Here is a 54,359-nt window from a genome sequence, read left to right as displayed (position 1 = left end):
GCCGCCGATGAAGATCGGAGCGGCACGATCGCCGTGACGAGCGGTACCGCCGCCCTTCTGCTTGCCGAACTTCTTGCCGGTGCGGGCCACATCCGAACGCTCACGCGTCGGGCGAGCGGTGCCGCGGCGGTTCTCGAGCTGCCAGGTCACGACCCGGTGCAGGATGTCAGCGCGCGGCTCGATGCCGAACACGTCGTCCGAAAGCTCGATGTCTGCGCCCTTGACCGCAGTACCGTCGATGTTCTGAACCTTGATCTTCATGGCTCAGCCTTCCTTGTTTTCTTCAGTGGCCGGAGCGTCGGTCTCGACGGCTTCGGTCACGACCACATCTTCGGCAGCAGCTTCGACAACCGAGGGGGCCTCGTCAGCCTGCGGGGCCTTCTTGTCGAGCACGGCGCCGGGGAACGGCACGCCTTCGGGAAGCGGCAGCTTCACGGCGTCGCGGACCAGCAGCCAGCCATTCTTCGCGCCCGGGACCGAACCCTTGACGAAGAGGAGACCGCGCTCGGCGTCGGTGCGGACGATTTCGAGGTTCTGCTGGGTGCGCTGACGGTCGCCCATGTGGCCGGCCATCTTCTTGCCCTTGAACACGCGGCCCGGATCCTGACGGTTACCCGTCGAACCGTGGGCACGGTGGGAGATCGACACACCGTGGGTGGCGCGCATACCGCCGAAGCCCCAACGCTTCATGGCGCCGGCAAAGCCCTTACCCTGCGTGTGGCCGGTGATGTCGACCATCTGACCAGCGATGAAATGCTCGGCACTGATGGTCGCGCCGACCGGCACGAGGCCATCGGCGTTTTCGACGCGGAATTCAGCGACGCGCTTCTTCAGGCCGACATCGGCCTTGGCGAAATGTTCACGCTGCGGCTTGGCAACGTTCTTCTGCTTGGCTTCGCCCGCGCCGAGCTGGACGGCAAAGTAGCCATCACGGTCTTCGGTGCGGTGCGAAACCACCTGGCAATCTTCCAGCGCGAGAACGGTCACAGGCACGTGCCGTCCGTCCTCCTGGAAGAGGCGGGTCATCCCGACTTTCTTTGCGATAACGCCGGTGCGCATCGTCAGTTACTCCTCAACAGAGGCACCCTACGGACCATCCGCAAGGTGCATGGCAGGCCACAGCGCCAGACGCTGCAGCCCAGTTCAGCCCGAATTGTCATGCATCGCCCCGTCCGGGCTGAGTGCTCCTGCTGGCCGGATGGCCGCTGGAGCGAGACGGGGGACGCAGCCCGGATGGTATCATCCGGCGGTATCCACCCTATCGTCAGGTGAGGCGCACAAGGCCTCAACGATAGAGGCCCCCACCGAAGCGGGGGCATTTCGGCTGGCTTAGGCCAGCTTGATCTCGACGTTCACGCCGGAAGCCAGATCGAGCTTCATCAAAGCATCGACGGTCTGGGCGTTGGGCTGCACGATATCGAGCAACCGCTTGTAGGTGCGAACTTCGAACTGCTCGCGCGACTTCTTGTCGACGTGCGGACCGCGGTTCACGGTGAACTTCTCGATACGCGTCGGCAGGGGAATGGGGCCACGAATAAGAGCGCCGGTGCGGCGGGCCGTATCAGCGATCTCACCAGTGGCCTGGTCGAGAACGCGGTGGTCGAACGCCTTAAGGCGAATACGGATATTCTGAGCTTCCATGTCCTACTACCGATGCGAAAGAGCCAAGGAGCAACCGGTCACCCGGTATTTCCCAAAAACAAAGGCCGGCCCCGCTCATTCCGGTTTCCCGAGAGCGGGCGGCCTTCTTCAAAACTCGTGACAGACGGGACGAATCTCGTCTGCGGATGCGCGCCTATACGGAGCGTGTTGGATTCTGGCAAGGGCCAAGTGGAAGGAAATTGCGCGGGGGTGAAATGACCTCGCGCGACCGCCGAAACTGCCCTGCCCCATCCCCTCGCCGCGCGGCCGGACCGGGGAATCGGCAGCCATTTTGGCGAGGCCTAGGCCTCACACAAAAAGGCCCGGCAGCTCCACTGAGCGGCCGGGCCAATTTTGCGTTCAGCCAGCTCCCAGCCGGGAGCAGGACCTTACTTGGTGATCTTGGCGACGACGCCCGAACCCACGGTACGGCCACCTTCGCGGATCGCGAAGCGCAGACCTTCGTCCATGGCGATCGGTGCGATGAGCTTCACGCCGATCGAAACGTTGTCGCCCGGCATCACCATTTCGGTGCCCGCGGGAAGGATCACTTCGCCGGTCACGTCGGTGGTGCGGAAGTAGAACTGCGGGCGGTAGTTGGCGAAGAACGGCGTGTGACGGCCACCTTCATCCTTCGACAGCACGTAGACTTCGGCTTCGAACTCGGTGTGCGGCTTCACGGTGCCGGGCTTGCAGAGAACCTGGCCACGCTCGACTTCTTCACGGGCGACGCCGCGGATCAGGGCGCCGACGTTGTCGCCAGCTTCACCGCGATCGAGCAGCTTGCGGAACATTTCCACGCCGGTGACGGTGGTCTTGCGGGTGTCCTTGATGCCGACGATTTCGACTTCGTCACCCACGTTGACGATGCCGGTTTCGATACGGCCGGTCACCACGGTGCCGCGACCCGAGATCGAGAACACGTCTTCGATCGGCATCAGGAACGGCTTGTCGACCGGACGGTCGGGCTGCGGGATGTAGCTGTCGACGGCTTCGATCAGGGCAATGACCGAGTCCTTGCCGATGTTGTCGTCGCGGCCTTCGAGCGCGGCCAGAGCCGAACCCTTGACGATCGGAATATTGTCGCCGTCGAAGTCGTACGAGCTCAGCAGCTCGCGCACTTCGAGTTCGACGAGCTCGAGGATTTCCTCGTCGTCAACCTGGTCAACCTTGTTCATGTACACGACCAGCGCCGGCACGCCGACCTGACGGGCGAGCAGGATGTGCTCGCGGGTCTGGGGCATCGGGCCGTCAGCAGCGTTCACCACCAGGATCGCGCCGTCCATCTGGGCGGCACCGGTGATCATGTTCTTCACATAGTCAGCGTGACCCGGGCAGTCGACGTGAGCGTAGTGACGCGCAGCCGATTCGTACTCGACGTGGGCGGTCGAGATGGTGATCCCGCGCTCACGCTCTTCCGGAGCCTTGTCGATGTTGGCGAAATCGACAGCGGCGCCGCCGTAGGTTTCAGCCATCACCTTGGTGATCGCGGCGGTCAGCGTGGTCTTGCCATGGTCAACGTGACCGATGGTGCCGATGTTGCAGTGCGGCTTATTCCGCTGGAACTTTTCCTTGGCCATTTCTCTGGTGTACCTTCTTGAATGAAACGATGTGTTCGCGGGAGAACGGCGGTGCCCGCTGAATCAGGCGCCGCCCCTAGACTGCCGAAGCGGCTTAGGCAAGTTTCTCCTTGACCTCGGCTGCGACGTTGGCCGGAACCTCGTCATAGTGCGAGAATTGCATGGAGTACTGCGCACGCCCTTGCGTGAACGAACGCAGTTCATTGACATAGCCGAACATGTTGGCGAGCGGCACGAAGGCCTCCACCGCCTGGGCATTGCCGCGCGTGTCGGTGCCCTGGATCTGTCCGCGCCGGCTGTTGAGGTCGCCGATGACATCCCCGAGGTAATCATCGGGGGTCACCACTTCAACCTTCATGATCGGCTCGAGCAGCTTGATGCCCGACTTCTGCGCGACTTCACGCATGGCACCGCGCGCAGCGATTTCGAACGCGATCGCGCTCGAGTCGACGTCGTGGTACGCACCATCGGTCAGCTTGATGCTGAAGTCGATGATCGGGAAGCCGACCAGGTGACCGCTGGCCGCCTGTTCGCGGAAGCCCTTTTCGATCGCCGGGATGTATTCGCGCGGAATGTTCCCGCCCTTGATCTGGTCTTCGAAGACGACGCCCTGACCACGCTCACCCGGGGTGACGGTGACCTTGACGCGGCCGAACTGGCCCGAGCCGCCCGACTGCTTCTTGTGGGTGTAATCGACTTCGACCTCGCGGGCGAGGTATTCGCGGTAAGCCACCTGCGGCGCGCCGACATTGGCTTCGACCTTGAACTCGCGGCGCATGCGGTCGACGATGATGTCGAGGTGCAATTCGCCCATGCCCTTGATGATCGTCTGCCCCGATTCATGATCGGTCGACACGCGGAACGAGGGGTCTTCAGCCGACAGGCGGTTGAGCGCGATGCCCATCTTTTCCTGGTCAGCCTTGGTCTTGGGCTCCACCGACAGTTCGATCACCGGCTCGGGGAATTCCATCCGCTCAAGAACGATCGGCGCCTTTTCTGCGCAGAGCGTGTCGCCGGTGGTGGTTTCCTTCATCCCGGCCAGCGCGATGATGTCACCCGCGAAGGCTTCATCGACGTCCTTGCGCTCGTTCGCATGCATTTCGAGCATACGACCGACCTTTTCCTTCTTGTCCTTCACCGAGTTCAGGTAGGTGCCCTTGGTGAGCGCGCCCGAATAGATGCGGATGAAGGTGAGCGAGCCGACGAAGGGATCGTTCATGACCTTGAAGGCGAGCGCGCTGAACGGCGCGTCGTCCGTCGGCGGACGGCTGTCAGCCTCGTCGCTGTCCATCTTGACGCCCTGGACGTCAGGAATGTCGAGCGGCGACGGCAGGTAGTCGACCACAGCGTCGAGCAGGGGCTGCACGCCCTTGTTCTTGAACGCCGAACCGCAGCACACCGGCACAAACGACTGATTGAGCGTGCCCTTGCGGATCAGCGCCTTCAGGGTCGCCACGTCAGGCTCGTTGCCTTCGAGATAGGCTTCCATCGCCGCGTCGTCCTGTTCGACGGCGAGTTCGATCAGCTCGCTACGATAGACCGCCGCTTCGTCCGCCAGATCGGCCGGGATGTCTTCATAGACGAACTCGGCGCCGAGCGACTCATCCTTCCAGATGATCGCACGGTTGTGCACGAGGTCGACGAGACCCTTCAGATCGGCTTCGATGCCGATGGGAAGGTAAAGCACAGCCGGGCGCGCACCCAGACGGTCGATGATCGACTGGACGCAATACTTGAAGTTCGCGCCGGTGCGGTCGAGCTTATTAATAAAGCACATGCGGGGCACGCCGTACTTGTCGGCTTGACGCCAAACAGTTTCGGACTGGGGCTCAACCCCGGCCACGCCGTCGAAGCAGGCTACGGCGCCGTCGAGTACGCGCAGCGAACGTTCAACTTCGATCGTGAAGTCCACGTGTCCCGGCGTGTCGATGATGTTGATGCGGTGCTCCGGACCACCGGCGACCGACCAGAAGCAGGTCGTGGCGGCCGAGGTGATCGTGATCCCGCGCTCCTGCTCCTGCTCCATCCAGTCCATCGTCGCCGCGCCATCGTGCACTTCGCCGATCTTGTAGGACTTGCCGGTGTAGAACAGGATCCGCTCGGTCGTGGTGGTCTTGCCGGCGTCGATATGCGCCATAATGCCGATATTGCGGTAGCGGTCGATCGGATGGCTGCGTGCCATGAGAAATTCCTTGGTGTTGGAGGAGCGGCCCGGTCCTGCAAGAGGCCCGCAGCGCGCTCCATATAGTGATGATTGTGACAGCCGGAAGACCCTTCCCCCGGCTGCCCACAATCAGCGTGTTACCAGCGGTAGTGCGAGAAGGCGCGGTTCGCATCCGCCATGCGGTGCGTGTCTTCGCGCTTCTTCACCGCGTTGCCGCGGTTGTTGGCCGCATCCAGCAACTCACCCGACAGACGCGCTGCCATGGTGGTTTCCGGACGACCGCGCGCTGCATTGATCAACCAGCGGATCGCCAGCGCCTGAGCACGCTCGGGGCGCACTTCCACCGGCACCTGATAGGTCGCACCACCAACGCGGCGGCTGCGCACTTCGACCTGCGGCTTCACATTGTTCAGCGCATCATGGAACAGCTGGATCGGGTCCGCCTTGGCCTTGGCCTCGACAGTCTGGAGCGCGTTGTACACGATACCTTCAGCGACGGCCTTCTTACCATCATACATCAGGTTGTTCATGAACTTCGACAGGATCTGATCACCATACTGGGGATCGGGCAGGATGACCCGCTTTTCGGGACGACGACGACGTGACATGGCACGAATTCCTTTTTCTTGCCCCACCCCTCATTCGTCACCCCGGCGAAGGCCGGGGCCCAGAGGCGGAAAGGCGGTAAACTCAAGAAGCCTTGGGAACTGGATCCCGAACTACGCTCGCTTGTGGCGAGCTATTCGGGATGACCTGTCCCCCGGACAGGTCACTTCGGACGCTTGGCGCCGTACTTCGAGCGGCTCTTGCGGCGATCCTTCACACCCTGGGTGTCGAGCACGCCGCGCAGGACGTGGTAACGCACACCGGGAAGGTCGCGCACACGCCCGCCGCGGATCAGCACCACCGAGTGCTCCTGCAGGTTGTGGCCTTCGCCCGGGATGTAGCTGATGACTTCGCGCTGGTTGGTCAGGCGGACCTTGGCCACCTTGCGCAGCGCCGAGTTCGGCTTCTTCGGGGTCGTCGTGTAGACGCGGGTGCAAACGCCGCGCTTCTGCGGGTTCTGCTCCATCGCAGGGACCTTGGACTTGGCCTTCTGCGGAACGCGGCCCTTGCGGACCAGCTGGTTGATTGTCGGCATTAAGTTCTCACTTCACCTGATGAGGGTGGAACGGGTGCCAGAGAATGTAGGAGGAGAAGAATAAGCCAATTCGTCATCCCGGGCCTGATCCGGGACCGCACTCCGCCAGCGCATGGCCCGCGGCACGGGATCCCGGCGTTCGCCGGGATGACGAAGAGACTGAAACGCTCCACCCGCAAATCCGGCCCTTCGGCCACCGGGTTACTTTGACGGCTGCCCCTCTGCTGGAGAGAGACGAGGCCGCCAATGTTCAGCTCGCTTTCCGAGGGAGCCCCCCCGGAAGGATGCGCGCCCTTAGGCGGGTTTGGGTTGGGGGTCAAGGGTGGGCGTTGGATAACCAGTCCGTCTAAATGTAATCCATCCAATTCACGATTTCAGCATCATCCACATCAATCTCTATTTGATTATTTTGGTTATCGAAGAGAATTAAGTTATTACAAGCGAACCGCGCAGACGGAACAATCAGGCCATCGACGCCTAAAAAGCTTAGGGCCGCTCCAATTTCTTGTGACTTCGACGGCGGAAATTCATCCATAGCGGCATAATTGCGTCGCTCATAGTTCTGAACATCTACACCCAGCGAAGCAAGATTAGGAAGACTAAGTGCGACTACCGAACGCGCGGCGACACTAAGTGAGTGCACCTTAATTGGTTTTGACGGGGGTGGAGTAAGAAGAGCCATCCAACTAGCCATCTCGTGAATGGCACCCTCCTTGTCAAAACTGGTATAAAGCACCGGGTTCGATGTAATGGATGACGGCGGAGCCCACCTCCCGCCATTGTAAGAGAAAGCCATCGGATCTCGCGAATACCCGGTCGCACGCCACACTTGACCATTAAATGGCTCTGGATCAAATTCAGCTAGTTTTTCAACTAGTTCCGGGTCGTGGACCCAAGATGAACCATCATGAATAGATGCCATCACGCATTCGCCCAATAAGCGTAATTACAGCTTCAAAGTGCCCATCCCTAATAAGCTCAGCAGGAGATTTGTCATTCAATAACCTCTGACGGGAGAATATAAATTGACGCGCTTCACGCGGACTATAGAGGTCATTTAGCTGGTCAACAATGTATTCAAGCTCCAATAGTTTTTGTTCAGTTCGAGCATGTGGATACGCTTTGCCCTGATTCCACCGAGAGACAGTCTCTGGGCGGGTCCCAAGCAAATTAGCGACTTCGTTATCGCGCATGTCGCCCTTTTCCCTAAGGGATTCTAGCTTGCGCGCAAGTGCTGTCATGACAATTTTACCTCAGAAATTACCTAGTTACTGGCCTTCGCGCTGACGGCGCGACTCTGGAATTCGAGCAACCGAGGCAGCTTCAAAAGACTCTGCCATGTGCGAAAGTACTCCTCGGACTCGCCCCATCCGGCGATGCTTACTTGCAAGCGCACTATTAAGCGCGTCGTCTGAAAAATTCAGCGAAGCTGCTGAAGCAAGCAAATCAGATTGCGGACGTACAAAGCGATCCATAAAAATGGAAACTCGCTGAGAATCGGGTACTGAAGATACCATTTCGATCTGTCTTGCATGCGAATAGCAATAATGTCGGCCAGGGTGCTCCAGCATATCGCGCATCCCACGTGAACAACAACGCGTGTCACGGCAGGCGTGCAGGCTGCGCATTCGGCTGGAATGCTCAAGTAGCATCTGCGCGCGCTCACGCTTCACAAGCATATCCAAGTTTTGCAAATAAATGCGAGGCGCCGGTGTATGCGGGATACCTGAAGGAGGTCGACGCCAACCGGATGCGCGGAACCCTTCGAACATCATTACCCCATGCGCAACACCGCCAACCGCTCCGAAAGCAAGTGAGGCAAGCGCTGGAATTCCGGCCACACAATCCGCAATCAGCGGAATGCCCAATGAATGAAACTCTTCCACCGCTTGGACAAACGCTTGAATCTTGTCCGCTGACGCGTCTGCACCAAAGTTTTCAATCCTTAGCCACAGTGCGTCGGCCTCAACATTGCGAAGCCCTTCGACTATAGCCGCGCGCTCATCCGTGTTACGCAGCACCTGTATCGGAACAGATAGGGAATAAATCATCCCCACGGAGCTCGGAAGGATCGCCTTCAATCGACGTGAGACATGCCGGTCAATTGCAAACCACGGGTCATTCGCACTGGAAAGGACGTGAGTTGGAGCAATCAAAGCCGAAAACGAATGGTCAGCCAAATACTGAGCAATTTCATCTGCTCGCCGAAATCCATTTTGCCCATCATAATCGTCGCGTGTAGCAATCCGCCCCAGCCCCCAAGGCAAGTTCCCCAAACCCGGATTAAACCCCCCAACGAACGCAGCTGGTTGCGACTTGGTATCCAAGATCACATCCAAGCCTCGATCAGCAGCGGCATTCATTAGCTCCCGGTGACGGGAGGCGTTCTGAGCGTCGATGACCAAGCCGAGGTAAGCCTGCTCACCTTCCGCTAAAAGGTTCGCAACCGTTTGATGGTCATTCCGACCAATCCTCAGATAATATCCGAACCTTTGCGGTGAGGGGCGTAACGGGGCCGGACGCGGCAGATGCACGACGTTTGACATGATGATTTCCTTGATGTCAATATTTGCATATCAATTGACATTTTGATTGTCAATCTCGCCGGTGAAGCGCAATAGGCTCCACCCTCCCCCTCCCCGAGTCACCGTCTGTAGCCCTGCCGAGGACCGGCGCGTCCGGCTAGGCCCCCTGCTTCACGCAATCGAGGGCGCTATGCGGGCGCTCGGTTTTGCCACCGGCAGGGCGGGGTTGGACGCGGGGGGTGGTGACTCCGCCACGCTTACATAAGCGTTGTGGCTCCGCCCCTCCCCCGGCCCCTCCCACGAGGGGAGGGAAGAAGGGGTGGCTCCGCCCTCCCTCGTCATTGCGAGCGTAGCATGGCAATCCAGAGCGGTCCGCGTAACGCTCTGGATTGCCACGGCGCCTTCGTCGCCTCGCAATGACGTGAGAGGGTGGCGGCGGGCGCCGACACCTCCGCGTCTCCCTTCCCTCTGCGTCTCTGCGTGAACCCCTCTGGCCCATCGCGCCGCCCTCTTCGTGTCTTCGTGTGAGCCAGCACGCCGAGGCACGCCCCTACCCCCGACCCCTCCCCTGAAGGGGAGGGGAGATTGCGTTTTCCTACTCCCCCGAAACCTGCAATCCACCCCTGCCCCATGCCCGAGCGCACGCCCTCCCCTGCTCCGCCCTCAACCCCGCCGCGCGACACTCTGCTCGTCAACAAGCGCAAGACGCAGCGGCAGGCGACCTCGCGGGTGGCGTTTGCGGAGATGCTCATTCCCGAGGATGATCCGCTGCTCGACTTCCTGCCCTATTGCCATAGGGCGCCGCGCGGGAACTCGATCACGCCCGATGTGCAGCGCGCCTTCATCTACCAGCTGGCGATGACGGGCATCGTCACGCAGGCGGCGACCAAGGTCGGCAAGAGCCTCGAGGCGCTCTACAAGCTGCGCGAGCGGCCGGGCGCGGAGGATTTTCGGCGGGCGTGGGACGCGGCGCTCGAATGGGGGCGGCTCAGGCTCGAGGATTGCGCGATGGAGCGGGCGATTCACGAGGGCGCGCACAACCCGCGCGCCAATGCGATGATCTGCTGGGTGCTCCAGCACCGCAGCCGCCACATGGTCGATGCGCGGCAGGTGAAGCGCGGCCACTGGCTGTGGGAGCGGATCCACCACGAGATCACCGGGCGGTGGTCGGAGGAGGAGGAGGAGGAGGCGTAACCCTCAGCCGGCGAGGTAGGCGACCAGCGCCTTGACCTTCTTGGAGCGCCATTGCGGCGGGGGGGCGAGCAGCCAGTAGGCGCGGGTGCCGGGCTCGGGCTCGGTCAGGGCGGTGAGGGCGCCGCTGGCGATGGCGCGCTCGGCCAGCGCGAGGGGGAGGATCGTGCGCCCCATCCCCGCCAGCGCCGAGGCGAGCGCCTGTCCGGGGGAGCCGGCGCGGATGCAGGGGTTGATGCCGTCGGGCAGCGTCATGCCCGGCCAGTCGATCCACGCCTCGCGATACGCGGGCGCGGCGACGGTGACGCGCAGGGCGGGGGCGAGTTGCACGCCCTGGAGCTCGCCCGGCCCGTCGACCAGCCGGATCGCGAGATCGAGGTTCGCCTCGGTGAAGTCGGCATGTTCGTCGGGGGCGAGGATGTACTGGACGCCCGGGGTGCCCGCCTGGAACGTGGCGAGGCGAGGGGCGAGCCACTCGGCGTAGAATTCACGCGGGACAGCGATGGTGTAGCGGTCGGAGGCCTGGCCCGCCTGCATCGCGGCGACGCTCTCCTCGAACCTGAGGAAGCCTTCGCGCAAGGGGTCAAGGCCCGCCTCGCCTTCCGGGGTGAGTTCGAGGCCCTTGGAGGTGCGGCGGAAGAGGACCACGCCGAGCACGTCCTCGAGCGCGCGGATCTGCTGGCCGACGGCGGCGGGGGTGACGGCGAGTTCGTCCGCGGCGCGGGTGAAGGAGAGGTGCCGCGCGGCGGCGTCGAACACGCGCAAGGCGTTGAGGGGCAAGTGGGTGCGCTTCACGGGCGGTGGATTAGGCCCGCTTTGCGCCTATCGCAAGGGTCAGCGCGGCGTGCGGCCCTCAGCCGTCTCGGGCGCTGCGAGCGGGAAGAAGGGGATGCGCACCTCGGCCGGCGAGCCATCGGCGCGCTCGAAGGTGTAGAACCCCTCCATCGATCCGAACGGCGTCGTCAGCGGGCAGCCCGAGACGTAATCGTGGCTCTGTCCGGGGGTGAGCAGCGGCTGTTCGCCGACCACGCCCTCGCCATCGACATGGTTCACCATCCCGCGCCCATCGGTGATGCGCCAGTGCCGGGTGCGCAGGCGCATCGGCTCGTGCGAGGCGTTCTCGATGCGGATGTGATAGACCCAGAACCACTTGCCCGCCTCGGGATGCGACTGTTCCGGCAGGTAGTTGACGGCTACCCGGACAGTGACCCCATCGGTCGTGGCGGCGTGCTGGAAAAACTCTTTCATGGCGCCTCGCAAGTTAGCGATTCTTTATGGGGTCACAAGAGGGGCAACGTTCTTAATCCACGCTGTATCCCGCTGACCGCAAAATCACACCCGCTGGGAAGGGCAATGGTTTTGCAAGACCTTGGAGGATATCATGCGCGGTCAGGAGGGGGCGCGTCGCAATGCGGACAGAGATCGATCTTGATGCGGCCGCCGCCGCTGGCATCATCGGCGAGGATCAGGCGATTGCTCTGCGCAATTTCCAGGCGCAGCGCGACGGGATGAGCGGCGCGACCTCGGAAAAGTTCCAGATCTTTGGTGGCTATGCCGATCTGGTGATCGCCATCGGCGCGGCCATGGTGCTCATTGCCGTGGCAATCGCGGTGGGAATCATGTTCGAGCCGCACAACACCGGCGCAAATCTGCTGGGGACAGCCGTCTGTGCGGGCACTGCGCTGGCCCTGTTCCGGCTGACCGAGCGTATCAATCTGCGGGCGTCCCCTGCCATGGGGCTGGTGCTGACGATCGCCTTCGGGGGCTTCGGCTTCTTCGCGATCCTGGGCGCCATGATGGTGACGTACATGCTGCTTTTCGCCGACAGGGCGATCACCCGGTATGAGGAGATTTTCCTGTTCATCGCAATCGCCATCCATTGTGCCACCATGCGGCGGCACTGGGTGCGCTTCGGCTTTCCTCCCACCCCCGCGCTGGTCGCGGGGGCCTACGCCTTCGTGGCGCTGGCAGGGATCACCGGGATGGTCGGGATGGACCTGCGCTGGCCGGTCGCGGCCGCAGCCTTGCTGATCGCGAGCGGCGCGATGATCGCGGGCATCTGGTGGGATTTGACCGACATACGGCGCGAGACCGAGCGTTCGCAGACCGCCTTCTGGCTGCATTGCGTTGCCGGGGTGTTGATGAGCCGCGCGCTGTTTTCGCTGCTGACCGGCTCGCAGATGGTCGATGGCGAGTTGATTTTCACCGGTCTTTCGTTCGCTCAGTTCCCCTGGGTGCTGGCGATGGTGCTGGGGGCGGCGTTGCTGTCGCTGCTGCTCGACCGGCGCTCGCTGCTTGTCGGTAGCCTGCTGCCGACGGTCGGCATTTTCGATGTCGGGAATAATGGCGAGGCAGCGATCATGGCAGGATTCGCGCTGGCGGGCACGGCCCTGATCTTTTTCAGCACCTCATGGGTGAAGCTGCGCACAGGCCTGTTGGCGCTGTTGCCCACCCGCATCGCGGCCCAGCTGCCGCGCACCAGCCTGATGGCCGAAGGTCAACGACCCACGCGCCGCCACAAGCAATTGTGGCGATTGCGATGAGCCGGGACAATGCCCCCCTTGGCCTGATGCGGCGCATCTCGCGCCGGACAGCGTGGCAAGGCGTAGCGGCTGTGGTGGCAGGCGGGGCGCTGAGTGGCTGCGCAGGGCGTATTGCAGGCACCTCCCCCGCACCCCTCGCCCTCCCTATCGATCCTGCCGCCGACCTCACGCCCGATCTGGTCGATCTCGCCCGCTTCGATCCGCGATTCCGGTTCGATATCCGTTATGCCACGCCCGCCAACTTCATGGGCCGGGTGCTCTACCCCCTGCCCCGCGCCGTGGCCCAGCGTCCGGTGGCCGAGGCCTTGTCCAGAGTGCAGACCCGCGCCGAGGCGCACGGCTACGGCCTACTGATATTCGACGCCTATCGCCCCTGGCGCATCACCCGGATGATGTGGGAGGAGACCCCGCCGGACAAACGCGAATTCGTTGCCAACCCCGCCACAGGATCGCGCCACAACCGGGGCTGTTCGATCGACCTCTCGCTCCACCGGGGCGGCATCGAGGTCGAGATGCCCAGTCCCTATGACGATTTCACCCCGGCGGCCTACCGCAGCAACAGCACGGCACCAACCGAGGCGCTGACGCTGAGCCGGATGCTTGAGGCCTGGATGGTCGCCGAGGGGTTCGTGCCGCTGGCCAACGAGTGGTGGCACTACGACTGGGCCGACTGGCGGCGCTACCCGATCATGGATGTGCCGCTGGAGGATGTGACGGCGGGGTGAGACGGGGACGGGTCCGCTTGCGAACGTCGCTGGATGAAACCTGCTGGGCGGCTATCGACCTCAGTTCGGACCTTTCATTTTCGTCGCCCCGTGCTTGACACGGGGCTTGGCTAGTTCTGCCCCTGCTGGGGCGCGAACCATTGCTCCCAAAGATCGTCCCAAGCGGGATTGGTTGCCTCGATCAGCGCGAACTTCCATGCGCGCCGCCATTTCTTGACCAGCTTCTCGCGGGCGATGGCGCCTTCGATCGTGTCGTGGCGCTCGACATAGACCAGCCGCGTTTTCGCGAAATCCGCGACGTGGCGAGACCCCGTCCCTTCGCGGTGCTGACACACGCGGGCGAGCGCATCCGCCGTCATTCCGACATACATGCCCCTCGATAGCGGTTCGCCATGATGTAGACCCAGCCACCCTTCTCCATACGCCGAGTATCGCGCCAATGCGGAAGAAAGAAAAGCCAAGCCCCGTGTCAAGCACGGGGCGACGGTCAAGGGTGATGGCAGCAAACCACCCGGTCGCGGTCATCCCTGGCCGCCCAGCGCGGCCCTGAAACCGGACCGGCAGCTTTGGTGAGATATTTGTCAAAAGCCGCCCTTCTGAAAGCGACCCCGAAGCCGTCACAAGACACGCAGCAGCGTTACGGCTAAAGTAAATGCTCAAGCCTTCCGTGCCGGCTAGGCGAGGTTCTGTCGGAACCGGCGGCTGCCGCTAATCACCGTACCTGAACGCAAGGTAATGTCGAAGTCTCCGCTTTGCCGCGTTTCCGTGATTGCGATTGCTGTCCGCCGCACAAGGCGCGAACGATGGATGCGAACAAAGCCATGGGGTGTCAGCTCCGATTCCACATCCGCCATCGTCCGCCGAGAAAGTTCGCTACCAAAACTTCCGTGCAGCTCGACATAATTTCCAGCCGCACTCACCCAGTCAATCTCCTCGACGCGTAGCATTACAACTCGGCTGCCGTCGCGCACCTCGACCAACGCCGTCGCATCGGATGGGGATGTTCTTGACGATATGGTGGGAACCACCAGCTGCCGAGCCAACAGGAACACCGCAAGGATCGAGATATAGGTAATGATGTCCTTCCGCGCCTCGAACAGCAGACGGTCGGACCAAGGTTCAGTCGGTGCATAGTCCTCGCCTGCCAGCGCGAAGGATGCGATCCGCAATCCCGCCATCAGTGCGGTGTGCGCCAAGGAAACCGCAATGCAGCCCGCTGCATGGCCGAGCGCAGCCTGAGGCAGCGGACGCGATGCGAGCCGGGACGCGAATATCAGCACCACCGGCAGCAGCGCGAGCCAAGCTGTAAAGCTGGTGCCTTCGAGCACCCACGCCTGCCACGGCGCAATTGGCTGACCGAGCGCGCGGCGCTGGTCGATCAGGCTGGCAGCATTGACCACCATGTAGAGCAATCCGAAACCGGTGAATACCAACGCGGCAATCGCACGGGGATCGCGTGAGAAGTCGTGATTGTACCGCTCACCGCTTAGCCCTCGATCGCCGCCACTCGTCACAACCCGCCCCGCATTCCGTCCCACCGGTTCCGTCGCCCATCACCCAAGCCGCGACAGCGCGGTCAGGGAGGCACATCTGCTCGCAGATTAGATGCGATGGAGACGCGACATGCAACCCGCGACAGTGATGAATGGACGGCAATACGGCCTCGATTGGCTCAGGATAGGCGCCTTTGCGCTGCTCATCCTCTATCATATCGGCATGTTCTTTGTTCCTTGGGGCTGGCACGTCAAAGCCGCCGCTCCGGTAGAATGGGCGGTTTGGCCGATGATGGCGGTCAGTCCATGGCGGCTGATGCTGCTGTTCGTGATCTCGGGCGTGGTGTCGCGCGCGCTCTTGACCAAGCTGGCTACGCCACAGGGTTTTGCCGTCAGCCGTTCGGTGCGCCTTGCGGTGCCCTTGCTGGCAGGAATGATCCTGTTTGTCGCACCCCAGCCATGGTTCGAGCTGCGCGACCGCGGAACCTATGATGCAGATTTCGTGCATTTCTGGCTCAACGATTACTTCGAGTTCGGCGGCACCCGCGGCACGCCTCTGCCTACGTGGAACCACCTGTGGTTCGTCGCCTATCTGTGGGCCTATTCGCTGATGCTCGCCGTGCTAGCTGCACTCCCAGCCACGATGCGAGCGCGACTTCAGGACGGTTTCGACGCGTTGCTTTCCGGCTGGCGCCTTGTGGCGCTCCCAATCGTATGGCTGACGTTCGCTCGGCTAGCGTTGCATCCAGTGTTCGGCGAGACTCATGCGCTGGTCGATGATCCCCATGCCCATGCGATCTATGGATTCGCCTTCTTCTTCGGCGTGGCGCTGGCAGGCTCGCAGGCGGCTTGGACGACCATCCTTCGCTATTGGCGCGAGCTCCTCAGCCTTGCTGCAATCGCCTGTGTCGCGCTGTTCACGGTGCATGGCCTGAGCGACGCAACGCCTGTGTGGGATATCGCCCGGGCGTGTGCCCGCTCCGTGCTGGCGTGGAGCGCCATCATTGGACTGCTAGGCTTTGCTCAGACCCGCCTGCATCACGATGGCCCGGTGCGGCGGTACCTGACCGAAGCAATCTTCCCCTATTACATCGCGCATCAGACCATCATCGTCGCCGCAGGCTTTTGGCTTAAGCAAGTCGGCGCGCAGCCTGAACTCGCTTTCGGCGTCATTCTGTTGACGACTATCCTCGGCTGCGCGCTGACTTACGAAGTCGCGCGTCGGGTGAACTGGATGCGGCCGCTGCTCGGACTGAAGCCATCCCCTGTTGCGGCGCAGCCGTCAGATTGGATCACGAAAGTCCAACGCAACTAGTTGACGATCGGCTGGTCGAGAGCGGCACGTCGACCCGCTGGAAATTCAACGCTAGCGGAGGCATCATCTTACTTTGGCAGAGCCGACGTAGGTGGCCGGAATCTAAATCAATTTGTTGAGAAGCCGCTATTCCGAAATCCACCAAATCCCGGCCAAAAGCCCCGCTGTCGCACGCTCCCGAAAGCTGCATCAGCCCGCACTTCACCCCTTGGCCAGCAGTTCCTCGATCTGACCGAGGCGTTCCTTGCCGAAGAACATCTCGCCCGCTCCTTTCGCGCCAACGAACATGGTCGGGATGCCGAAAGCGCCGCGCGCGACCACGGCATCGTTGTTGGCGGCAAGGCCTTGCTTGACCGCGTCGGTCTGCGCGCGGGCGAACAGATCGGCGGCGTCAAAACCCGCCGCCGCCAGCGCCGCGCCGATCGCTTCGGGTGAGGTGACGTCGAGGCCGTCCTCCCAGATCGGGCGGAGCAGACCTTCCACGAATTGCACCCCGCGCCCGTCCTGATCGGCAGCGAACAGCATCCGCTGGAGCGTGATCGAATTAAACGGGAACTGCGGGTGAAGGCGATACTTGCCGAGGCCGTGCTTCGTGATGAAGCGCTGCATCTCCAGCATGGCGTATTCGTTTTTCCCCTTCACCTCGGCGTCGCGGAGCATCGGCGGGGCATTGCCGGTGAGCTTGTGCATCCCGCCGAGGAACACCGGAATGACGTCCAGCTCGGCCTCGTAACGGTTGACGAGCTCGCGCAGCGGCCACCAGATCAGGTAGGCATTGGGGCTGACGAAATCGAAGACGAGTTCAACGCGGTTTGCCATACGGATGATCCTCAAATGCCCGCCGCAGCGAGCGCCTGGTCCATGTCTTCGGTAAGGTCGGCGATATCCTCAAGCCCGACATTGATGCGCAAGAGCCCCTCGGTCACGCCCATGGCCGCGCGGGCTTCGTCGCCCATGTTGGCGTGGGTGCTGGAAGCCGGGTGGCACATCAGGCTGCGAGCATCGCCGATATTGTTCGAGATATCGATCAGCATGAGCGCATCAAGCACCGCGAACGCCCGCGCCCGCGTGCCGACATCCAGTGCGAAGATCGGCCCCGTTGCATCCATCTGGGCCATCGCCAGATTGTGCTGCGGGTGGCTCGGCAGGCCGGGGTGAAGCAGGTGCCCGCCCGCCTTGGTGACCCGTGGTTCGAGGAATTCGCCGAGCGCCACGGCCTGTTCGGATTGCTTGAAGGCGCGCAGGGGCAGCGTCTCCAGACCCTTGTGCACCACCCAGGCGTTGAAGGCGCTGAGCGTCGGCCCGGTGTTGCGCTGGAACGGCATCAGCACCTCGTCGATCCACTGCTTGCTCGCACAGATCGCGCCCGCCAGCACGCGGCCCTGCCCGTCCATCAGCTTGGTGGCGGAATAGGCAACCACATCCGCGCCATACGCCATCGGGCGCTGCAACACCGGAGAGGCGAAGGCATTGTCGACCACGGTGGTGATGCCGTGCGCCCGGGCGAGGCCGCAGACATAGGCCAGATCGACGATATCGAGCGTCGGGTTGGCCGGGGTCTCGAAAAAGAACACCTTGGTGTTGGGCCGGATCGCGGCCTCCCACGCGGCGTTGTCGGCGCTGTCGATGACGGTGGTTTCGATCCCGAACTTGGGCAGCAGGGTGTCGACCAGCCAGCGGCACGATCCAAACGCGGCGCGCGCGGCGACCACGTGATCGCCCGTCGCCAGCTGGCACAGCAAGGCTGCGGTCATCGCCGCCATCCCGGTTGCCTGGGTGCGGCAAGCCTCGGCCCCTTCCATCAGCGCGATGCGTTCTTCAAGCATCGCCACGGTCGGGTTCTGGAGCCGCGAGTAGGTCATGCCCTGCGCCGTGCCCGCGAACCTGTCGGCGACGGTCTGGGCGTCGTCATAGGTGTAGCCCGAGGTGAGGAACAGCGCTTCGCTGGTCTCCCCATGCTCGGAGCGCCAGGTTCCGCCGCGCAGTGCGCGGGTTGCGGGGCGCCAGTTTGCCGTGGCGGCGCGGTCCATGCCGGTGGTCTTCTTCATGGGCTTGGCCTCTAGGACGGCAAAAGCCCGCCCGCAAGCAGGCCTTGCTGCGCGGTCTCGCCATGGCCGACAGCGGTGAGCATGGCTGTCCCCTCGATCACGGTCATCAGATAGCGCGCGCCGCCGTGGGGATCGGGATCACCTGCGGGCATCTGCCCTTCGAGCCAGCCGAGCAATTCAGCCATCATCGCCTGTGCTGCCCGTTGGTATCCGGGCTGTTCGCGCGCAGCCCCGGCGACAATCTCCCACCACAGCCGCATGAAAGGCTGCATCGCAGGCGCATCGCCGTGGGCGAGAATGCGGGCGACCACATCGGCGCGGGTCGCGGCGCGCTCACCCCCCATCGCAGCGTCGAGCGCGGCGGCATAGACCTTGGCGATATGGCCGAGCAGGTCGACGATCAGCGCCTCCTTGGAGCCGAAATGGTAGATCAGCATCCGGTCAGAGGTGCCCGCCGCCTTGGCCAGCGGCCTGAGGCTCGCCCCGCCCAGCCCATGTTCCAGCACATGCGCGGTCAGCAGCGGCAACAGGCTGTCCTTGGTCATCGGCGGCTTTTTGGGAGCATCAGCCATGCGGCGCTTGTAGCGGCGGGAGCTGCTTGCTACAAGCGAACGTAGCAGTCGCTACATAAATGGAGGATCGCGCTTATGCCCACCGAACTCACCCCCTTTCTTGCGCTCGCCGGGGGCGGGCTGGTGTTTACCGTGGCCGCCGTGCTCACCATGCTGCTGCGCCCCGAAGCGCCGGGCAATGCGCTGCTCGCGGGCGCGCTCTGCGCAGGCTTCGCGGCCTTCACCGCGGTCACCATCGCCACCGAAGGCGTGTTCCCCGTGGTGCTCAATCACACCAGTAACCTGTGGGGTGTGCAGGTCTGGTGGGACCTGCTGTTCTCGCTCAGCATCGCCTATTTCCTGATCCTCCCACGCGCCAAGGCGCAGGGGATGAACCTCACCCTGTGGACGGTATTCATTCTGGCGACCGCCAGCATCGGATTGCTGGCGATGTGTTCACGCTTGTTCTGGCTGGAGGGGCAATCCAAAGCCCGGTCGGCCTAATCCCCCCTTGCCCTTGGCCTGACCGCTCCCTAATCGCGCGCCATGGCCGAGGCGCAAGCGTCCCCCTCTCCCGCCGCTCACCCGCCCCTGCGCCCGCGCGATCCGCTGGCTTGGGTCGCAGCGCTGACCGGGCTGTTCGCAGTGCTGACCGGCTGGCGGCTGGCGATCCCCTCGATCCCCTATTTCGACGAGGTTCACTACCTCCCCGCCGCGCGCGAGATCCTGGCGTTGTTTACGCAAGGGCAAGGCGCCTACCCCAACCGCGAGCATCCGCTGCTGGCCAAAGAGCTGATCGCGCTGGGCATGGGGGTGTTCGGCGACAACCCGCTGGGCTGGCGGATCATGCCCTGGCTGTGCGGCGTGCTGGCCTATTTCGCGGCCGTGCGTGCGCTCTGGCATGCGAGCGCGGACCGCTTCGCGACGCTCGCCTTCGCGGTGCTTCTGGCAACGGGCTTCCACCTGTTCATCCACGCGCGGATCGCGATGCTCGACATGGTGATGGTCGCAGGCCTGTGTGGGGCAGCGTGGCAATTTGCCGGGGCCTGCGCGCAGCCGGAGACCGGGCGGCGGCGGCTCGCGCTCACCGGGATCGCTATTGGCTGCGCTCTTGGAGCCAAGTGGAACGCGATCCCGCTCGCCGTGGTGCCGGGTCTGACCTTCTTCATCGCCCGCGCGCTCGCCGGACGCCGCCGCCTGCTCCTCAGCCGCAGAGGCGCGCCGGTGCCGGGGGTGACGCTCGTCGAGGCCTTTGTGTGGCTCGGGATCGTGCCGCTGGTGGTCTATGCGGCGACCTTTCTGCCCGGCTATTGGCTGGCAGAACCTCTCCATCCCTCGCCGCTGGCCGAGAAGGGGTTGATCGGCTTCCACCGCGACATCTTCGCGCTGCAAAGCCAGTTGATGACCCCGCACCGCTACATGAGCACCTGGCCGCAATGGGTGCTGAACCTGCGCGGCATCTGGTATCTCTACGAGCCGATCGACGGCGCGCAGCGCGGTGTGCTGCTGATCGGCAATCCGCTGACGATGTGGCTGGGGCTGCCGGCGCTGGTGTGGTGTCTGGTGGCGGGCGCGTGGCGCCGGGATTGGGCGCGCTTGGGCGCCGTGATCGGCTACGCTGTCAGCCTCGGCTTCTGGATCGTCGCGCCCAAGCCGGTGCAGTTCTATTACCACTACTTCGTCCCGAGCTTCTTCCTGCTCGCGGCGCTGGCGCTGACGTGCAGCGACCTGCGCCGCCTGCCCCGCGGCCGGTGGCTGGCATGGGGTATCCCCGCAGCATCGGTGGCAGTGTTCGCATGGTTCTTCCCGATCATCGCCGCCCTGCCGCTGACGCGCGCGGACGGTTATGTCACGTGGATGTGGCTGGACGGGTGGCGGTGATGAAGCCCCTCCCTGCCGTGTAGCGGTGGGGAGGTGGCAGACGCCGCAGGCGGCTGACGGAGGGGTAAGCCGACAGCATCTCCCCCTCCACCACCCGCTGCGCGGGCGGTCCCCCTCCCCATTCGCAAGCGAACAGGGAGGAAGTTATTCCTAAAACCTGCCCCACACAAAACGGCTCGAGAGGGCGTAGTTCCATACCGAGCCCACCACGATCCCCGCCAGCGCGGCGAGCACCCAGTGGATGCCGCTGCCTTCCATGAAGGTCGCGATCGCCACGTTGGCGAAGGCCCCGATAGCGCAGGTTGCAATGAAGCCCAGCCAGCCGCGCAGCAGCGCCAAGGGGCCCACCAGCCGCTTGTCGCGATAGGTCAGCCAGTTGTTGAGCCAGAAGTTGAAGCTCATCGCCACCAGCACCGCGGCGGTCTGGGCAATCGCGAAGCGCTCACCCAGCGCAAAGAGCAGCACGCTCAGCACCACGAAGTGCACCAGCACGCCGAACGCACCGACGGTGCCGAACAGGGCAAAGCGGGTCGGGATCACCTTGCCGAGCGTCTTGTCATACAAGCCAGCGAGGAAATCGAACAAAATGGCGCGGTCCAGCTTGCTTTCTCCTTCGCGGCGGGCCGCGAAATTGAGGGGGAATTCCTTGACCCGCATCGGCGCGTCAGCCGTCGCCAGCAGGTCGAGCAGGATCTTGAACCCGATTCCCGAGAGGCGCGGCACCAGCGCGCGCGCGGTCGCGGCCGGGAGCATGAAATAGCCGCTCATCGGATCGCTCAGCTCCACGCCGGTGATCTTGCGGGCGAGGGTGTTGGCATAGGTCGAAAGCTTCTCGCGCTCGGGCGCCGCCCACTCGGCGGTGCTGGCGCCTTCGGCAAAGCGGCTCGCGACGCAGATTTCCGCCTCACCCGATGTGAGCGCGGCGAGCATCCCCGGCAGCAGCGCCGGATCGTGCTGGTGGTCGGCGTCCATCACCGCCACATAAGGCGCCGCGGTCGCGCAGAAGCCTTCGATGGCCGCGCTCGCCAGCCCGCGCCGCCCGATGCGCTGGATCACCCGCACGCGGGGATCGCTCAGCGCCAGCGCGCGCGCTTCATCGGCCGTGCCATCCTTGCTGTCGTCATCGACGATGATCACTTCCCACACCGCTGCCGTCCCGATCGCACGGTCGATCCGCTCAACCAGCGGGGCGAGATTGCCGCGCTCGTTAAGGGTCGGCAGGATGATCGCGAGGTCCAGCGTCATGGGCGTAAGCTCTGCCCCGCTGTCAGCAGGCTCAAAATCGACGTCTGCGCTGGGCACGAAGAAGGCGTTTTCCATTGCCTTCCAGTGGACCATAATTCTTTATAAACCATAACTCGGCCGACGCAGCCTGCGTCAAAGCCTGTCGCGCACCGCGGCGCCGATCGCCGCTGTGCCGTGGCTGCCACCCAGATCGCCGCCGAGGATGCCATCGGCGAGCGCCTTGGCCACCGCCGTCTCGATCCGCCCGGCCTCGCCCTCAAGCCCGAAGGAATGGCGCAGCATCATCGCCGCCGACAGGATCGTCGCCATCGGATTGGCCTTGCCCTGCCCGGCAATATCGGGCGCGCTGCCGTGGATCGGTTCATAAAGGCCGAAAGTGCCATGATCGGTCTCGCGCTCGCCCAGCGAAGCGGAGGGCAGGAGGCCGATGGAGCCGACCGCCGCACTCGCAAGGTCGGACAGAATATCGCCGAACAGATTGCCGGTCAGCACCACACCAAAGCGCTCCGGGTGGCTCACCACCTGCATCGCGGCATTATCGACATACATGTGGTCGAGCGCGACTTGCGGATATTCCCCCGCAACCTCCACCACCACGTCGCGCCACAATTGACTGGTTTCGAGCACGTTCGCCTTGTCGACACTGGTCAGCGGCAGGCCCGAACTTGCGGCTGCGCGGAAGGCGACATGGGCGATGCGGCGCACTTCGCTGTCGGCATAGGACATCGCGTCCCAGCCCTCACGCTCGCCCGCATCATTGGTGCGCTGGCCCTTGGCACCGAAATAGACATCGCCCGTCAGCTCGCGCACGATCAGCATGTCGAGTCCGCCCGCAATGTCGGCCCGAAGCGGGGAAAGGTGCTCCAGCCCTGCAAACACCCGCGCCGGGCGCAGGTTGGCGAACAGGCCGAGATGCTTGCGCAGGCCCAAGATCGCCTGCTCCGGGCGCAGGTGACGCTCCAGTGCGTCGCAAGTGGGATCGCCCACCGCGCCGAACAGGATCGCATCGGCCGCGCGCGCCATGTCCAGCGTCTCTTCGGGCAGCGGGTGCCCGTGGCGATGATAGGCCGCCCCGCCGACATCGCCGGTGAACAGGGTCAACCCCGGCAAGCCGAGCGCTTCCAGCACCGCCACGGCCTCTGCCGTGACTTCCGGGCCAATCCCGTCGCCGGGCAGGACTGCGATTTTCATGGTTACGTCTCTCACCCCATGCGCGCCAACCGTTGGGTCAGCAGCCTGCGCGCGCCCATAACATCGCCCTTGTGACCTGCAAGCAGGTAGTGCGAGAGTTGGCGCTGCAGTATCCCCAACAAAGCGTGCTGCGCCGGCCAATCGGGCGCATCGGGCAACGCTCCACCGCCATAGCCGAGTTCGCGCAGCAGCAGCGTTTCGTAAGCGATCAGCCCGCTCACCCAACCGCGCGCTGAGGGGGCGACCGCGACGGCGCCGAGCAGCGCGTCGAGCGCATCATAAAGGTCGGGATAGGCCTGACGCTCGGGCAAGGCCGCCGCAGAAAGTCCGCACACCCACTGGATTGCAGCCGCCGGAAGCGGTTCGGTCATCAAGGCAGCGCGCGAATGTTCCAGCTCCAGCCGCGCGAAGGGCAGCTGGTTGGCGGAACGCGTGGTGAGTTCGACCGCGACCCGATTGCCCGGCACCATCACCGCCCGCATCTGCCGCCCGCGCCCTCCGGCGACATAGGCGGCGATCAGACCATGCTCAGCCGTCAGCAGCCGCGCAATCGCCCCGGTCTCGCCCTGATGGCGCGAGGCGAGCAGAATGGCAGGTGCGCGCAGGTTCATCCCCGCGCAGCCCGATTACTTGGTGGTATTCTTGGCTTCCAGCGCCGCCAGCCGGGCTTCGAGCGCATCGGCCTGTTCGCGGGCCTTCTGGGCCATCGCCTTCACCGTTTCGAATTCCTCGCGGCTCACGAAATCGATCCCGCCGAACGCTTCGCGCAGGCGCTCGCGCGCGCCTTCGCGGGCTTCGCGGCTCATGCCCGCCATGGTTCCGGCGGCGCTGTTGGCGAGTTTGACGAGGTCGGCGATGATCGGGTTCTGGCTTTGCATTCTGTCTTTTTGGGGAGGCTTGCGCTGAAGTGCAAGCCTATCCTCGCTCTCACGCCCAGCGGGCGGGTTGCTGCGGGCGCGCGGTCGCGCTTGCGGACGCGCTACGCCGTCCGAAATTTGTGCACTTCCCATAGAAGGTGCTGAGAGCGCCCTACAGCTGCACCCGCGTCGCCGCGCCATCGGCGCTTGGCACGCCGCCGTCGGGGTTGGCGGCGATGAACTGGTAATTGAGCGCCGTCGCAAAGCACAGCCATGCCAGATAGGGCAGCAGCAGCAGCGCCGCTGCGCGCCGCACCCGCCACACCAGCGCGAACGCGAACAGCAAGCTCGCAATGCTGAGGCCCAGGACCATCAGACCGGCCATCATGTCCTGATTTCCGAAGAACACGGCGGTCCAGCTTTGCGAAATGACGAAATGCACCCCGAAAGCGACCAGCGCCACACCCCGCCCGTGCGCGCCCCATGCGCTTGCGACCATCGCCAGCGCCACGCCGATCATGATGAACAGCGCCGTCCACACGATCCCGAAGGTCGCTGGCGGCGGATAGATCGCAGGCTTCTCCAGCCCGGCGAACCACGGCGTGTTCGGGCCCCCCAGCTGCCCGGCGGTAAAGCCGATCAACAGGATCAGCGGCACCATGAACAGCGCCCAACGGATGAAACTGGCACGCAATTGAGCAGGGGAAGCAAGGACGTTCATGGTGTCTCCGGGGTCCGCAAGCGGAAGCGCGGCGATACCAGAGCCCTGCTGCAACGCCAACTTATTGCCACATCATCGCCCCGCAATGAGCCATTCGGCCACCGCGCGCCCGAGGGGAAAGGCAAAAATGTGGTAAAAATTGGGCAAGAAGTCACGAAACGCTTTGGGGTCTGCGAATCTTCCTGCTAGAGGCTGCCTTATTCCTGCCGTGATTCGAAAGTGCGTTGGCGGCAGGAAGATCAGAATAACGCGCTTTGCTCATTACTGGCCCGCTTGGGTCCATAGGGGAATACACCATGAAGAAGACCTTTGCGCTCGTCGCCGTTCTCGCCCTCGCCACCGCTGCTTGCTCGAAGCCGGCTGAAGAAGCTGCGACCGAAGCTGACACCACCGCCGTTGCTGAAGAGCCGATGGCTGCCGAAACCCCGATGGCTGCCGAAACCCCGGCTGCTGACGCGATGGCTGCCGAAACCCCGGCCGCTGCCGAGACCCCGGCTGCTGAGTAAGCCTTAACGGCTTGCCGGTCCCGACTTCGTGTCGGGAGCACGGACAAGAAACAGGCCGGTAGCAACCTTCGGGTTGCTGCCGGTCTTTTCTTTTGGGCGGCAGGCTTGGGCTTGGCTTAGCCCAGTGCGCCCAGCGCCACGGCCACGCCCAGTGCGACAGGCACCAGCGCGGCGATCATCAGACCCTTGTTCTTCTTCAGATAGTCCCCCCTAATGCGGTGCGCCGGGCGGCGATCAGGAATTCGACATTGCCCTGCGGCCCGGTGATCGGACTTTCGGTAATGCCCTGAATCTCCCAGCCGAGCCCTTCGATCCAGCCACGCACCTCGTCGCAGACGCGCGCGTGGAGTGCGGAATCGCGCACAACTCCGCCCTTGCCCACTTCCTCGCGCCCGACTTCGAACTGCGGCTTGATGAGCGCGACGAGCTGGCACGGCGTCGCCGCCAGCTGGAGCGGAACGTCGAGCACCTTGGCAAGGCTGATGAAGCTCGCATCGCACACCACCCAGTTGCACGGACGGTCGATCAAGGCGGGCGTCAGGATCCGGGCGCTGGTCTGTTCCAGCACGGTGACGCGCGAATCTTCGCGCAGGCGCCAAGCCAGCTGGTTGGTGCCACTATCGACCGCAAAGACATGCTCTGCGCCATGAGACAGCAACACATCGGTGAACCCGCCGGTGGACGAGCCGATATCCATTGCGGTTGCCCCAGCCGGATCGAGCCCGAAATGGGCGATCGCATGGGCCAGCTTGATCCCGCCGCGACTGACCCACGGATGATCACGCCCGCGCACGGTCATCGCGATGTCGTCGGCCACTTGTTGACCGGGCTTGTCGACCTTGTTGTCGCCAATGAACACCAGTCCGGCCATCACCAGCGCCTGCGCCCGCGCGCGGCTCTCGGCCAGCCCGCGGTCGACCAGCAGCTGATCGACACGGCGCTTTGCAGGCTTGGCGGGGCGAGATGGGGTTTCAGGCATGGACAAGCGGAGGCTCTAGCGCGCAAAGTGCAGGCATGAAAGCTGCTCTGCCCGCCCTCGTCTCGATCCTTGCGCTCGCGGCCTGCGTGCCCGCCACCAAGACCCCGCCGGCACAAGTGGCGGCTCCCTCTCGCCCTGCACCGGCGCGCCCGGCCCCGGTGCAGGCGCCGACCATCACCACACCCACCGCAACCGGGACCAGCTGGATGGACATCCCGGCCACGGCAGGGGCGTGGTCCTTCACGGCCTTCCCCTTCGGCTCGCAGGCGTTGTTCCGCGGTCCTGCCGGTATGGAGACGGCCCTTTCACTGTCGTGCAACGCGCAAAGCCGCCAAGTCACGCTGCTGCGCCTGGGACGTTCCGACCGCCCCTTGCCGATGCGCATCCTGACCGAGACCGCCAGTCGTTCCGGGATCGCCGAGCCGGTGGCGGAGCAGTTCCCGGGAGTGGTGCTCAGGCTCGACCCGAACGACCCGCTGCTTGATGCAATGGCCCTGTCCAAGGGGCGTTTTGCTGTCGAGGTTGAAGGCCTCGCCCCGCTCTATCTCCCCAGCCATGCCGAGGTCAGCCGGGTGATCGAGGATTGCCGGGGGTAGAAGGAACGGGGGCGTTTCTCGCTGATTTCGGACCCGCAGGGACCGCAAGGCCACGCGGCCGCCCCGCAGGTGCTCGATCCCGCAGGGATCGAAACAGCACCGAGGACGTGCCTGCCGAGGCGGGCACACACAACAAGGGCTCCTCGCAATGATGAGAAGCACACCGATTCCATACATTAATATCCACAGGTCCATCCCCAGCCTGTCCACAGGCCGGCCCTGAAACGACAAACGCCCGAGGTTTCCCTCAGGCGCGCTTGGCCACGGTATTACGCGGCGAGGGAAGAGTATGACGGCGGAAAAGATTTATTCAAGTCTTGTCCTTTCGCGCCCCATGAATCACATTGCATCCGAGGCCAGCGGCGAACGCGGCTCTCGGCCCCCGGTGAAACGCGGGGTCTGGCTCACAAGCGCGAAAGGAGGTGATCCGATGTCTCATGGTTCAGTAGCGAGGTCGGTGAAGATCCCTACGGAGCATACTCGGTAATCCTCTGCCAGAGTAAGGCTACGTGAGCGGCACTTCCGGCCGCTGACCATGTCAAGGGCGTTTCCTCCGACGGGCAGGAAACGCCCTTTTCATTTTTGTTTTTCGAACCTGCCTCCGCAGGTTCGTCCTCGGCGCCGTTTCCTTCGCTGCGCTACGGAGCGCCTGCGGCTCGGCCGCGTGGCCTCGCGGTCGCTGCGCGACCGATGCACCGCCCTGTCGATGGAGCAGGAAGAGTCCCTCCCCGTTCGCCCTGCGAATGGGGAGGTGGCACCGCGCAGAGCTGACGGAGGGGACTGACTTTGCCGCCTTACCCCTCTGTCAGCTCTGCGGGCTGCCACCTCCCCATCCTTGCGGGACGGGGAGGGACTTTCGCCTCCCGCTTGCCCTTCGCCCCGCGCGGTATTACGCGCGTGCCATGCAAATCACCCGCCTGCCCCATCCCTCGCCCACACCTGCCGCCACCCGCACGCAGCTGATCGCCGATCCCGGTTTCGGGACGGTGTTCACCGATCACATGGTGGTGGTCGATTACGACGAAGCCCTTGGCGGCTGGCAGACCCCGGTGCTCGGCCCGCGCGAGGCGATCCCGCTCGATCCGGCGGCGAGCGTGCTGCATTATGCGCAGGAGATCTTCGAAGGGCTCAAGGCCTATCGCCACCCCGACGGCGCGCTCGGGCTGTTCCGGCCCGAGGCCAACGCCGCGCGCTTCAACGCCTCCGCCGAGCGGCTCGCCATGCCCACGCTGCCGCAAGAGCTGTTCCTCGGCGCGATCAAGGCGCTGCTGGCAGTGGACGGCGAGTGGTACCCGGCGGTCGAGGGCGGCTCGCTCTATCTCCGACCCTTCATGATCGCGACCGAGGCCTTCCTCGGCGTGCGCCCTGCGAAGAAATACAAGTTCATCGTCATCGCCAGCCCGGCCGGCAATTACTTCAAGTCGGGCGCCAAGGCAGTGAGCATCTGGATTTCCGACTACACCCGCGCCGCCCCCGGCGGGACGGGCGCGGCCAAGTGCGGCGGGAACTACGCCGCCAGCCTCGTCCCCACCGGACAGGCCTTCGCGCAAGGCCACGATCAGGTGCTGTTCCTCGACGCCGCAGAACACAAGTGGGTCGAAGAACTGGGCGGCATGAACCTGTTCTTCGTCTTTGCTGACGGCACGGTGATCACCCCGCCGCTGACCGGCACGATCCTGCCCGGCATCACCCGCAACTCGCTGATCACGCTGCTGACCGAACAGGGGCTCAAGGTTTCCGAAGCGCCCTACTCCATCGATCAATGGCGCGCGGATGCACAGAGCGGTCATCTCGTCGAAGTGATGGCCTGCGGCACCGCCGCGGTGGTCACGGCGGTCGGGAAGGTCGCGGGGCCGGAGGGCGAGTTCACCATCGGCGCGGGCGGCATCGGCCAGACCACCGCCAAGCTGCGCGAGACACTGGTGAGCATCCAGACCGGCAAGATTGCCGACACGCATGGCTGGGTGATGCGGATGTGATTTCCGTCGCCGCGCTCTACCAGTTTACGCGGTTCGATGATCGCGAGGCTTTGAAAGAGCCGCTGCTCACGGCCTGCGAGGCGCAGGGCATCAAGGGCACGCTGCTGCTCGCACGCGAGGGGATCAACGGGACAATTGCGGGATCGGCAGAGGGGCTGAAGGCGGTGCTGTCGCACATCCGCGCCCTGCCCGGCTGCGCGGGGCTCGACGTGAAGTTCTCCGAGGCGCCCGCCATGCCCTTTGGCCGGATGAAAGTGCGCGTGAAGCGCGAGATCGTCACCATGGGGCAGCCTGATATTGACCCTCTGCTCAGCGTGGGCACCTATGTCGATCCGCAGGACTGGAACGCGCTGATCGCCGATCCCGACACGCTGGTGATCGACACCCGCAATGATTACGAGGTCGCCATTGGCACCTTTGCCGGAGCGGTGGACCCGGCCACCCCTTCTTTCCGCGACTTCCCCGCGTGGTTCCGCGCGCACCGCGAGGAATTGCTCGCAGGCAAGAAGCGCGTCGCAATGTTCTGCACCGGCGGCATCCGCTGCGAGAAATCGACCAGCTTTCTGCGCGCTGAGGGCATCGCGGAGGTCTATCACCTCAAGGGTGGCATTCTGAAGTATCTTGAACAGGTGCCTGAAAATCAGTCCCTTTGGCAGGGCGAGTGCTTTGTCTTCGATGAACGTGTGAGCCTCGGTCATGGCCTGGCGCAGGGCAACCACACACGGTGCCGCCCGTGTGGTCGCCCGCTGGCGGCGGGGGAGAGCTGCCCCATGTGCGAGGGCGACGCCGCACCGCAATGAACCTGCCGGTGCTCTATTCCTTCCGCCGCTGCCCCTATGCGATGCGGGCGCGGATGGCGTTGTGGGTGGCGGGCGTCACCGTAGAGCTGCGCGAGGTCAAGCTCGCCGCCAAGCCGTCCGCCTTGCTCGCTGCGAGTCCCAAGGGGACCGTGCCGGTGCTGGTGCTCCCCGACGGCACGGTGATCGACCAGAGCCTCGACATCATGCACTGGGCGCTGGAGCGGGACGATCCCGAAGGCTGGCTGGCGGGCGAGGATGCCGCGTTGATCGCGGCGAATGACGGGCCGTTCAAGCACCACCTCGACCGCGCGAAATATCCCGGGCGCTATAAGGAGGACGGCGTGACCGACCACCGCGCCGCCGCGCTCGCGCTGCTCGCCCCGCTGGAGTTGCGGCTGGAGCAGGCGCCCTATCTGTGCGGAGCAAGGCGCGGGTTCACTGACATCGCGCTCTTCCCCTTCATCCGCCAGTTCGCCGCGATCGACCCCGCGTGGTTCGCGGCGCAAGGATTGCCGAGCGTGCAAGCGTGGCTGGAGGGGCTGCTCGCCTCCGAGCTGTTTGCAAGCGTCATGCTAAAGGTCGTGCCTTGGGCAGATGGCGACGTACCGCTGTTGTTCGGGCCTTCTCCCGTCACCCCAGCGAAAGCTGGGGCCTAGGGCCGCATAGGACAACGCATGCCGCCTGAGGTCCCAGCTTTCGCTGGGATGACGGGAGTGACTGGGATCAGCCCCCCAACCCCTCACGGAAGGCATCGACCAGCCAGCTTGCCGCCGGACCCAGCCGCGTGTCACGCCGCCACAGCGCGTTGAGGCCGTAATGCGCGCCGGGCTTTTCCGGCAGATCGAGCTCCACCAGCGCGCCGATCGCCAGATCGCCCGCCACCATCCCCCGCGGCATGTTGCCCCAGCCGAGCCCCTCTTTCAGCAGCGAATGCTTCGCGCCCAGGTCGCCAAGCCGCCACGTCAGCGGGCTGAGGACGGAAAACTCACGACCCTCGGTCAGGGGCGAACGGTCGGTCAGCACGAGTTGCAGGTGGCGGCGGCTCTCCCCCGGGGCAATGCCTGAGCGCGCGAGCGGATGGGACGGCGCGGCGACGGGAATGAGGTCGATCTCCCCCACCGCCCGGCGTTCCAGCGCGGGCTGATCGCCGATCACCGGGCCGCCGATCGCAAGATCCGATCCGCCGTCGATCACGCAGGCGGCCACCGCGCCCAACCCCTCGATCCGCAAGGTCAGCGCGCAGGTTGGGAACATCCGCCGGAATTCGCCGAGCACATGGGCGGTGATCTCTCCCGGCACCATCACGTCGATCACCAGCGTCAGGGACGGCTCCTGCCCGGCATGAAGCGAGCGGGTCTTGGCGAGCAGCGCGTCGACCCCGTCGGCAACCCCGCGCGCTTCGGCCAGCAATCCTTCGCCCGCCGCGGTCAGCACCGGCCGGCGCGAGCCCTCGCGGTGGAACAGGGTGAGGCCCAATTGTCCCTCCAGCTGCGCGATCCCGTAGGAGATGGCCGAAACCGCCCGCCCGCTCGCCTTGGCCGCGCCGCCAAAGCTGCCGTGTTCGGCCACCGCAAGGAAGATGCGCAGCTGATCGAGGGTGGGTTCGCCGAGTTTCATGGGCCTGCAACCATCCCTTCGCGTCGAGCGCAGTCGAGACACCTGCGCCTGTGCCTCTCGACTGCGCTCGAGGTGAACGAGGAATGGCGAGGCATGGCCGTCATCATGGATAGATGTTCGGATAATCCGAACATCTTGGCAAGTTTTATCGCACTTATCCGTTCGACACCTTTGTCCTATCTCCCCTTCAACAGAGCGAGCCCATCAGGGGGCCACTCCGAACCAAGGAGAAACGCCATGATCGAACTTCGTCCCTTCAACACGCTGGGTGCTGCCAACCACGGCTGGCTCGATGCGCGCCATCACTTCTCGTTTGCAAACTACCATGATCCGGCCCGCGTCCACTGGGGCGCGCTGCGGGTGTGGAATGATGACAAGATCGCGGCAGGCACCGGCTTTCCCACCCACCCGCACAGCGACATGGAGATTATCACCTATGTCCGCACCGGAGCGATCACGCACCGGGACAGCATGGGCAACGAAGGCCGCACCGAAGCGGGCGACGTGCAGGTGATGAGCGCGGGCAACGGTGTGCGCCACTCGGAGTACAATCTGGAAAGCGAGGAAACCACGCTGTTCCAGATCTGGATCATCCCCGATGAACGCGGCGGCGAACCCAGCTGGGGCGCTCGGCAGTTCCCCAAGGAGAGCCGCAACGGCGCCTTCGTCCCACTCGCCAGCGGGGTCGCGAATGACAATGACGCGCTCAAGATCCGTGCCGATGCCCGGGTGCTGGGGGCGACGATCAAGGCGGGCGAAAGCGTGACCTACACGCCCCGCTCGGCCGACCGTCACCTCTATCTCGTGCCCGCCACCGGCAAGATCCGCATCGACGATGTCGAAGCCAATGCCCGCGACGGCGTAGCGATCACCGCGCTGGCAAGCGTGACCATCACCGCGCTCGAAGACAGCGAAGTCGTGCTGGTCGACGCGGCCTAAGCGAACCCTCCCCCCCGGAGCCGGCCGGTCTCCCCCATCCCCCCTGCCGGCCGGCTCCACCCCCTCGTCATGCAAGGACCTCCGTCATGAGCAACATCCTCTACATCACCGCCAGCATCCGTTCGGACAGCGAAAGCGTGTCGCGCAGCCTTGGCCAACGCATCGTTGACGGGCTCGCCGCCAAGACCGGCGCCGCCGTCACCACGCGCGATCTCGCCGCCAATGACCTGCCTTACGTGAGCGCCGAGCGCTTTGCCGCCAATCTCACCCCGGCGGCTGAGCGCACCGCCGAACAGGCCGATCTTGCCGCCATCGCCGACACCCTGATCGCCGAACTGCAAGCCGCCGACACCATCGTGATTGCGAGCCCGGTCTATAATTTCGGCCCGCCCGCCACGCTCAAGGCCTGGGCCGATCTGGTCGCCCGCACCGGCACCACCTTCCGCTACACCGCAACCGGTCCCGAGGGTCTGCTGACCGGCAAGAAGGCCTACCTCGCCATCGCCAGCGGCGGCACCCCGATGGGCAGCGATATCGACTTCATGAGCCGCTGGCTGACCTTCTTCCTCGGCTTCCTCGGCATCACCGATGTCGAAATGATCGCGGCGGACGGGATCATGGGCATCGATGGCGAAGCCAAGATCGCCGCCGCCCGCGAAACGGCCGAGCGTCTGGCCGCCTGACCTGACGGATGGGGTCGGTGGCCTGAACCGCACCGCCCCTACCCACCCGCGTTGCAGCGACCGTGGCCCTAGTCTCTCGGACGCGCCAGTTGCGGTTTGAACAGCGTGCGACTGGGCCTGATCACGATGATCGCCACGCCCACCAGCGCCATCCCGCCCCCGATGATCAGCGGCCAGCCGATGGTATCGCCCGTCAGCCATGTGCCGAAGGCGATCGTCAGCAGCGGGGTGAGCAGCGTCAACGGCACGATCAGGTTCGCGTCATGCGCCTGAAACAGCCGGAAATAGGCTGAATGCGCCCCGACCGAAACAATCACACCGGCAAACAGCACACATCCCGCCACCGCCAGTGGCGCGGCCTCGACCGCGGCGATCTGTCCGCGTTCCAGCAACAGCGTCGCAGGCAGCATGACGCAGAGCGAGGCCAGCCCCGCCCAGGCTTGCAGCGCAACCGCACCGATCTCGATCCGCTTGACGAAGACCGAGGCAAAGGCGCCGATGATCACCCCCGCAAAGGCGAACCCCAGCCCGACCGGATCGCTCGCCTCGGACGGCGCGCCGATGGCCAGGCCGACCCCTCCCAGCGCCAGCGCCATGCCGATCCCGCGCCGCCAGCGCACCTCCTCGCCGAGAAAGATGATCGCGAACAGCACCGTCAGCGGCGCGCCTGACAGGTTGACGATCCCGACCGCCGAGGGGCTCGCCGTCTGAAGTCCGACGAATTGCAGACCGAAGCTGCCCCCAGTGATCGCAAAGCCGATCAGCAAGACGAGTGGGAGGCGCGCCGGCCTTTGGCGAAGCAGCAGCGGGAACAGCACCAGCAGCACGGTCCCCGACCGCAGCACCGTGTAGAACAGCGGCGGCAGGCCCAGCGTGCTCACCGCGATCTTGCTGACGACGATATTGAGCGCCCAGGCAACATTGCAGAACAGCATGATGCCGAGCGCGGAGAGTGGCAGGCTTTTCGGCATCAGGGTGGCGTGCTGCCGAATACCTCGCGCACGACGTCTTCGGGCAGCATGTCACGCAGTTCCTCGCGCCACACGGTGGCGACCGCATCGGACGGCGCGCGCCAGTCTCCGCGCGGGCTCAAGGCACCCGCCGATGAGACCTTGGGCCCATTCGGCAGCGCGGACCGCTTGAACTGCGAGAAGCCGAAAAACCGCGCGCAGAATTTGTCCAGCCAATGCGCGATGGTGGCAAGGTCATAGGCATTCTTGCCATCGCTGGGGAAGCCCGCCGGCCACAACCCGCTGCCCGCATTCTTCCATGCGTGCCACGCCAGAAACGCGACCTTGGAGGGGCGCTGGCCGAAACGGATCACATGGTGGAGGAAGAAGTCGTTGAGCTCGTAGGGGCCGACCAGACTCTCGGTCGATTGCATCGCCCCGTCCGCGCCGGGCGGCACCAGCTCGGGGCTGATTTCCGTGCCGAGCACGTCGCTCAGCACCGCACCGCACGCATCGGTGAACTGACCGGTGCGGATCACCCAGCGGATCAGATACTGGATCAATGTCTTGGGCACGCCCGCATTGACGCCGTAATGGCTCATGTGGTCGCCCACGCCATAGGTGCACCAGCCCAGCGCCAATTCGCTGAGATCGCCGGTGCCGACCACGAAACCCCCATGCTGCCCGGCAAGGCGGAACAGGTAGTCGGTGCGCAGGCCCGCCTGCACATTCTCGAAGGTCACATCGTGCACCGGCTCGCCATTGGCAAAGGCGTGGCCGATATCTTCCAGCATCTTCGCAGCGGCGGGGCGGATGTCGATCTCGCCCGCCGTGATCTCCATCGCCTCCATCAGCCGGTGGGCATTGGTTCTGGTGCCATCCGAGGTGCCGAAGCCGGGCATGGTGTAGCCCCGGATCGCGGTGCGGGGCATCCCCAGCCGGTCGCACGCCTTGGCCGCCACGATCAGCGCATGCGTGCTGTCGAGCCCACCGGAAATGCCGATCACCAGGCTCTTGGCACCGGTGGATTCGATCCGCCGCATCAGCGCATCGACCTGAATGTTGAACGCCTCGTAGCAATCCTCGTCCAGCTTTTCGGGCCGGTCGGGCACGAAGGGGAAGCGCGCGACAGGGCGAACGAGGCCGATATCGCCCGCAGCAAAGGCATGTTCAAACACGATTCGGCGGTAGGAGTCCTCCGGCCGCCCGGCCCATTCCGCCGCATCGGCGAAGGTCTGGTTGCGCAGACGTTCAGCGGCGAGGCGCTCGGTGTCGATATCGACGATGGTGAGTTCGCCGCTGCGGTCGAAGCGCTCGCTTTGCGCCAGCAGGCTGCTCATTTCGTAGATGACGCCCTGCCCGTCCCAGGCGAGGTCGGTCGTGCTCTCACCATAACCGCTGGCCGAATAGACGTAAGCGGCGATGGCGCGCGCGGCCGAGGAGCGGCAATGCAGATGGCGATCATCCGCGCGCCCTATGGTGACGGGCGAGGCGGAGAGGTTGCACAGGATCAGCGCCCCTGCGAGCGCGACCTGCATCCCCGGCGGGACCGGCGCCCAGAAATCCTCGCAGATTTCGACGCCAAAGCGGAAGCCCGGCAGGTTCGCGGCGGCGAAGACCAGATCGGTGCCGAACGGCACTTCCTCGCCCGCGACCCCGATCCACAGATCGGTGCACCCGCGCCCGTGAGCGAACTGACGCTTTTCGTAGAACTCGCGGTAATTGGGCAGGAAGCTCTTGGGCACCACGCCCAGAATCTGGCCATGCGCGATCACCACGGCGCAATTGTAAAGCTTGTCCGCACGCTTCAGCGGTGCGCCCACGATCAGCACCGGATGCCAATCGGCGGAGGCTGCGACCACCTCGGCCAAAGCCTGCTCGACCCGCTCGATCAGCGCGTGCTGAAGCAGCAGATCGTCGATCGCATAGGACGACAGAGTCAACTCGGGAAACACCACCAGATCGACGTTCGCATCGTGCGCCTTCTGCGCTTCGGCCAGTACGCCTGCGGTGTTGTAGGCGACATCGGCCGTGCGGCTGCACGGCGTGGCCGTCGCCACCCGGACAAAGCCGTGTTCGTGCATGTCGAAAAAGGGGTGGGCTTCGCTCATCGCCTTGGCGTCTCCTGCTGGGGCGGCTGTAACGTGCCCATGCCCCGCTGCCTAGAGTCCAGCCCTCAACCCTGGTCGCCTGACAGAAAATCGCTGGCTGTCCCGCACTCCTCCAGAAAGGCAATCAGCCCGCGTTCCGTTCGGGTGAGCCATCTGGTCTTGCGCGGCAGCTGCAACCCCTTGCGCCAATCTTCCTGCCCCTCGATCCGGGCAATCACCGCCGGATGGACATAGGAACTGCGCGCGATCGCCGGCGTGTTGCCGAGCCGGTCGGCGACGTGTTCGAGCATTTCAGCCATCCGCACCTGCCCTTTGCCCGTCGCCAGCCGTTCGAAGGCGAGGCTGCTGGCGTGGAAGGTGCGGAAATGCTTGGCGCTGAAATCCTTGCCCATCGTTTCGCGCAGATAGGCGTTGACGTCAGCCGATGTGACCGGGCGCACTTGGTCATCATCATCCGGGTAGCGGAACAGATGATCATCGTCCGCCTCGCCCAGATCCTGCATCCGTTGCACCGCCCGCGCCAGCTGCGCGTCCGTCAGGGCAAGTTCATGCTCCTTCCCGCCCTTGCCGACGAATTCGAGCACGATCCGCCGCGCGCCAACCTCAGCGTGATCGGCGCGCAGCGTGGTCGCGCCATAGCTGTCATTGGTGCGGGCGTAGTGTTCGTTCCCGATGCGGATGGCCGACAGATCGAGCAACCGCACCACCGCCGCCAAGGCCCGTTCGCGGGTGACGCGCGGCTGTGACAGGTCGCTATCCACGCGCTTGCGCACCAATGGCAGAAGCTTGCCGAAGGCGGCGCAGGCATCGTATTTCGCACTTTCGCGGGCGCTGCGGAACTCGGGGTGATACCGGTACTGCTTGCGCCCCGCATCGTCATATCCGGTGGCAAGGATATGGCCATTGGCCGCCGGGCAGAACCACGCATCGCGGTAAGCGGGCGGCAGCGCCACAGCGTTGAGCCGGGCACGCTCGGCAGGATCGCGGATCAGGGCGCCCGCCGGATCGTAGTAGGCCCAGCCCTTGCCCACCCGCCGCCGGGTGATGCCGGGCAGATCATCGTCAACATAGACCAGCTTTTCCATAGGGAAGGAAATGCGGCCGCCGCTGGCAATGTTCCACCTTGCACAGCGCCTTTCCCCACGCCAGCTAGGCTTTCACGATAGCGCGCGCTGTTGCCGCGCCCAAAGGAGTGAGCCCCATGGCCGATGCCACCTATACCCCGCCTGCCGTCTGGAGCGCCGACACTGTCTCGGGCGGGCGCTTTGCCAACATCAATCGCCCCACCGCCGGTGCCCGCGAGGAAAAGGCGCTGCCGGTCGGCGCCAATCCCTTTCAGCTCTATTCGCTCGCCACGCCCAACGGGGTGAAGGCGACGATCATGTTCGAGGAACTGATCGAAGCCGGACACACCGGCGCCGAGTATGATGCCTGGACGATCAACATCGGCGAAGGCGAACAGTTCACCAGCGGCTTCGTCGGCGTGAACCCTAATTCCAAGATCCCCGCCCTGCTCGACCAGCGCAATCCTGCCGCGCCGTTCCGCATCTTCGAAAGCGGCGCGATCCTTGTTCACCTCGCCGAGACCTTCGGGATGTTCCTCCCCACCGATCCTGCGGCCCGCGCCGAAGTGCTGAGCTGGGTGTTCTGGCAGGTCGCCAGCGGCCCGTTCATGGGCGGCGGATTCGGCCATTTCTACGCCTATGCCCCCGAGAAATACGAATATCCGATCAACCGCTATGCGATGGAAACCAAGCGGATCTTCGACGTCGCCGACAAGCGGCTGGCGGAAAGCCGCTTCCTCGCGGGCGACGAATATACGCTCGCAGACATCGCCAATTTCCCTTGGCTCGCGCCCTTTGTGGCCGGGCAGATCTACAATGACGCCAAGACCTTCCTCAGCATCGACGAATACACAAACGTCGCGCGCTGGGTCGCCGAGATCGGTGCCCGTCCCGGCGTGCAGCGCGGGCGGATCGTCAACAAGGTGTGGGGCGATGAGGACACGCAGCTGCGCGAACGCCACTCGCCCGCCGACTTTGCCGGCAAGCGACTGGTAACCAGCGCCCCGCAATAAGACGCAGGCGGGGGGCGGAGGCGCAAAATTCTGCGCCTCCGCCCCCTTCCCATATGCATTTCAGCCGCTATAGAGCGCGGCTCTTGCTGGGGCGTAGCCAAGCGGTAAGGCAGCGGTTTTTGGTACCGCCATGCGAAGGTTCGAATCCTTCCGCCCCAGCCAGAACAGCAACAGGTTGTCGCGATAGGCCGCCTGCCCCACCCCAACCCTCGGAAATCAGAGCGAATCGTGCGGTCAGGACCGCCCCGCCGCGCGTTTGTCGCTGATCAAGCCTTGGGGCGCATCAGTCCGACACCCCTCGCCCATTGCGCTTCCCCGTGCCACATCCCCCCAGCATGTCGCATTCTCGCGCCTTTCATCTGATTCTCGCCAACAACCTCGTGCAGAACCTCGTCAATTTCACGGTGTGGTTCGCGCTGGTGTTCTGGGCGTTTCTCGAGACCCGTTCGGTGTTTGTCACCGGGATGATCGGCGGCATCTATCTGGTGCTGGGTGCGGTGCTGGCGCCGTGGTTCGGCAGTCTGGTCGATCACCACGCCAAGCGGACGGTGATGCTGGCATCGAGCGTCGCGTCTTTCGCGCTCTATGCCCTTGCCCTCGGCGTGGTGCTGATCGCCCCACCCGCCGCACTGTCGCAAGTGGATCGTGCGCCCTTGTGGATCTTCACCGGCATCGCGATGCTCGGGGTGATTGCGGGCAACCTCAGGATGATCGCGCTGCCGACGCTGGTCACGGCGCTGATCCCGCCGGATGGCCGCGACAAGGCCAATGGGCTGGTCGGCATGGTATCGGGCCTCGGCTTCCTGATCACCTCGGCGATCAGCGGCTTTCTGGTGGCGTGGGACGGGATGCGCGGTACGCTGGCGCTGGCGTTGGCGGCGACCGTGATCGCCTTCGGTCACATGCTGACGGTCCGACTGGCGGAGCCCCGCGCCGAGACGGCCGAGGATGACGCGCCGCGCCGGGTCGATCTGTCGGGCACGCTCGCCGTGATCCGCGCGGTGCCGGGGCTGGGTGCGCTGATCCTGTTCGCCTGCTTCAACAACCTCCTGGGCGGCGTGTTCATGGCACTGATGGACGCCTATGGCCTGTCGCTGATGAGCGTCGAGGCGTGGGGGCTGCTCTGGGCTGGGGCGTCCTCCGCCTTCATCGTCAGCGGGTTGATCATCGCCAAGGCCGGACTTGGCCCCAATCCGCTGCGCACGCTGATGCTGGTCAATCTGGTCGTGTGGCTGGTGGCAGCGCTGTTCTCGGTCCAATCCTCGATCCTGTTGCTCGGGATCGGCTGCGTGCTGTGGCTCGCGCTCAGTCCTTTTGCCGAGGCTGCCGAGCAGACCGCGCTGCAACAGGTCGTCCCGTTCGAGCGGCAGGGCCGGGTGTTCGGCTTTGCGCAGGCGGTGGAGAATTCCGCCGCGCCGCTGATGGCGGTGCTGATCGGGCCGGTGACGCAATACCTCGCGATCCCCTTCATGACCGACGGCGCGGGCGCTGCCGCAGTGGGACATTGGTACGGCACCGGGCCGGAACGCGGGATGGCGCTGGTCTTCACCCTGACAGGGATGGCAGGCATGGCGCTGACGCTGGCAGCGATGGCCTCGGGATCGTACCGCGCGCTGTCCGCCGCGGTGCGGGAGGCCTCGGCGCGCCCTGTCTAGAACAACCGCGCGCCGAGCGGCACTTCGGTGTCCGGCGCAAACAGCACCACATTGCCCGCCGTGTCGGGAAAGCCCAAAGTCAGCACCTCGGACATGAACTTGCCGATCTGGCGCGGCGGGAAATTGACCACCGCGGCGACCATCCGCCCCTCCAGCATCTCCGGTGTATAGAGCCCGCACACTTGCGCCGAGGATCGCTTGACCCCCACGCCGGGGCCAAAGTCGATCGTCAGCTTGAAGGCCGGTTTGCGTGCCTCGGGAAAGGGGTCAACCTTGGTGATCCGGCCGACGCGGATATCGACCTTGAGGAAGTCGTCGAAGGCGATGGGCGCTTCAGTCGGAGAGGCGGGATCGTGAACCATGTGCATGGCCGCAAAGCTAGCGCAGCGGCGCGCGGTCTGTCCAATGCCTCGGGGTGATCGGTTGCATTTGACAATCAAACACCGCTCTCGCAGGTTGCGCGACAGAGAGAGGTTCTCGCAGGGGATCGAAGTCATGCAAGCGCAAATACTCGCGCCCGCCGCCGTGCTGGTGGTGTGGTCGCTCATCATGCTGTTCTGGATGGCGGGCGTGCGCCTGCCCGCCCTGAAGAAGGCCGGGATCGATCTGGGCGCGCGGCCCGGCGGACGCGGGCAGGATCTCGAAGGCGCGGTCGAGCCGCGGATCAACTGGCCCGCGCATAATTATTCGCACCTGATGGAGCAGCCGACCGTATTCTATCCGACGGTGGTGATCCTGGCGATCATGGGCGCGGGCGCTATCGATGTGACGCTGGCGTGGGTCTATGTTGTGCTGCGGATCGTTCATTCGATCTGGCAGGCGACAGTGAACAAGGTGCCGGTGCGCTTCCTGCTGTTCCTCGTCTCAAGCCTCGCGCTGCTGACGCTGGCGGTCCGGGCAGCAATGGCAACGCTGTTCGCCGATCCTTCCGCCCTGCCCGTTTAAGGAGAGACACAATGATCGGTATGGATATTCTCGCGCCTGTCGTCGTGCTGCTTGCGTGGACGATGGTGATGTGGGTGTGGATGTATGCCACCCGCATCCCGGCGATGCTGAAAGCGGGGATCGACGCCAAGGGGATGGTCGGCTCGACGGGCGCCAGCCTGCGGGCGCAGCTTCCGGATAATGTCAGCTGGAAAGCCGACAATTACAATCATTTGCACGAAGCGCCCACGCTGTTTTATGCGGTAGCGATCGTGCTCGCGATCATCGGACAGGGGGACGGTCTCAACACCACGCTGGCCTGGGCCTATGTCGTGCTGCGGATCGCACACTCGCTAGTGCAGGCGACCGTCAACCGGGTCGCCGTGCGGTTCGCGCTGTTCGCGCTGTCGTCACTGGCGCTGATGGCGCTGATCCTGCACGCAGCGATCGCGGTGTTCTGATCTTGTTGCCTACCCCTAGCCCCTCCCGCTTGCGGGAGGGGCTAGGGTGGGAAAACCCTACTCCGCCGCCACCGCCTCTTGCACCGCATGGGCGCGGGCGGCGAGAAAGCGCTCGCCATCCAGCGCGGCCATGCAGCCCATGCCTGCGGCGGTGACTGCCTGGCGATAGATATGGTCGGTCACGTCGCCCGCTGCAAAGACGCCGGGGATCACGGTCTTGGGCGTGCCGGGTTCGGTCAGCAGATAGCCGCTCTCGTCCATCGGCAGCTTGCCCACAAACAGCGAGGTCGCCGGCGCGTGGCCGATGGCGACGAAGGCACCGTCGACCTCGAGCGTCGAGGCTTCGCCTGTGACCGTGTCGGTCAGCGCAAGGTGGTGGAGCATTCCGTTCTCCCCCGCTTCAAAGCTGTCGACCGCCTTGTTCCACAGCACGGTGATCTTGGGATTGGCGAACAGCCGCTCCTGCAGGATCTTCTCGGCCCGCAGACTATCGCGGCGGTGGATCAGGGTCACGTTGTCGGAGTGATTGGTGAGGTACAGCGCCTCTTCCACGGCAGTATTTCCGCCGCCGATCACCGCGACGCGCTTGCCGCGGTAGAAGAACCCGTCACAGGTCGCGCAGGCGCTGACGCCCTTGCCGCCCAGTTCCATCTCGCCCGGAACACCCAGCCACTTGGCCTGCGCGCCGGTGCAGATCACCACGCAATCAGCGATGTATTCGTCCCCGCTGTCACCCACCGCGCGGAAGGGCGAGCCATGCTCGAGATCGACCGAGACGATGGTGTCCCAGATCATCCGCGTGCCGACGTGTTCAGCCTGCGCGCGCATTTCCTCCATCAGCCACGGGCCCTGCACCACATCGCGGAAACCGGGGTAATTCTCGACATCGGTGGTGATGGTCAGCTGCCCACCGGGCTGGAGGCCCTGCACGACGATCGGCTCGAGCATCGCGCGGGCGGCGTAGATCGCGGCGGAATAGCCTGCCGGGCCGGAGCCGATGATGAGCATCTTGGTGGTGTGGGTCGCCATGACGGGTGCCTCTGCTGGATGTCAGGGGAGCGATATGGGGATTTCAGATGCGATTGTCACGCCACCAGCTTGGCACGCAGGCGCTGTTTTCTTGCCTCGTCCACACCTAATCTTGTCGCCAGATAGGCATCCAGCGATCCGTAATCCCGTGTCACCTCTGCGATGTAAGTATCGATATATTCGGGCAAAACTCCCATCAGATTGTGCAGCGCCTCGGGCTCGATTGCGCCGTACTGCGCTGCCATCCGGGGAAGCGACTGGCGCTCCAGAATCTCGCGGGTGGGCGCATCATTGGTCAGCAGAAATTCGCTCACGATATCATCGTGATGCACGCCCAGCACATGGAGCAGCAGGCTCGCGGCGATGCCGGTGCGGTCTTTCCCGGCGAAACAATGGACGAGGCTGCCACCGTCATTTTCATCCAAGGCATTGAAATAGCGCGTGAACATGGAGATCATCGCCGGATTGACCGGCATCCGCGTATAGACCGCCAGCATCCGTTCGCGCGCCTTTTGCGGGGTCATCACCACCGGCCCGCCTCCACCTTCATGGGGAGGGGAATTGCTGGTTTCTCCATCATGTGCAATCACTTGCGCGGCAAAGTTCGGATGGCGTCTGCACGGAAAGCTGTCCCGCTCACTCACCCCGCGCAGGTCGATCACGGTGCGGATGTCGAGCGTGTGGAGCAGCGCCAGGTCATCGTCGCTCGCTTCCATGTGCTGGCCCGAGCGGAACAGCACGCCGCTGCGCACCCGTCCTCCGCCGGGAATGGCATAGCCGCCATAATCCCTAATATTATGAATACCTTGCGTGACAAAGAAGGGGCCGATGCGGGCGCTGTTGGGTGCCGCTTGCAGAGAATCGCTGGTCATCCCTGGCGACAGTGGCAGTGCCGAACAAACGGGGCAAGACGGCGACAAGACCTGCCTAAGACCGGACAACCACTGCGTTACCGCCCGCTGACGGCGCGTCCCCGGTCGCATTGCGAGGGATGGCCAGCGAAGCCCGGCCGAACTGCCTCGCCGTGACACGGCCTTTCCCCACAGCCGAACTCACAGACCCCCTCACCAAGCCGCGAAGTCGCTGCCCGGCATCACGCGCCTCACGCCGCAGCCGCCTGCCTTTGTCCCGCCAGCAAGCCGCGCCCGATCACTTGCGCCTGAATCTCGGCTGCGCCTTCGAAGATATTGAGAATCCGCGCATCACACAGCACCCGGCTGATCGGGTATTCGAGCGCATAGCCATTGCCGCCATGGATCTGCACCGCATTATCCGCCGCGCTCCACGCCGTCCGCGCGCCGAGCAGCTTGGCCATCCCGGCTTCGATATCGCAGCGCGCGCCCGAATCCTTGGCGCGGGCGGCGGCATAGGTCAGCTCGCGCGCCATGACGATTTCCGCCACCATCAGCGCCAGTTTGTCGGCCACGCGGGGGAAGGCGGTGAGCGCCTGTCCGAATTGCTTGCGCCCCTGGGCGTAATCCAGCGCCAGATCGAACGCGTTCCACGCGACGCCAATCGCGCGGGCGGCGGTCTGGATGCGGGCGCCTTCGAAGGTGCGCATCAGCTGCTTGAAGCCCTGCCCCTCGACCCCGCCGAGCAAGCCGTCTGCCGCCACCACAAAGCCATCCAGCCCGAGCGCATATTCCTTCATGCCCCGGTAGCCGAGCACGGCGATCTCGCTCCCCTCAATCCCCGCATCGGGGAAAGGCGTGCTGTCAGTGCCGCGCTTCTTCTCGGCGAGCAGCATCGACAGTCCGGCATAGCCCGGCACGGCGGGATCGGTGCGCACCAGCATGGTCATCAGATCGGCGCGCGCGGCGTGGGTGATCCAGGTCTTCGCGCCCGTCACTCGCCAGCTGCCATCGCTCTGGCGCTCGCCGCGCGTGCGCACCGCAGCGAGGTCGCTCCCGGTATCGGGTTCGGTGAACACGGCGGTCGGCAGGCAGGAGCCATCGGCAATACGGGGAAGATATTGAGCCTTCTGCGCGGGCGTCCCGTTCTCTGCGATCAGCTCGCCTGCGATTTCCGAACGCGTGCCGAGGCTCCCGGCGCAGATCCACCCGCGCGACAATTCTTCCGAGACCACCGCCATCGCCAGCTTGCCCAGCCCCAGCCCGCCATGCGCTTCGGGGATGCAGACCCCGAACACGCCGAGCGCGGCCATCTCGGCAATCACCGCATCGGGGATCAAGGCGTCAGCCAGATGCCATTGGTGTGCGTGGGGCGTGATCGCGTCGGCGGTGAAGGCGCGCAGCTGGTCCCGGACCTGATCGAGCGCGTCGTCGCCCAAGGCTTCATCAGGCCGCACCCCGTCAGCCAGCAGCGTGGCCAAGGCAGCGCGGGTTTGGGCGCAATTGCCCTCAGCCAACAGGCGCGCGGTGGCCGGATGCGCGGCGAAGGCGCGGGCTTCCGCCTCGGTGCCGAAGGCTGACGGGCGCACCACTTCATGCGCGCTCATCGGCAAGCCGAATGCGATTTGAGCGAGGTATTCGCCAAAGCCGATCCGCACCACCAGTTCCTCGGCCGCACCGAACCGCCCCGCAGCCTCGGCCCGCACCGCCCAGTCGAGGGTGGCTTCCAGCGCCGCGATGCTCGCCGCGATCCAGGCAAACCCGTGGACCCGGTGCTGCTCACGCGCCAGCGACGCCGGATCGACCACGCCGCCGGGCGCAACCACAGCCGCGACCGCCTCCCGCACAGATTCCGAATATTCACGCGCTGCTATCAGGGAAGCGCGCGCCATTGCCATCCATTCGCTCATGTGGGCGGTGCTAGCAGAGCAGGCACCCCCACGCGAACCCGCAAAATTGCACCAGAATCTCACCTATGTTGCTGATGGGTGACAGGTTACGCCACGAATGCCGCTGTCGCCCGGATATACGTAGAATGACCACTTACCACCGAAAGCCCCAACCGTAATACCGGACGGGACGACGCCGGGGGCGCTGGCGCGCGTCGCAACGCAATTGGGGCAGGCAGGCAAAGGGCAACAACGCCCGGCCACCGACCTCGCGCAGGAAGGACCGTACAGAGCACGCTCGACGGGGGATCAACCCTCGCACCGGGACGGCGCTTCTGACGACGACGGCACGGCACTGCAATGCCACGCAGCATCGCAGGCCTTGTCCCGGTCACACCTACGCGAGGACATATCATGCGTATCACGAAGCTCTCTCTCCATTCGTCGTCGCTTCCCGCCATCGCTGCCGCCCTGCTGGTCGCCGGGCTTGCTCCGTCCCAGGCTCATGCGCAGGACAGCGTGGCAGAGGAAGACCCAGCCGCCGCTCCCGCCGAACAGATCGTCGTCACCGGCTCGCGCATTTCAGTGAGCGCGGCGACCGAATCCACCAGCCCGATCACGGTGATCGACGCTGAAAGCATCGCGCTCAGCGGGCAGGCCGACCTCGCCACCCAGCTGCGCAACATCCCCGCGCTGCAAGGCTCGCTGCCCGGCACCGACTCGGTCAACCAAGTCGCTGCGGGCGACAGTTCGGACCTTGGTCTCAGCCTGCTCAACCTGCGCCAGCTCGGATCGGTTCGCACGCTGGTGCTTGAAGATGGACGCCGCCACGTGCCGGGCACCGGCGGATCGGCTGCGGTCGATATCGGCGCGATCCCGCAGGGTCGGATCAAGAGCGTTGAAGTGCTGACCGGCGGCGCGTCGTCGGTCTACGGCGCCGACGCGGTCAGCGGCGTTGTCAACTTCACGCTGCGCTCAGGCCGTGATTTCGACGGTCTGGAATACAACGTTCAGGGCGGCATCTCCGATCAGGGCGATGCCGAGAATTACAGCGTCAGCCTCGCCGGCGGCGGTGAGTTCATGGACGGGCGCGGCAGCGCGGTGTTCTCGGTCGATTACAGCAAGCAGAAGTCGCTGAAAGCCACCGACCGCGACTTTGCCGGGACCGGCTTGTTCGGTCTGGGCTTTGCCAATGAGGCGATCTTCGATCTGCTCGGCCTGACCGATGCCGATTTCGGCCTGCCTGCGGGCGAGCGTCCCAGCCAGGCCTTCTACCCCAACGTCACGCTGCCGGTGTCGAGCCGGTTCGGGATCATCGCGATCGACAATGGCTTCGCGAGCGCTTTTGACGCAGTCAATCTGATCAATCCAAATGGCTCGGTGCCCTTCCTTCCCGGCACCAACATCCCGGTCGCGCAGGTGTTCGACGGAACGGCCTTGCGCGCCTTCAATTCCGGCACCTTCGTCGACGCCTTCAGCGCGTCGGGCGGTGATGGGATCGGCGCGAACGTCAATGAGCTGATCCTGCCGGAACTGGAGCAGCTGGTCTTCTCCGCCGGCGCGGATTTCGAAATCACGCCGGGGATCGAGGCCTTTTTCGAGGGCAAATACGCCTTCACCAATGGCGTCGATGCCACCGGCACGCCGTTCAATGATGACATTCCGATCCGGCTCGACAACCCCTTCATCCCGGCCGGACTGCGCGCTCAGGTTACTCAGCTTCAAGGCCTGGGCCAAACCCCGGTGATCGCGGTTTCGCGCGACATTCAGGACATCGACGTTCTGCCGCAGGAAGAAACCGAGCGTTCGACGCTGCGCTTCGTGGCGGGTCTGCGCGGCGAGTTCGAGAAGCTCGGGTGGAAGTGGGAACTGTCCTACAATTATGGCCGGACCGAAGTGGAGTCGGTGTTCAGCAACACCCGTCTGGATGACCGCTATTTCTACGCGATTGATGCGATTGCACTGAACGCTGGCAACCTTGCCGGCTTCCGGGCCAACAACCGCACCGTCTCAGCCATCCGTGGTGGTCAGAGTATTCAGATCAATCCCGGCACGGCGCAGGCAGGCGACATCATCTGCCGCAGCGAGCTTGATGGCACCGCGCCGGGCGTCTCGCCCTTCCCGCGTCCGCCACGCAACCCCGATGGCACGGGCCGGGCGATCAGCTTCACCCCGCGCACCGGGGTCTGTGCACCGATCAACATCTTCGGCCCGGATGCAATCAATGGTGCCGGGGCGGACTTCGCCTTTGTCGACATCACCAACTCGACCATTCTGACCCAGCAGCAGATCCTCGGCTCGCTGGCCGGTGACACGGCGGAGTTCTTCGAGCTGCCGGGCGGTGCCATCGGCTTTGCGGCGGGCTTCGAATATCGCAAGGACACCTCGCTGTTCACCCCCTCGCCGCTCCAGAACTCTCCGGGGATCACCAGCGGCGTCGTGTCGAGCGGCGCGCCCGTCAATCCCTCGCCCGATCCGCGCTTCCAGGACCCTGCGATCGAAGTCTACGAAGGCTTCGGCGAAGTGCGCGTGCCGCTGCTGGCCGACATGACCTTCGTCGACCTGCTTGAATTCAACGGCGCGATCCGCTTCTCCGATTACAACACCATCGGCAAGACCACCGCATGGACGGTCGGCGGGCGGTACAAGCCCCATGAAACGCTGGCCTTCCGCGGCACATACTCCGTCGCGGTCCGCGCGCCCAACCTGGCCGAATTGTTCGGCCCGGTCCGCTCGGCCACCATTGGCCTGCTGGCCGATCCCTGCGCCGCGGCAAACGTCAACTCGGGCAGCTCGTTCCGTCCGGCCAACTGCCTCGAATTCGTGCCGGCTGGGTTCAACCCCGCCAACTTCGCCTCGGCGTTCCGTCCGGGCACCACGGGGGGCAATCCCAATCTGCAAGAGGAAGAGGCCGAAACCTTCACCACCGGTCTGGTGTGGCAGCCGACCGGGATGCTGAGCGGGCTGAGCCTGATCGTCGATTACTACGACATCAAGATCACCGGCGCGGTGGGCTCGCTGACCGGCGTGCAGATCGCGGCGGCCTGCGTCGACCTGCCGAGCACGGACAACCAGTTCTGCGACGCGATCACCCGCAACCCCACAACCGGGGTGATCGACAACTTCACCGCCGGTAACGTGAACCTCGGCTCGCTCGCGGTGCGAGGGATCGACTTTGCCGCCAACTACAAGTTCGATGTGCCGTTCGGGGCCGACTACGGCACGATCGACCTGTCGCTCACCGGCACGCACTTCCTTGAGGACACGCAGATCTTCAGCGCGACCCCGGGGACGCCCGACCCTGACCCGCTCGTGGCCGAGCAGGACAAGATCTCGCAGGCGATCGACAACGACAACCTGGGCGAGTTCGGCAATCCCGAATGGATCGCCAACCTCGGCATCACCTGGAACATGGACGCGTTCACGCTCGGCTGGACCGGGCGGTTCGAAAGCAGCCAGCTTTCGCCCGGTATCACCAATATTCAGGTGGTCGATGTCGCGATCGAAGGTGGCAAGGTGGTCGTCAAGGATGACAACACCCTCGTGCCGCTGTCCCAGCGCGACACCGGCGACTCGCTGGTGAGCGACTTCTTCGCCAGCTACGACTTCTCCGAGAAGTTCAGCCTGTATGGCGGGATCAACAACGCCTTCGACCGTGAACCTTACCTCGGCAGCCTCGTGCGGCCGATCGGGGTGCGCGGACGCTTTTTCTACCTCGGCGTGCGCGGATCGTTCTGACGCGCGGGACGAGTGGCACAGAGACGGGCGGGACAGTTCACGCTGTCCCGCCCGTTTTCGTGTCAGTCATAGGTGCCCAGCAATCCGCGCGCGACCACCCAGTTGTGGATCTCGCTCGGGCCGTCGTAGATGCGCATGGTGCGCAGCTTGTTGCTCATCAGGTAAAGCGGCAATTCGCGGGTCATGCCCATCCCGCCATAGAGCTGCATGGCGTGATCGACGATTTCGTAAGCGCTCTCGATGCAGAAGCTCTTGATCATCGAGATTTCGCTGCGGGTGTCGCGGCCCTCGTCGATCTTCCACGCGCAGTCATAGGTCATCAGCCGCATCGCGTGGATCTTGGTCGCGGCGTCGGCGATCCAGTTCTGCACCGTCTGGCGCGACGACAGCGGCTTGCCGAAGGTGGTGCGCTGGGGCGCATAGTCGATCATCATGTCGAGCGCGCGCTGCGCCATGCCGATTGACCAGGATGCCATCTCGATCCGCCGTGTGCCCAGCCGCACCTGCATCGGCGCAAAACCCTGCCCGCGCTGGCCGAGCAGCTTCCACCCCGGCACCCGGCAATCGTCGAGCGCGATTTCATAGGTCGACGTGCCGTCGATCATCGGGATCTTGCGCAGCACGTTGAAGCCGGGGGTGCCCTTGTCGACGAGGAAGGCCGACATGCCGTTGCGGCCATTGGGGTTCTTGTCGGTGACCGCCATCAGGATGGTGAAATGGGCCTCAGCCCCCTTGGTGATCCAGATCTTTCGGCCATTGATGACCCAGTCGTCCCCATCCTGCACCGCGGTGGTGATCATCCGCTGCGGATCGGCCCCGGCGCCGGGTTCCGAAATGCCGATGGCGCTGATCGTCTCGCCGCGCACATAGGGTTCGAGATAGGCTTCGCGCTGACGCTCATCTGCGGCGACCATCAGCATTCTGAGGTTGGGCGAATCGGGCGGGAGGTAATAGGGCACCACTGTCTTGCCGAGCTCCTCGCTCACGCCGACCATGGCCACCATCGGCAGGTTCATGCCGCCCACTTCCTCCGGCGCATCGAGGCCCCACAGGCCCAGCTCGCGGCTGACCGCGTCGACCTTCGCGGTCTCCTCGGCGGTCAGATAGGTGCCCTGCCCGATGTTTTCGCGAGCGATCACCGCCTGTTCGAACGGCATCAGCTGATCGCGCACGAACTTGCCGACCAGATCCTTCAGCATGGCGTGTTCGTGACTGAGCTCGAAATTCATTACCTCTGTCCCTGTGTATTGGGGTGTCTGCTGCGCCCCTGACACCACACAATACGCACCCTGTCATCCGCAGGATTGAGAGGGGGCGGCGATTTTTCCACGCGGCCCCGGCATCGCGCCGCGCATCCCGGCGTCAGCACGACTGGACAGTGGCCCGTGCAGGCACGCTTGACGCACTATACAAAGTCACATAACTGCATAGGTGCAAGTCTGCGAAAATTTGCAGGCTTTGGAGGTGACCATGCCCAGTCGACTGATCGTGTCGCGTGAGCTTGCGGATCTGTTGAAATTGCTCGCCCATGCGGATCGTCTTCGCCTGATTGAAGAGCTGCGCCTTGGCGAAAAGGACGTGACCAGCCTTGCCATAGCTCTTCAGCTACCGGCCACGCGCGTCTCCCAGCACCTTGCCTTGCTGCGCGCGCACCGCCTGGTCGAAGAGCGGCGCGACGGACGCTCGCACTTCTACCGCCTCGCGCACGCGCATCTGGCCGACTGGATTCTCGACGCGCTTCCCTTCGTCGACATTCGCAAGCGCCTGGAAGAGGCCGACCATATCGACACCGCCCTCGCCCTGTGGGGCGTGCAAGACCCCAATTCGACACACTGAAAAGGATATCCCCGATGCCCCATTTCGCCCAAGGCGTGGTCAAGTTCCAGCGCGAGGTGTTCCCGGAAAAGGAAGAGCTGTTCGAAAAGCTCAGCACCGGTCAGAGCCCGGAAGCGCTGTTCATAACCTGCTCGGACAGCCGGATCGAAACGGCGATGCTGACCCAGACCGATCCGGGCGAGCTGTTCATCTGTCGCAACGCCGGCAACATCGTGCCGCCGCACACCAACCAGACCGGCGGGATGACAGCCTCGATCGAATTCGCCATCGGTGCGCTCAAGATCCCGCATATCGTGATCTGCGGTCATACCGAATGCGGGGCGATGAAAGGGGCGATGAACCGCGCCGGTCTCACCACACTCCCCCACGTGCGCGAATGGCTGGGCTATTCGCAGGGCGCGGTCGACATCGTTGAAGCGCTGGGCGCAGGGCTGGATGCCGAGGGCAAGATGCGGATGCTGCTCGAACAGAACGTCATCCTGCAATTGCAGCATTTGAAGACCCACCCCGTGGTCGCCGTGGCGCTCGCGCAGAAGGCGGTCCAGCTGCACGGCTGGGTCTATGACATCAAGACCGGCGAAGTTTCGGCCTATGACGATGCGACCGGGACCTGGGTTTCGGTCGAGGAGCGCTATGCCGCCGACATCGCCGAAACCGTCATCGGCAAGCACGCCTGCTGATCGGGCACCGCTGCCCACCCTGCCCCCTTCCTCCACCTCTCGCTTCGGACGCCCCTGCCATGAACGCTGCTACCGCTGACCGCTTAACCTCTGCCGTGGTCGGGCGCGATTTTCTCGCCTCGATCGTGGTGTTTCTGGTGGCCCTGCCGCTGTGCATGGGCATCGCGATTGCCTCCGGGGCGCCGCCTGCGCTCGGCCTGATCACCGGAATTGTCGGCGGCCTGGTGGTGGGCAGCCTCGCCGGATCGCCCTTGCAGGTGAGCGGCCCGGCCGCCGGTATGGCGGTGCTCGTCTATCAGCTGGTGCAGGAACACGGGCTGATCATGCTTGGGGTCGTCGGCCTGATTGCGGGCGCGCTGCAATTGCTCGCCGGGGTGTTCAAGCTGGGCCAGTGGTTCCGCGCGATTTCGCCGTCGGTGATTCATGGGATGCTGGCGGGGATCGGGGTGCTGATCTTCGCCTCGCAGCTTCACGTGATGCTCGACGATGCCCCGCGCGCGAACGGATTGCTCAACATCGCGGCGATTCCTGAAGCGATCATCAAGGTCTTCCCGGTCGACGGCTCGGTGCACCACCTCGCTGCGATGGCCGGGATCGTGACCATCGCCACGATCATCTTGTGGAACCAGTTCAAGCCCAAGGCGCTGGCGCTGATCCCCGGGCCATTGCTCGGCGTGATCGTCGGCACCGCTTTCGCCATGGCGTTTGCGCTGCCGATCACGCTTGTGAACCTCCCCGCCACACTGGTGAGCGGCCTCAACATCCCCACCACCGAAGCGCTGGCCGGGTTCACCAATCCCGACATTCTTACCCTCGGCCTGGTCTTCGCCTTTGTCGCCAGTGCGGAAACGCTGCTCTGCGCCACGGCGGTCGACAAGATGCACATCGGCGCCCGCACCGATTACGACAAGGAATTGCGCGCCCAGGGCATCGGCAACATGATCTGCGGCGGGTTTGGCGCGCTGCCGATGACCGGCGTGATCGTGCGCTCGGCGGCCAATGTCGAAGCGGGGGCGACCACCCGTATCTCGGCGATCCTGCATGGCGGCTGGCTGCTGCTGGCCGTGGTGGCCTTCCCCTTCGTGCTCAACGAAATCCCGACGTCGGTGCTGGCCGCGATCCTTGTCTACACCGGCTACAAGCTCGTAAACGTCGCCCAGATCCGCAAGATTGCCGAATTCGGGCGGCAGGAATTGGTGATCTACTTCGCCACCCTGATCGGCGTTGTCACGATCGACCTGCTGACCGGCGTGATCCTCGGCTTTGCCCTGGCGACGGCGAAGCTGGTCTACACCTTCTCGCACCTCGACATCCGGCGCGAACATGATGCGGAGACCAACCGGATCGATCTGTGGATGACAGGGTCGGCGACGTTCTTCTCGATCCCGCAACTGGGCCAGGCGCTCGAAAGCTCACCCTTCGGGTCAGAGGTCCACATCCATGTCGAAAAGCTCGACTATATCGACCACGCCTGCCTTGAAATGCTCTCGTCGTGGGAGAAGCTGCACCAGAGCACCGGCGGATCGCTGGTGGTCGAATGGAGCGAGCTGGTGGAGCGCTATGGCCGCCGGTCGGACGAGAAGACCGAAATCCCCGGCCTGATGATCCGCCCCGCTGCCTGACCGGCAGCCGGGAGCCGGCGGCGGGCGTCAGATCACGGTTTCGGCCGCTTCCGCCCGCCACAACATCTTCGCCTGTTCGATATCGACGGCGCTCGCCCGGCTGAGACGGTGGGCAACATAGTCGATGCCATCGATCAGCCACAGCGCCAGATCGGGCTGGGCCAGACGGTAGACCCGCTGCTGGCCGCGGGTTTCGGTCTCCACCAGCGCGATCGCGCGCAGCACGCCCAAGTGCTGCGAAACGCGGGTCGGCGAAATTTCCAGCAGATCCCCCAAGTCGTTCACCGTCTGGTCGCCCGCTTGTAGCTTCAGCAACAGCCGGATGCGATCAGGGTGTGAAATCTGCCGCAGGACATGCGCCAATTCGTTTGCAACAATCTTGCGGCTCGGCATGTCGGAAACCTTTCATATCCTATGAAATTGCGCCGTTTGAAACGACAACGCGCAATGACGGTAAATGGCCCCCGGAATTTGCAATTTCTGCATTTTTCAACGCGCGCCACGGCATTTGCGGGCGTTTGCTGACGGGGCCCTCGCGGCAAAGCATGGCAAGAAAGGCGTCATCCGCCACCGCTGTGACATAGGGCGCATCCGTGCCGCGGCCCGTGCTCGTCACCCCACTATCGCGCAGCCGCGCCCAGGCATCGTGCAGCCGCCATGCGGCGCGGCCCATGCCAGCCTCGTGCAAGGTCAAGGCCAGAGCATGGATCAACGCCGGGGCATCGAGCGGCAGACGGCTCATCCCTTCTCCCGGCGTTTCGGTAGTGACCAGTTGCAGACTGCGTCCGAACCACAGCATCGGCCAGGCGCGGCGCACACCGCTGGTCTCGGCGAGGACGGTGAACACGGTGCTGCGCAGATCGGGCATCGCGATGATGGCATCCCACAGCACCGCGCCGGACATCAGCGGCATCAATGCGTCTTCAATGGTAAGGATATCGAGTTCCAGCCCGTCGCGCGTCAGCCCCTTGCCGGCCGCCAGCAGGTGCCGGGCCACGCTATTGCGTTGGCGCGCATGGCAGATGATCGCGACCCGCTCACGCCCTTCGGCGCGCGCGGCGCGGATCATTGTCCGCAGCACGGCGGCGCGCGGCGTGGGGACGTCGCCCGCCGCTTCCGCGAGGCAGGTAGAAGGGTGCGGGGAGATCAGCACGATATCCGTGCCGCCGCGCGCAGGGGGAGCGCCGCGGGCGTGATCGATCAGGTAGCTGACGACATATTGCGCTTGGGGCAAACCGGTCAGGCCGCCGTGCTGGAAGGCCGAGGGGCTCCAGCCGATCCATGGCGCGAAGATCGGTGCAGGGTCTGCCAGCTGGCTCGCATTTGCCGCCCAATCGGCCATCCGGGCCAAGCGCCCAGAGGGACGGGCAGGCGTGAGGAACTCCGTCTCGACCCCGAGCCATGCGAGCAGCTGCGCCACGCCTTCGCGCCAAGGATCGGGCGCGGGATCGGCAGGTTGGGCGAGCTGGAACCGCGATGACACCAGTGACAGAGCAGGCCCGCCAAGCACGCGCGCGGTGGCCGGTACGGGGGCCTCGAAGCTGTCGGCGATCGGGCTGCTCTGGTCCATTGTGCGGATCCTTTGCCTGTGCGGGGGAGAGTGCGTGTCTGTTAGCCGCCACCCG

At 64.5% G+C, this 54,359-nt stretch carries 55 protein-coding genes and 1 tRNA gene (1 of these 56 only partly in view); 22 read left to right on the top strand and 34 right to left on the bottom strand.

The genetic code is table 11. From position 1 onward, the window contains the following. The 10 genes from rplD to ACLBKT_RS03985 all read right to left on the bottom strand — a co-directional run. Positions 1-261, bottom strand: partial view of a 50S ribosomal protein L4 gene (gene rplD / locus ACLBKT_RS04030; RefSeq protein WP_166546630.1) — the 5' portion only. It extends 369 nt beyond the left edge of the window; only the first 261 of its 630 coding nucleotides appear in the window; the start codon lies at positions 259-261; its stop codon lies beyond the left edge, outside the window. Between the two features lie 3 nt (positions 262-264). Beyond that, positions 265-1,059, bottom strand: a complete 795-nt coding sequence (rplC, locus tag ACLBKT_RS04025; RefSeq protein WP_410181682.1) for a 50S ribosomal protein L3 — start codon at positions 1,057-1,059, stop codon at positions 265-267. A gap of 270 nt (positions 1,060-1,329) precedes the next feature. Continuing rightward, positions 1,330-1,641, bottom strand: a complete 312-nt coding sequence (rpsJ, locus tag ACLBKT_RS04020) for a 30S ribosomal protein S10 (RefSeq protein WP_410181681.1) — start codon at positions 1,639-1,641, stop codon at positions 1,330-1,332. 389 nt (positions 1,642-2,030) lie between these two features. Continuing rightward, entirely contained in the window at positions 2,031-3,221 is a 1,191-nt protein-coding gene (gene tuf / locus ACLBKT_RS04015) for an elongation factor Tu (protein ID WP_410181680.1), read from the bottom strand. Positions 3,222-3,315: 94 nt separating this feature from the next. Further along, positions 3,316-5,403 carry an elongation factor G gene (fusA, locus tag ACLBKT_RS04010; RefSeq protein ID WP_410181679.1) on the bottom strand — a complete coding sequence of 696 codons (2,088 nt, stop codon included), beginning with the start codon at positions 5,401-5,403 and terminating at the stop codon, positions 3,316-3,318. A 119-nt stretch (positions 5,404-5,522) separates the two neighbouring features. Further along, positions 5,523-5,993, bottom strand: coding sequence for a 30S ribosomal protein S7 (gene rpsG, locus ACLBKT_RS04005; RefSeq protein ID WP_101791189.1), 471 nt, complete (start codon positions 5,991-5,993; stop codon positions 5,523-5,525). 161 nt (positions 5,994-6,154) lie between these two features. After that, on the bottom strand, positions 6,155-6,526 hold the full coding sequence (gene rpsL / locus ACLBKT_RS04000; protein ID WP_054118152.1) for a 30S ribosomal protein S12: 372 nt from the start codon (positions 6,524-6,526) through the stop codon (positions 6,155-6,157). A gap of 346 nt (positions 6,527-6,872) precedes the next feature. Continuing rightward, positions 6,873-7,448 (bottom strand): RES family NAD+ phosphorylase, encoded by a 576-nt coding sequence (locus ACLBKT_RS03995; protein ID WP_410181678.1) that lies wholly within the window; start codon positions 7,446-7,448, stop codon positions 6,873-6,875. Next, positions 7,432-7,767 carry a hypothetical protein gene (locus ACLBKT_RS03990; protein ID WP_410181677.1) on the bottom strand — a complete coding sequence of 112 codons (336 nt, stop codon included), beginning with the start codon at positions 7,765-7,767 and terminating at the stop codon, positions 7,432-7,434. Before ACLBKT_RS03990 ends, ACLBKT_RS03995 begins: the two co-directional genes overlap by 17 nt. Before the next feature lie 27 nt (positions 7,768-7,794). After that, positions 7,795-9,072, bottom strand: a complete 1,278-nt coding sequence (locus ACLBKT_RS03985) for a hypothetical protein (RefSeq protein ID WP_410181676.1) — start codon at positions 9,070-9,072, stop codon at positions 7,795-7,797. Between the two features lie 609 nt (positions 9,073-9,681). Here ACLBKT_RS03985 and ACLBKT_RS03980 point away from each other — a divergent pair. After that, complete coding sequence (locus tag ACLBKT_RS03980; protein ID WP_410181675.1) at positions 9,682-10,245, top strand: hypothetical protein; 564 nt, start codon at positions 9,682-9,684, stop codon at positions 10,243-10,245. A gap of 3 nt (positions 10,246-10,248) precedes the next feature. Here ACLBKT_RS03980 and ACLBKT_RS03975 read toward each other — a convergent pair whose 3' ends face one another. Both ACLBKT_RS03975 and apaG read right to left on the bottom strand, forming a co-directional pair. Beyond that, a complete protein-coding gene (locus ACLBKT_RS03975) occupies positions 10,249-11,037 on the bottom strand; it encodes a LysR family transcriptional regulator (RefSeq protein ID WP_410181674.1) in 789 nt (262 codons plus the stop codon). Positions 11,038-11,076: 39 nt separating this feature from the next. Beyond that, a complete protein-coding gene (gene apaG / locus ACLBKT_RS03970; protein ID WP_410181673.1) occupies positions 11,077-11,490 on the bottom strand; it encodes a Co2+/Mg2+ efflux protein ApaG in 414 nt (137 codons plus the stop codon). Between the two features lie 161 nt (positions 11,491-11,651). On the opposite strand from apaG, the gene ACLBKT_RS03965 reads away from it, so the two are divergent. Both ACLBKT_RS03965 and ACLBKT_RS03960 read left to right on the top strand, forming a co-directional pair. Next, positions 11,652-12,785: a hypothetical protein gene (locus ACLBKT_RS03965; RefSeq protein WP_410181672.1), complete on the top strand. Its 1,134-nt coding sequence runs from the start codon at positions 11,652-11,654 to the stop codon at positions 12,783-12,785. Positions 12,786-12,811: 26 nt separating this feature from the next. Beyond that, entirely contained in the window at positions 12,812-13,510 is a 699-nt protein-coding gene (locus ACLBKT_RS03960; protein WP_410181671.1) for a M15 family metallopeptidase, read from the top strand. 110 nt (positions 13,511-13,620) lie between these two features. On the opposite strand, the gene ACLBKT_RS03955 is transcribed toward ACLBKT_RS03960, so the two are convergent. Together ACLBKT_RS03955 and ACLBKT_RS03950 are read right to left on the bottom strand one after the other, a co-directional pair. Further along, a complete protein-coding gene (locus ACLBKT_RS03955) occupies positions 13,621-13,881 on the bottom strand; it encodes a GIY-YIG nuclease family protein (RefSeq protein ID WP_410181670.1) in 261 nt (86 codons plus the stop codon). 303 nt (positions 13,882-14,184) lie between these two features. Beyond that, the gene (locus ACLBKT_RS03950) at positions 14,185-15,048 is read right to left on the bottom strand and encodes a LytTR family DNA-binding domain-containing protein (RefSeq protein WP_410181669.1); all 864 of its coding nucleotides are present in this window, start codon (positions 15,046-15,048) and stop codon (positions 14,185-14,187) included. A gap of 85 nt (positions 15,049-15,133) precedes the next feature. On the opposite strand from ACLBKT_RS03950, the gene ACLBKT_RS03945 reads away from it, so the two are divergent. Beyond that, positions 15,134-16,318, top strand: a complete 1,185-nt coding sequence (locus tag ACLBKT_RS03945) for an acyltransferase family protein (RefSeq protein WP_410181668.1) — start codon at positions 15,134-15,136, stop codon at positions 16,316-16,318. Positions 16,319-16,519: 201 nt separating this feature from the next. Here the strand turns inward: ACLBKT_RS03945 and ACLBKT_RS03940 are convergent, their stop codons facing one another. From ACLBKT_RS03940 to ACLBKT_RS03930, 3 genes are read right to left on the bottom strand one after another with little or no spacing between them, the layout of a single operon-like run. After that, the gene (locus tag ACLBKT_RS03940; RefSeq protein ID WP_410181667.1) at positions 16,520-17,137 is read right to left on the bottom strand and encodes a 2-hydroxychromene-2-carboxylate isomerase; all 618 of its coding nucleotides are present in this window, start codon (positions 17,135-17,137) and stop codon (positions 16,520-16,522) included. Positions 17,138-17,148: 11 nt separating this feature from the next. Then, positions 17,149-18,366, bottom strand: coding sequence for a trans-sulfuration enzyme family protein (locus ACLBKT_RS03935; protein ID WP_410181666.1), 1,218 nt, complete (start codon positions 18,364-18,366; stop codon positions 17,149-17,151). 11 nt (positions 18,367-18,377) lie between these two features. Further along, positions 18,378-18,938 carry a TetR/AcrR family transcriptional regulator gene (locus ACLBKT_RS03930; RefSeq protein ID WP_410181665.1) on the bottom strand — a complete coding sequence of 187 codons (561 nt, stop codon included), beginning with the start codon at positions 18,936-18,938 and terminating at the stop codon, positions 18,378-18,380. Between the two features lie 75 nt (positions 18,939-19,013). Here ACLBKT_RS03930 and ACLBKT_RS03925 point away from each other — a divergent pair, with 75 nt between their 5' ends. Then, complete coding sequence (locus ACLBKT_RS03925) at positions 19,014-19,421, top strand: hypothetical protein (RefSeq protein WP_410181664.1); 408 nt, start codon at positions 19,014-19,016, stop codon at positions 19,419-19,421. Positions 19,422-19,463: 42 nt separating this feature from the next. Next, entirely contained in the window at positions 19,464-20,798 is a 1,335-nt protein-coding gene (locus ACLBKT_RS03920) for a phospholipid carrier-dependent glycosyltransferase (protein ID WP_410181663.1), read from the top strand. 150 nt (positions 20,799-20,948) lie between these two features. Here the strand turns inward: ACLBKT_RS03920 and ACLBKT_RS03915 are convergent, their stop codons facing one another. The 5 genes from ACLBKT_RS03915 to ACLBKT_RS03895 form a co-directional block, all read right to left on the bottom strand. Then, positions 20,949-22,043 carry a glycosyltransferase gene (locus ACLBKT_RS03915; protein WP_410181662.1) on the bottom strand — a complete coding sequence of 365 codons (1,095 nt, stop codon included), beginning with the start codon at positions 22,041-22,043 and terminating at the stop codon, positions 20,949-20,951. Positions 22,044-22,175: 132 nt separating this feature from the next. Continuing rightward, on the bottom strand, positions 22,176-23,234 hold the full coding sequence (gene leuB / locus ACLBKT_RS03910; protein WP_410181661.1) for a 3-isopropylmalate dehydrogenase: 1,059 nt from the start codon (positions 23,232-23,234) through the stop codon (positions 22,176-22,178). A gap of 11 nt (positions 23,235-23,245) precedes the next feature. Continuing rightward, positions 23,246-23,845, bottom strand: coding sequence for a DNA repair protein RecO (locus ACLBKT_RS03905; protein WP_410181660.1), 600 nt, complete (start codon positions 23,843-23,845; stop codon positions 23,246-23,248). 15 nt (positions 23,846-23,860) lie between these two features. Beyond that, a complete protein-coding gene (locus ACLBKT_RS03900; protein WP_410181659.1) occupies positions 23,861-24,112 on the bottom strand; it encodes an accessory factor UbiK family protein in 252 nt (83 codons plus the stop codon). Between the two features lie 151 nt (positions 24,113-24,263). Next, positions 24,264-24,812, bottom strand: a complete 549-nt coding sequence (locus tag ACLBKT_RS03895) for a TspO/MBR family protein (protein ID WP_410181658.1) — start codon at positions 24,810-24,812, stop codon at positions 24,264-24,266. Between the two features lie 296 nt (positions 24,813-25,108). Between ACLBKT_RS03895 and ACLBKT_RS03890 the strand changes: the two genes are divergently transcribed. Further along, the gene (locus ACLBKT_RS03890) at positions 25,109-25,318 is read left to right on the top strand and encodes a hypothetical protein (RefSeq protein ID WP_166546657.1); all 210 of its coding nucleotides are present in this window, start codon (positions 25,109-25,111) and stop codon (positions 25,316-25,318) included. A gap of 196 nt (positions 25,319-25,514) precedes the next feature. Here ACLBKT_RS03890 and ACLBKT_RS03885 read toward each other — a convergent pair whose 3' ends face one another. Continuing rightward, positions 25,515-26,297: a TlyA family RNA methyltransferase gene (locus ACLBKT_RS03885; protein ID WP_410181657.1), complete on the bottom strand. Its 783-nt coding sequence runs from the start codon at positions 26,295-26,297 to the stop codon at positions 25,515-25,517. Positions 26,298-26,332: 35 nt separating this feature from the next. Between ACLBKT_RS03885 and ACLBKT_RS03880 the strand changes: the two genes are divergently transcribed. The 4 genes from ACLBKT_RS03880 to ACLBKT_RS03865 all read left to right on the top strand — a co-directional run bounded on the left by ACLBKT_RS03880 (position 26,333) and on the right by ACLBKT_RS03865 (position 30,328). Further along, complete coding sequence (locus tag ACLBKT_RS03880) at positions 26,333-26,893, top strand: hypothetical protein (RefSeq protein ID WP_410181656.1); 561 nt, start codon at positions 26,333-26,335, stop codon at positions 26,891-26,893. Between the two features lie 902 nt (positions 26,894-27,795). After that, positions 27,796-28,872, top strand: coding sequence for a branched-chain amino acid aminotransferase (locus ACLBKT_RS03875; RefSeq protein ID WP_410181655.1), 1,077 nt, complete (start codon positions 27,796-27,798; stop codon positions 28,870-28,872). Further along, positions 28,869-29,672 carry a rhodanese-related sulfurtransferase gene (locus tag ACLBKT_RS03870; RefSeq protein WP_410181654.1) on the top strand — a complete coding sequence of 268 codons (804 nt, stop codon included), beginning with the start codon at positions 28,869-28,871 and terminating at the stop codon, positions 29,670-29,672. The genes ACLBKT_RS03875 and ACLBKT_RS03870 overlap by 4 nt, the downstream gene beginning before the upstream one ends. Next, positions 29,669-30,328, top strand: a complete 660-nt coding sequence (locus ACLBKT_RS03865; protein ID WP_410181653.1) for a glutathione S-transferase — start codon at positions 29,669-29,671, stop codon at positions 30,326-30,328. The genes ACLBKT_RS03870 and ACLBKT_RS03865 overlap by 4 nt, the downstream gene beginning before the upstream one ends. Before the next feature lie 67 nt (positions 30,329-30,395). Here ACLBKT_RS03865 and ACLBKT_RS03860 read toward each other — a convergent pair whose 3' ends face one another. Further along, positions 30,396-31,289: a LysR family transcriptional regulator gene (locus ACLBKT_RS03860; protein ID WP_410181652.1), complete on the bottom strand. Its 894-nt coding sequence runs from the start codon at positions 31,287-31,289 to the stop codon at positions 30,396-30,398. A gap of 237 nt (positions 31,290-31,526) precedes the next feature. On the opposite strand from ACLBKT_RS03860, the gene ACLBKT_RS03855 reads away from it, so the two are divergent. Beyond that, entirely contained in the window at positions 31,527-32,228 is a 702-nt protein-coding gene (locus tag ACLBKT_RS03855; RefSeq protein ID WP_410181651.1) for a pirin family protein, read from the top strand. 86 nt (positions 32,229-32,314) lie between these two features. After that, complete coding sequence (locus ACLBKT_RS03850; RefSeq protein WP_410181650.1) at positions 32,315-32,911, top strand: FMN-dependent NADH-azoreductase; 597 nt, start codon at positions 32,315-32,317, stop codon at positions 32,909-32,911. Positions 32,912-32,979: 68 nt separating this feature from the next. Here ACLBKT_RS03850 and ACLBKT_RS03845 read toward each other — a convergent pair whose 3' ends face one another. From ACLBKT_RS03845 to ACLBKT_RS03835, 3 genes are all read right to left on the bottom strand, one after another. Next, entirely contained in the window at positions 32,980-33,882 is a 903-nt protein-coding gene (locus ACLBKT_RS03845; RefSeq protein WP_410181649.1) for a DMT family transporter, read from the bottom strand. After that, positions 33,882-35,972, bottom strand: coding sequence for an NAD(+) synthase (locus ACLBKT_RS03840; protein ID WP_410181648.1), 2,091 nt, complete (start codon positions 35,970-35,972; stop codon positions 33,882-33,884). The genes ACLBKT_RS03845 and ACLBKT_RS03840 overlap by 1 nt, the downstream gene beginning before the upstream one ends. 65 nt (positions 35,973-36,037) lie before the next feature. After that, entirely contained in the window at positions 36,038-37,057 is a 1,020-nt protein-coding gene (locus ACLBKT_RS03835) for a DNA topoisomerase IB (RefSeq protein WP_410181647.1), read from the bottom strand. Positions 37,058-37,173: 116 nt separating this feature from the next. Here ACLBKT_RS03835 and yghU point away from each other — a divergent pair, with 116 nt between their 5' ends. The 3 genes from yghU to ACLBKT_RS03820 all read left to right on the top strand — a co-directional run bounded on the left by yghU (position 37,174) and on the right by ACLBKT_RS03820 (position 39,704). Further along, positions 37,174-38,049 carry a glutathione-dependent disulfide-bond oxidoreductase gene (gene yghU, locus ACLBKT_RS03830; protein WP_410181646.1) on the top strand — a complete coding sequence of 292 codons (876 nt, stop codon included), beginning with the start codon at positions 37,174-37,176 and terminating at the stop codon, positions 38,047-38,049. An 87-nt stretch (positions 38,050-38,136) separates the two neighbouring features. After that, positions 38,137-38,211: transfer RNA gene (locus ACLBKT_RS03825), tRNA-Gln, on the top strand. A gap of 173 nt (positions 38,212-38,384) precedes the next feature. Continuing rightward, positions 38,385-39,704, top strand: coding sequence for an MFS transporter (locus tag ACLBKT_RS03820; RefSeq protein ID WP_410181645.1), 1,320 nt, complete (start codon positions 38,385-38,387; stop codon positions 39,702-39,704). Here ACLBKT_RS03820 and ACLBKT_RS03815 read toward each other — a convergent pair. Then, the gene (locus ACLBKT_RS03815; protein WP_410181644.1) at positions 39,701-40,072 is read right to left on the bottom strand and encodes a tRNA-binding protein; all 372 of its coding nucleotides are present in this window, start codon (positions 40,070-40,072) and stop codon (positions 39,701-39,703) included. The genes ACLBKT_RS03820 and ACLBKT_RS03815 overlap by 4 nt on opposite strands. Positions 40,073-40,199: 127 nt before the next feature. On the opposite strand from ACLBKT_RS03815, the gene ACLBKT_RS03810 reads away from it, so the two are divergent. Next, positions 40,200-40,649 carry an MAPEG family protein gene (locus tag ACLBKT_RS03810; RefSeq protein ID WP_410181643.1) on the top strand — a complete coding sequence of 150 codons (450 nt, stop codon included), beginning with the start codon at positions 40,200-40,202 and terminating at the stop codon, positions 40,647-40,649. 11 nt (positions 40,650-40,660) lie between these two features. Next, positions 40,661-41,089: an MAPEG family protein gene (locus tag ACLBKT_RS03805; RefSeq protein ID WP_410181642.1), complete on the top strand. Its 429-nt coding sequence runs from the start codon at positions 40,661-40,663 to the stop codon at positions 41,087-41,089. A gap of 57 nt (positions 41,090-41,146) precedes the next feature. Here the strand turns inward: ACLBKT_RS03805 and trxB are convergent, their stop codons facing one another. From trxB to ACLBKT_RS03790, 3 genes are all read right to left on the bottom strand, one after another. Next, positions 41,147-42,118 (bottom strand): thioredoxin-disulfide reductase, encoded by a 972-nt coding sequence (gene trxB / locus ACLBKT_RS03800; RefSeq protein WP_410181641.1) that lies wholly within the window; start codon positions 42,116-42,118, stop codon positions 41,147-41,149. Between the two features lie 56 nt (positions 42,119-42,174). Continuing rightward, a complete protein-coding gene (locus ACLBKT_RS03795) occupies positions 42,175-42,990 on the bottom strand; it encodes a tyrosine-protein phosphatase (protein ID WP_410181640.1) in 816 nt (271 codons plus the stop codon). Positions 42,991-43,220: 230 nt separating this feature from the next. Then, entirely contained in the window at positions 43,221-44,867 is a 1,647-nt protein-coding gene (locus ACLBKT_RS03790) for an acyl-CoA dehydrogenase family protein (RefSeq protein ID WP_410183643.1), read from the bottom strand. A gap of 405 nt (positions 44,868-45,272) precedes the next feature. On the opposite strand from ACLBKT_RS03790, the gene ACLBKT_RS03785 reads away from it, so the two are divergent. Beyond that, positions 45,273-48,596, top strand: a complete 3,324-nt coding sequence (locus ACLBKT_RS03785) for a TonB-dependent receptor domain-containing protein (RefSeq protein ID WP_410181639.1) — start codon at positions 45,273-45,275, stop codon at positions 48,594-48,596. Between the two features lie 62 nt (positions 48,597-48,658). Here the strand turns inward: ACLBKT_RS03785 and ACLBKT_RS03780 are convergent, their stop codons facing one another. Continuing rightward, entirely contained in the window at positions 48,659-49,825 is a 1,167-nt protein-coding gene (locus ACLBKT_RS03780) for an acyl-CoA dehydrogenase family protein (RefSeq protein ID WP_410181638.1), read from the bottom strand. 202 nt (positions 49,826-50,027) lie between these two features. Here ACLBKT_RS03780 and ACLBKT_RS03775 point away from each other — a divergent pair, with 202 nt between their 5' ends. The 3 genes from ACLBKT_RS03775 to ACLBKT_RS03765 are packed head-to-tail and all read left to right on the top strand — an operon-like array spanning position 50,028 to position 52,734. Continuing rightward, positions 50,028-50,432 (top strand): ArsR/SmtB family transcription factor, encoded by a 405-nt coding sequence (locus tag ACLBKT_RS03775; RefSeq protein ID WP_410181637.1) that lies wholly within the window; start codon positions 50,028-50,030, stop codon positions 50,430-50,432. A gap of 14 nt (positions 50,433-50,446) precedes the next feature. Continuing rightward, entirely contained in the window at positions 50,447-51,112 is a 666-nt protein-coding gene (locus tag ACLBKT_RS03770) for a carbonic anhydrase (protein WP_410181636.1), read from the top strand. A gap of 59 nt (positions 51,113-51,171) precedes the next feature. Then, positions 51,172-52,734, top strand: a complete 1,563-nt coding sequence (locus tag ACLBKT_RS03765) for a SulP family inorganic anion transporter (protein WP_410181635.1) — start codon at positions 51,172-51,174, stop codon at positions 52,732-52,734. A 27-nt stretch (positions 52,735-52,761) separates the two neighbouring features. On the opposite strand, the gene ACLBKT_RS03760 is transcribed toward ACLBKT_RS03765, so the two are convergent. Beyond that, positions 52,762-53,127 (bottom strand): ArsR/SmtB family transcription factor, encoded by a 366-nt coding sequence (locus ACLBKT_RS03760; protein ID WP_410181634.1) that lies wholly within the window; start codon positions 53,125-53,127, stop codon positions 52,762-52,764. Between the two features lie 19 nt (positions 53,128-53,146). Further along, complete coding sequence (locus tag ACLBKT_RS03755; protein WP_410181633.1) at positions 53,147-54,304, bottom strand: hypothetical protein; 1,158 nt, start codon at positions 54,302-54,304, stop codon at positions 53,147-53,149. Between the last annotated feature and the right edge of the window lie 55 nt (positions 54,305-54,359).

It is taken from the genome of Erythrobacter sp. W302b (genome assembly GCF_046452395.1).
Taxonomy (GTDB): Bacteria; Pseudomonadota; Alphaproteobacteria; order Sphingomonadales; family Sphingomonadaceae; genus Erythrobacter.
Note: the sequence above shows the minus strand (reverse complement) of the source record. Positions and strands in the feature narration are given on the sequence as shown.

Bases quoted from the DNA above. Each gene is read 5' to 3' on its own strand.
- ACLBKT_RS03980 (WP_410181675.1), top strand. From the start codon at position 9,682: ATGCCCGAGCGCACGCCCTCCCCTGCTCCGCCCTCAACCCCGCCGCGC.
- ACLBKT_RS03985 (WP_410181676.1), bottom strand. From the start codon at position 9,072: ATGTCAAACGTCGTGCATCTGCCGCGTCCGGCCCCGTTACGCCCCTCA.
- ACLBKT_RS03995 (WP_410181678.1), bottom strand. From the start codon at position 7,448: ATGGCATCTATTCATGATGGTTCATCTTGGGTCCACGACCCGGAACTA.
- ACLBKT_RS03855 (WP_410181651.1), top strand. From the start codon at position 31,527: ATGATCGAACTTCGTCCCTTCAACACGCTGGGTGCTGCCAACCACGGC.
- tuf (WP_410181680.1), bottom strand. From the start codon at position 3,221: ATGGCCAAGGAAAAGTTCCAGCGGAATAAGCCGCACTGCAACATCGGC.
- apaG (WP_410181673.1), bottom strand. From the start codon at position 11,490: ATGAAAGAGTTTTTCCAGCACGCCGCCACGACCGATGGGGTCACTGTC.
- ACLBKT_RS03960 (WP_410181671.1), top strand. From the start codon at position 12,812: ATGCGGCGCATCTCGCGCCGGACAGCGTGGCAAGGCGTAGCGGCTGTG.
- rpsL (WP_054118152.1), bottom strand. From the start codon at position 6,526: ATGCCGACAATCAACCAGCTGGTCCGCAAGGGCCGCGTTCCGCAGAAG.
- ACLBKT_RS03940 (WP_410181667.1), bottom strand. From the start codon at position 17,137: ATGGCAAACCGCGTTGAACTCGTCTTCGATTTCGTCAGCCCCAATGCC.
- ACLBKT_RS03760 (WP_410181634.1), bottom strand. From the start codon at position 53,127: ATGCCGAGCCGCAAGATTGTTGCAAACGAATTGGCGCATGTCCTGCGG.
- ACLBKT_RS03790 (WP_410183643.1), bottom strand. From the start codon at position 44,867: ATGGCAATGGCGCGCGCTTCCCTGATAGCAGCGCGTGAATATTCGGAA.
- ACLBKT_RS03785 (WP_410181639.1), top strand. From the start codon at position 45,273: ATGCGTATCACGAAGCTCTCTCTCCATTCGTCGTCGCTTCCCGCCATC.
- ACLBKT_RS03890 (WP_166546657.1), top strand. From the start codon at position 25,109: ATGAAGAAGACCTTTGCGCTCGTCGCCGTTCTCGCCCTCGCCACCGCT.
- ACLBKT_RS03765 (WP_410181635.1), top strand. From the start codon at position 51,172: ATGAACGCTGCTACCGCTGACCGCTTAACCTCTGCCGTGGTCGGGCGC.
- ACLBKT_RS03795 (WP_410181640.1), bottom strand. From the start codon at position 42,990: ATGACCAGCGATTCTCTGCAAGCGGCACCCAACAGCGCCCGCATCGGC.
- ACLBKT_RS03915 (WP_410181662.1), bottom strand. From the start codon at position 22,043: ATGACGCTGGACCTCGCGATCATCCTGCCGACCCTTAACGAGCGCGGC.
- ACLBKT_RS03770 (WP_410181636.1), top strand. From the start codon at position 50,447: ATGCCCCATTTCGCCCAAGGCGTGGTCAAGTTCCAGCGCGAGGTGTTC.
- ACLBKT_RS03905 (WP_410181660.1), bottom strand. From the start codon at position 23,845: ATGAACCTGCGCGCACCTGCCATTCTGCTCGCCTCGCGCCATCAGGGC.
- trxB (WP_410181641.1), bottom strand. From the start codon at position 42,118: ATGGCGACCCACACCACCAAGATGCTCATCATCGGCTCCGGCCCGGCA.
- ACLBKT_RS03945 (WP_410181668.1), top strand. From the start codon at position 15,134: ATGCAACCCGCGACAGTGATGAATGGACGGCAATACGGCCTCGATTGG.
- ACLBKT_RS03880 (WP_410181656.1), top strand. From the start codon at position 26,333: ATGAAAGCTGCTCTGCCCGCCCTCGTCTCGATCCTTGCGCTCGCGGCC.
- ACLBKT_RS03965 (WP_410181672.1), top strand. From the start codon at position 11,652: ATGCGGACAGAGATCGATCTTGATGCGGCCGCCGCCGCTGGCATCATC.
- ACLBKT_RS03935 (WP_410181666.1), bottom strand. From the start codon at position 18,366: ATGAAGAAGACCACCGGCATGGACCGCGCCGCCACGGCAAACTGGCGC.
- ACLBKT_RS03920 (WP_410181663.1), top strand. From the start codon at position 19,464: ATGGCCGAGGCGCAAGCGTCCCCCTCTCCCGCCGCTCACCCGCCCCTG.
- fusA (WP_410181679.1), bottom strand. From the start codon at position 5,403: ATGGCACGCAGCCATCCGATCGACCGCTACCGCAATATCGGCATTATG.
- ACLBKT_RS03895 (WP_410181658.1), bottom strand. From the start codon at position 24,812: ATGAACGTCCTTGCTTCCCCTGCTCAATTGCGTGCCAGTTTCATCCGT.
- ACLBKT_RS03885 (WP_410181657.1), bottom strand. From the start codon at position 26,297: ATGCCTGAAACCCCATCTCGCCCCGCCAAGCCTGCAAAGCGCCGTGTC.
- ACLBKT_RS03815 (WP_410181644.1), bottom strand. From the start codon at position 40,072: ATGCACATGGTTCACGATCCCGCCTCTCCGACTGAAGCGCCCATCGCC.
- ACLBKT_RS03955 (WP_410181670.1), bottom strand. From the start codon at position 13,881: ATGTATGTCGGAATGACGGCGGATGCGCTCGCCCGCGTGTGTCAGCAC.
- rplC (WP_410181682.1), bottom strand. From the start codon at position 1,059: ATGCGCACCGGCGTTATCGCAAAGAAAGTCGGGATGACCCGCCTCTTC.
- ACLBKT_RS03865 (WP_410181653.1), top strand. From the start codon at position 29,669: ATGAACCTGCCGGTGCTCTATTCCTTCCGCCGCTGCCCCTATGCGATG.
- ACLBKT_RS03835 (WP_410181647.1), bottom strand. From the start codon at position 37,057: ATGGAAAAGCTGGTCTATGTTGACGATGATCTGCCCGGCATCACCCGG.
- yghU (WP_410181646.1), top strand. From the start codon at position 37,174: ATGGCCGATGCCACCTATACCCCGCCTGCCGTCTGGAGCGCCGACACT.
- ACLBKT_RS03930 (WP_410181665.1), bottom strand. From the start codon at position 18,938: ATGGCTGATGCTCCCAAAAAGCCGCCGATGACCAAGGACAGCCTGTTG.
- ACLBKT_RS03810 (WP_410181643.1), top strand. From the start codon at position 40,200: ATGCAAGCGCAAATACTCGCGCCCGCCGCCGTGCTGGTGGTGTGGTCG.
- ACLBKT_RS03925 (WP_410181664.1), top strand. From the start codon at position 19,014: ATGCCCACCGAACTCACCCCCTTTCTTGCGCTCGCCGGGGGCGGGCTG.
- ACLBKT_RS03805 (WP_410181642.1), top strand. From the start codon at position 40,661: ATGATCGGTATGGATATTCTCGCGCCTGTCGTCGTGCTGCTTGCGTGG.
- ACLBKT_RS03900 (WP_410181659.1), bottom strand. From the start codon at position 24,112: ATGCAAAGCCAGAACCCGATCATCGCCGACCTCGTCAAACTCGCCAAC.
- ACLBKT_RS03850 (WP_410181650.1), top strand. From the start codon at position 32,315: ATGAGCAACATCCTCTACATCACCGCCAGCATCCGTTCGGACAGCGAA.
- rpsJ (WP_410181681.1), bottom strand. From the start codon at position 1,641: ATGGAAGCTCAGAATATCCGTATTCGCCTTAAGGCGTTCGACCACCGC.
- ACLBKT_RS03840 (WP_410181648.1), bottom strand. From the start codon at position 35,972: ATGAGCGAAGCCCACCCCTTTTTCGACATGCACGAACACGGCTTTGTC.
- ACLBKT_RS03820 (WP_410181645.1), top strand. From the start codon at position 38,385: ATGTCGCATTCTCGCGCCTTTCATCTGATTCTCGCCAACAACCTCGTG.
- ACLBKT_RS03875 (WP_410181655.1), top strand. From the start codon at position 27,796: ATGCAAATCACCCGCCTGCCCCATCCCTCGCCCACACCTGCCGCCACC.
- ACLBKT_RS03860 (WP_410181652.1), bottom strand. From the start codon at position 31,289: ATGAAACTCGGCGAACCCACCCTCGATCAGCTGCGCATCTTCCTTGCG.
- ACLBKT_RS03990 (WP_410181677.1), bottom strand. From the start codon at position 7,767: ATGACAGCACTTGCGCGCAAGCTAGAATCCCTTAGGGAAAAGGGCGAC.
- ACLBKT_RS03845 (WP_410181649.1), bottom strand. From the start codon at position 33,882: ATGCCGAAAAGCCTGCCACTCTCCGCGCTCGGCATCATGCTGTTCTGC.
- rpsG (WP_101791189.1), bottom strand. From the start codon at position 5,993: ATGTCACGTCGTCGTCGTCCCGAAAAGCGGGTCATCCTGCCCGATCCC.
- leuB (WP_410181661.1), bottom strand. From the start codon at position 23,234: ATGAAAATCGCAGTCCTGCCCGGCGACGGGATTGGCCCGGAAGTCACG.
- ACLBKT_RS03780 (WP_410181638.1), bottom strand. From the start codon at position 49,825: ATGAATTTCGAGCTCAGTCACGAACACGCCATGCTGAAGGATCTGGTC.
- ACLBKT_RS03755 (WP_410181633.1), bottom strand. From the start codon at position 54,304: ATGGACCAGAGCAGCCCGATCGCCGACAGCTTCGAGGCCCCCGTACCG.